Here is a 56159-nt window from a genome sequence, read left to right as displayed (position 1 = left end):
AGCACCAGGCCGACGGCGATCCCGCCCGCGACCTCGTAGAGGAAGAACAGGAACGGCGAGTCGGCGAGGATGTGTGTGCCGGTGACGGCCGAGATCGCCACGGTGAACAGGGTCAGGGCGGTGGCGTCGTTGACCAGACCTTCCCCGGTCAGCACCGCGATGACCCGTTTCGGCAGTCCGAGTCGCTGTCCCACGGCGACGGCACTGACCGCGTCGGTCGGTGCGACGACCGCGCCGAGAGCGAGTGCCGCACCGAAGGTCAGCGTCGCCATCATCGCGGACGCCGTCCACGCTACGACGAACGCCGTGACGAGCACCGTGTAGATCCCGAGCCGCAGGATCGACGGCAGATACTGCCGGAAGGTAGGAACCGAGAACCGCAGGGCCGACGAATACAGCAGCGGCGGCAGGACGACCCCGAGGATGACCTCCGGATCCAGTTCGAGCCGCGGCAGACCCGGCACGAACGACACCAGTGCGCCGACGGTGACGAGCACGAGCGGAGCCTGCAGGTCGCGACGCGACGCGACGGCGGTCACCGCGATCCCGGCGATGACGACCAGCAGGATCCACGCGCCGTTCATCGCGACGGCACCGTGCCAGGCATCCGGTTCACGGTGTGATGGTGACACAGCCGGCGGCCGCCCGAAGGGAACCCGCGTCCGGGTGCCGGCTCCGTGGTTACGCCTGTTCGGCCACCCCTGCGATGACGGCGCGCGTCGCGGCGATCAGCCGAGTGAGGCCGGGCTCCTCGATCGGCCAGTGCCCGCAGTTCTCGAGCAGGACGGCCTGCGTCGGCCCGGAGATGCGGTCGAGGAACCGCAGGCTGGCTTCCGGTGGGGTCCAGCGGTCGGCGGCGGGATGCACGAGCGTCACCGGGACTGCGGTGAAGTCCTCGCGTGCGGTGTGCGGGTAGGTGAACCAGTCGGCCAGAAATCCCAGCGGGATCCGGACCCCTCCCCCGAGAGAATCGGACTCGCACATGCGTGTGAGGTCACGGTCGTTGCTCATCCGGTTCATCCGCACGAGCCATCTGATCGGCAACCGGAGATCACCCGCCACCCGGGCCACGGGCGGCAGAACCGAGGGTGCCATCCTTCCGGCGAAGCCCCATCGGGCTGCAGCCGCCCGGGCTTCGGCATCGCCGGGGTCCAGGAGGCAGGTCGCGATCACCGCGGCCACCTGCCCGGTGCGAGCCGCGACCTCGTAGGCCATCATCCCGCCCATACTCGCGCCGAAGAGGACCAGCGGCCGGGGATCGTCGGCGCGTTCGGCTGCGACGAGGTCGCAGAGCAGGTCGATCCAATCGCAGTACCGGACCTGCGAGGGACGGGGTTCGACGGTCCGTCCGTAGACGGGCATGTCGGGGAAGAGGATGTCCACGTCGTCGTCCGCGGCCAGCGAGGCGAACGACCAGAGCGCCGCGGAATGGCCGCCCGCGCCGTGGATTCCCATCACGCGCACCGGAGCATCGGGGCGAGGGTTGCGGGCGATGTGGACGCGGCGACCGCGCCAGTCCCACCAGGTGGACTCCGGTTCTCGACAGGCCGATCGGTAGTTCTCGGGCAGGAACTCGGCATAGGCCGCTGCGGTCATCGTCCGATCCCTTCGTCGTCGCACGACGGGTGATGTCTGCACCACGTATACGGCGCACGATAGCTGTACGCCCTTACCTGCACAATGTCGAGAAGATGTGAAAAATTCGCTGTGGCACAACGAATCCCGGATACACGGCGGCCACGTCTTCTTCTTCGGCCGCCCTGCCGGATGCCGTTCGCCCCGCCCCTCCTGCTTCCACGACGCGCCCGCACACCCGATCTCGCAGCGAGACCGGCAGGTCGTTTGCCCCGACGCGGCCGGGGTATGCAACCGATCGACCGCCGTGTACCCGGCCCCAGCGAGGAGTGCGTGTGATCCCAGCCCGCGACGACGACGGCTATGCGGACCTGCGCACCTATGCCGCGCTGGGTGACGGTGACACCGTCGCCCTCGTCGCCGAGGACGGTTCGGTGGACTGGTATCCGGTACCGCTCCTCGATTCGCACCCGGTCTTCGCACGACTGCTCGACGCACCGGCGGGCGGTTCCATCGAGTTGCAACCGGTCGACGAGTTCACCGTCGAACGCGCATACGTGCCGGGCACGAACGTGCTGAGCACCGTCTTCACCACCTCACACGGCCGGGTCCGGGTGACCGATTCGATCCACACGGGTGTCGCCGGGCGGTTGCCCTGGGGTGAGCTCGCCCGCCGCTCGATCGGCGGCGGCTTCGTCCGTTCCGGAAATCCCGGACGGCGAGAAGAACTGGGACTACCGTTTCGCCTGGGTGCGCGACGCCGCCTACACCCTGCACGCGTTGATCCGTCTCGGCGATCGCGAGGAGGTGCACGCCGCGATGAGCTGGTTGCTCCGCGTGGTGCGCGATCAGGGCGCCGACGCGAAGGTGTTCGCCCGGGCCTGTACTCGGAGATGATTGCCGAGGACGGCACCTTCCTCGGCAATCTCCCCCAGGGACTGAGCCATCTCGCACTCATGACGGCTGCACTGACCCTCATCGAAGAAGTACTGATCGCCGATCGACCGGAGGAGCGGACAGGTATGACGCTGATAGGTTTTCACGCCTCGCACGAACAGGCGTCCCCATCCCGCCTGCTCGAGGACGTCCGGCTCGCAGAAGCGGCCGGTTTCGGGGCGGCCATGTGCTCGGACCACATCGAACCGTGGTCGCACCGCCAGGGACACTCGGGGTTCGCGTGGTCGTGGCTCGGAACGGCCCTGGCCACCACGGACCTACGTTTCGGTGTCGTCACCGCGACCGGCTTCCGCTACCACCCGGTCGTCACCGCCCAGGCCACCGCCACTCTGGCATCGATGTTCCCGCAGCGCTTCTGGTTCGCACTCGGCAGCGGCGAGCACTGCAACGAACGCATGTCCGGAGTCGCCTGGCCATCCAAGGAGGAACGGCAGCAACTCCTCGGTGAGAACCTCGACATCGTGCGACGCCTGCACGCAGGCGAAGTCGTCGACCACGACGGCGCGGTGAAGGTCGACCGCGGACGGGTCTGGGACCGGCCGGAGACTCCTCCCGACATTCTGCTTCCCGCACTGACTCCCGAGACGGCCGGTCGTTTCGCCGACCGGGTCGACGGTCTCGTCACCGTGAACGCCCCGCTCGAGGACCTGCGGCGGATCCTCGGCGCCTACCGCGACGGGGGCGGACGCGGACGGACCGTGCTGCAGGTCCATCTGAGTTGGGCGCCCACGCGGGAACGCGCTCGGGAGATCGCGCGGGAACAGTGGGCGACGAACGCCCTACCGCCGGAACTCATGGCAGAACTCGCCACGCCCGAGGAATTCGAGGCCCACGCCGCCGAACTCGACGACGGCGCTCTCGAGGGCGCGGTGATCGTGTCCGACGATCCCGCCGAACACGTCGACCGCTTGTGCGAATTCGCCGAACTCGGTTTCGACGAGATCTATCTGCACCATGTGGGGCCGGATCAGCGCCCGTTCATCGACACCTTCGGCGACGCCGTACTGCCATACCTGCCGTGAACGGGGCTGCCGCCCCTGCCTCGATCAGGGCTGACGCGGACCCGGTTGCGCTTCGGGTCCGGGACCACCCTCCGGACCGGGCTCCCCGCCGGGTCCGGGCTGCGCGCCCGGTGCGGGATTGTCGGTGGTACCCAGATGCTGACGGGCGGCGTCCTGCGCCTTGTCGACGTGCTGGGTGTACTTCCCGCCGGTACGTCCGTCCACCTGGTCTCCGACCTTCTCGATGAACTGATCGGCCTTGTCGGGGTTCTTCGAGGCGTAGTCCTTGCCCTTGTTCACAAGGCCCTTCACCGAATCCATGAAACCCATCGTTCGGTCCTTCCCTCGTCGGATCGCTGTGAGGTTCGGGCGCACCGATCCGTGCGCTGCGGGTCAGTGTACGCCCGGGAGCAGATCGCCGGAGGCGGCGAACAGGCGGCGATGCTCCCCGTGGAGACGTCCCGACACCCACCACAGGGCCTCGACGAGGACGACTCCGATCAGCCCACACGTCACCGCGATCGTCGAGTACGCGACGTTCGACGGATCGAGCGCGAAGAACTCCCGGGTGAACGGCACGGAGAACAGGATCACGTAACCGAGCACCGAACCGGCGAGCAGCACGATCTTCCACCACTGGTACGGGCGGGCGACCACGGCGAGCACCCACAGCGCGATGATCAGCAGGGTGATCAGGGCCGAGGTGCCGGCCTGGATCTTCTGCTGCTCGGTCTGCTCCGGGCCGCCGTAGACGAGCACGTAACAGACGAAGGTCGCCACACCGACGACCACGCCCGAGGGGATCGCCAGTCGCATCACGCGGGAGACGAAGCCCGAGCGTGCCCGCTCGTTGTTCGGTGCCAGCGACAGCAGGAAGGCGGGGATGCCGATGGTGAACCACGCCGCGATCGTCACGTGCCGGGGCAGGAACGGATAGGGCAACGGCTCGAAGTCGAACACCTGCGACAGCACACCCGACACGCCCACCAGGAAGGCGAGCAGCACCGAGTACACCGTCTTGGTGAGGAACAGGTTGGAGACGCGTTCGATGTTGCCGATGACCCGGCGACCCTCGGCCACCACGTAGGGCAGCGTCGCGAACTTGTTGTCGAGAAGGACGATCTGTGCGACCGCGCGGGTCGCGGGACTGCCCGACCCCATCGCGACTCCGATGTCGGCGTCCTTGAGGGCGAGCACGTCGTTGACGCCGTCGCCGGTCATCGCGACGGTGTGACCGCGCGACTGCAGCGCACCGACCATCGAGCGCTTCTGATCGGGACGGACCCGGCCGAAGGTCGTCGAGCCTTCGACGACGTCGGCGAGTTCGTTCTCGCCCTCCGGCAGGGAACGCGCGTCGATGGGAGACGCGCTACCCGGCAGGCCGAGCGACGAGGCGACCGCACCGACGGCGATCGCGTTGTCGCCGGAGATGACCTTGACGTCGACCTGCTGGCCGGCGAAGTACTCGAGGGTCGGCTTCGCGTCCGGGCGCACCCGCTGTTCGAGGACGACGAGCGCGACGGGCGTGACCGTGCCGGGGGCGAGTTCGTCGTCGACCGGGCGGTCGCTGCATGCGAGGAGCAGCACCCGCAGCCCGCTCGAGCCGAGTTCCTCGGCGCGTCGCGCCGCCTCGGTGCCGGGGTCGAGCAGCACGTCGGGTGCGCCGAGCAGCCAGTTGCCGTGGGTGCCGTACGACTGGCCGCTCCACTTCTTCGCCGACGAGAACGGCGCGACCGCCGTCGGCTCGCCCCAGCCGGGGGCGGTGGGGAACGCCTCGGCGATCGCGAGGACGCTGGCGTTCGGACGCGGGTCGTCGGCCGCGAGCGCGGCCAGGGCGGCGCGGGCCTCGTCGAGGCCGCTGCCGTCGAGGGACTCGAGATCGGACAGGCGCATGCCGTTCTCGGTGAGCGTGCCGGTCTTGTCGGCACACACCACGTCGACGCGCGCGAGGCCTTCGATCGCCGGCAGCTCCTGCACGAGGCACTGACGACGTCCGAGGCGGACGACTCCGACCGCGAACGCGATGGACGTCATGAGCACGAGACCCTCGGGCACCATCGGCACGAGGGCGGCGACCATGCCGCTCAGCGCGGGGCCGAGCGACTCGCCGCTGGAGAAGAGCTGGTTGTAGATGATGAGCAGACCTGCGGGGATCATCAGGTAGGTGATGAAACGCAGGATCTTGTTGATGCCCGCGTTCAGCTCCGACTTCACGAGCGTGAACTTGCTCGCCTCTTCCGCGAGTCGCGCCGCGTAGGCGTCGCGGCCGACCTTCGTCGCACGGTAGGAGCCGGAGCCGGAGGCGACGAAGCTGCCCGACATCACCGTCGAGCCGGGCACCTTGTGCACGGCATCCGACTCACCCGTCAGCAGCGACTCGTCGAGTTCGAGACCCTGGGCCTCGACCACCTCGCCGTCGACGACCAGCTGGTCGCCGGGGCCGAGCTCGATGATGTCGTCGAGCACCACCTCGCGCGGAGCGATCGGTGCGGCGATGCCGTCCCGGCGCACGACGGGTTTCGTCTGGCTGACGATGGCCAGCTTGTCGAGGGTGCGCTTGGCACGCACCTCCTGGATGATGCCGATGCCGCTGTTCGCGATGATCAGCAGACCGAACATGCCGTCGATGATCGAGCCGGTGGCCAGCACGATCAGCAGCAGCACCCCGAGGATCGCGTTGATCCGGGTGAACACGTTGGCCCGGACGATGTCCTTGACCGATCGGGACGCGCGGTCGGGGACATCGTTGGTGAGGCCACGTGCCACACGCTCGGCGACCTGCTCGGTGGACAGCCCCGTGGCTGCATGGTCGGATGCGAGGACCGGTGCCTCGCCCGTTCCCACCACCGTCGTGGGCTCTTCTACTGCCATGACGAACCAGATTAGGGCACGAAAGCGAACAACCGGTGCCGTGGCAGGGGGATCAGCTCGACGTGAGCCACCACGGATCGACCGCGACGGACTTCGACGCATCGGACTTCGACACGTCGATCCGCTGACCCGGCATCGGCACCGCCGTGATCACCTCCGACTCCCGCGCGGCGGGCAGCAGCCGGGTGATGGGCTCCGACCAGGCGTGGAAGGCGAGGTCGAAGGTTCCCCAGTGCACGGGGACCAACAGACTGTCGTGACGGTCGACGCCACCGAGGTCGAGATGCGTGCGCACCGCCTCCTCGGGGTTCATGTGCACGTCGGGCCATCGCTTGTCGTAGGCGCCCACGGGCAGCAATGTCAGGTCGAACGGGCCGTAGGCCTCGCCGACGTCGGCGAACCGCGGGGTGTACCCGCTGTCGCCGCCGAAGAACACCCGGCGCGTCGGCCCGGTGAACACCCACGACGACCACAACGTGATGTTGCGCTGCAGGCCGCGCCCGGAGAAGTGCCGGGCCTCGGTGCACGTGATGCGCAGGCCGTCCACCTCGACGTGTTCGTCCCAGTCGAGTTCGACGATGCGTTCCTCGGCGATCCGCCAGCGGCGCAGGTGCGCGCCCACCCCGAGCGGCACGACGAACCGGACGGTCGGCTGCAGCACGGCGAGGCTCTCGACCGTGAATCGGTCGAGATGGTCGTAGTGGTCGTGCGAGATCACCACCGTGTCGAGGCGCGGCAGGGTCTGCAGTTCGACCGGCGCCGGATGCAGACGTGCCGGGCCGACAGTCGGTGAGGGTGACACGCGCTCGCTCCACACCGGGTCGCACAGCACCCGGTAGCCGTCGACCTCGACGAGGGCGGTCGAGTGCCCGAACCACGTCACGGCGAGTTCCGCCGCGTCGACCGGCGCGAGATAGGTCGACAACGGCACCTCGGTGCGAGGTCTCCCCCGCGACCCGCGGGTGAGCAGGTCTTTCGCGAAACCGCCCGCCGCCTCGGCGCCGAGCACGGACGCAGGGTCGGTGTTGTGGAAACGACCGTCGCGGTAGCGGGGCGACGCGGCGGCGTAGGGACGGATGTCGGAGACCGAGGCGCCGATGGAACCGGGCAGGCCGTTCACGGCGCGCGCGACCCACAGCGTGCCTGCTCCGGCGAGCGCTGCCGAGACGGCGGACCGGATGTTCATCGTCCGCGGAAGGTCGGGTCGCGGCGCTCGGCACGAGCGAGCCTGGCCTCCTGGGCGTCCTCGCTGAGCCACGCCGCGGCGAGTGCGGCGGTCTGCTCGGGCGTGGCCTCGTCGCGGGTGCCGTCGTCGTTGAGGAACAACTTCATCGCGTTCAGCGACAGCGGCGCGAGCTTCGCGATCTCGTGCGCCCATGCCTGCGCGTCGGCGAGGTCGCCGATGCGATTGGCGAGTCCACGCGCGAGGGCTTCCTCGGCGTGGACGGGTTCGGCGGCGAGGAAGACTACGCGTGCCGGCCCGCCGCCGATGAGCGAGGCGAGTCGCCGGACCGTCCATCGATCCACCGAGATACCCAGGCGCGCAGCAGGAACCGAGAATCGTGCAGTGGGCGCCACGACCCTCAGATCCGCCGCGAGCGTCAGTTGGGTGCCGGCACCGATGGCCGGGCCGTTGACGGCCGCGATCACCGGGATCGGAGCCTCGACGATGGTGCGCAGCATCTCGGCGAGGCTGTCGGTGAACCCTTCGGCGTAGACGTCGCCGGAGAGATCGGCCCCGGCGCAGAAGCTCGTGCCCCGCCCGGTGATCACCACGACACGCGCGTCGTCCGCCACGGCCTTGTCCACCGCTTCGCGGATCTCCACGCACAGCTGCGTGTTGAGCGCGTTACGACGCTCTTCGCGTTGCAGTTCCACGGTCACGACGTCGCCGTCGCGGCTGATCCCGATCATGTGTCGCCCCATCCCTTCGTCACCGAACACCCCGCATCATTCCACCCTCCCCGCGAGTGTGGGCGAGGCGCCGGATCGACCAACGACCACGGCGCGAAGATGCTCGCCAGAGCGGCCGACCCGACACCCGAAAGAAGAGGCCGAAGGCCGATGGACGCCGCGACGACACCCTCACCCGAACAGCGGATCGCCGACACGGTGCTCCTGCTGCTGCGCACGAAGGGGCCGAAGGCCGTCACGATCGAAGCGGTCGCGAACGTCGCCGGCATGGCCCGGACGACGATCTACCGCCGGTACCGGGATCGCAGCGAGATGCTGAGGCGGTGATGGAACCCCTCACCCGATCGGCACCCCCGGAACCGGAGGCCACGGTCGAAGAGCTCCTGCGGTGGGTGGTGGAGCAGTCCCGTCTCTCCGTCGACGAGGGCATCGGGCTCGGTGGGCTCGCGGCGCTCGTCACCGAACAGGAACCGTGGTTCACCGAGCTGATGCGATCTCTGTTGATGCGCCACCGGCAGATGCTCGCCGAGGCCATCCGACGCCACTGCGACGACGGAACCGTCTGCGCCGATCTCGATGTGGAGACCTTCCTGGACTGCGTGGTCGGAGCCTACTTCGCCGAGCAGGCGCGTCGCGGCGAGGTGGACGAGGACTGGCCCGCTCGCATCACGCGAACCCTGCTACCGACCTTCGCCGCCTGATCCGATTTCGGTGGATCCGACCCCGCCGAGCGGGGGTGGAACCACCGAAACAGTGGAATCGAGATCAGTGGAACCAGTCGAGAATTCGGCCTCGCGACCAGCAGCGCGCCACCGCGTCCACCCGATGCTCGGTGCCCTCGTACAACGCGATGCCGACGATGCTGTGGCCGGAGGCCGGACGATCACCGAGCGTCGGGACCGACGGCGCGACACCTACCCCCTCGGCCGACACCCACGCGACCGTTCGTCCCGTGGCCGCCCCACGAAGGCGGTCGACGAACGACGGGCGCCGCGGGATCGGCAGACGTGACAGAGCCCTGGTAGTCGTCACGACGACCAGGGCATCCTCGGGTACCGCCGCGATCGCCTCGGACAGCAGTTCCACGACGTCGCCGTAGAACCGGACGGGTGGGTCCTCGGCGAGCAGGGCGTCCTCGACGTCGGGGCGGTGCCGTGTCACGGCGACGCGCCTGACCACCGGAGGCATCGTCCGGTCGGGAACCGCCCCGCCGTGGACGATCGAACAGCTCTCCTGCACAGGAGAATCCGGGTCGCCCAGGAACACCCCGTCGCTGTAGGTGATGCCCACGCGGTCGACGCACAGGTTCAGCGCCGCGGGGCGTCCCACGTCGATCAGACCGATCGCGGTCGCGCCTACGCGGTGGGCCGCCTCGGCGAGCGCGGGATAGAGCACCGCGTAGCGACCCGTCTCGTCGGTGGTGCCTCCCCGTCGTGCCGTGCCGGCCATGTCTGCTCACTCCTCGTCGTGGGCATCGGCACGCGGACGGCCCGGTCCGCGTATGCGCCCCACCTCGCGCGGCATCCGGCCGGCCTCGGTGAGGGCCCGCCGGAGCAGGAACTCGATCTGGGCGTTGGTGCTGCGCAACTCGTCGGCAGCCCACCGCGCGAGCGCGTCGTGGACTGCCGGGTCGAGGCGCAGCAGCACCTTCTTACGTTCGACCATGCCGCATGATCCCTACTGGTACAGCGATCCCGTGTTGAGGACGGGCTGAGCACTCTGGTCTCCACACAACACGACGAGGAGATTCGAGACCATCGCGGCCTTGCGTTCCTCGTCGAGTTCGACCGTGTGTTCGGCCTCGAGGCGGGCCAGGGCGGTGCCGACCATCGAGACGGCACCTTTGACGATCTGTTCGCGGGCGGCGATGACAGCGCCGGCCTGCTGACGTCGCAGCATCGCCTGGGCGATCTCGGGTGCGTAGGCGAGCTGGTTGATGCGGGTCTCGATGACGCGGATACCGGCGGACTGCACGCGGTCGTGGACCTCGGCCGAGAGCTTGGTGGTGATCTCGTCGGCATTCTGACGCAGCGACATCACTTCCGGCGCAGCGTCGTATGGGTACGAACCGGCGATGTGGCGGACCGCGGCCTCGGTTTGCACGGCGACGAACTCCTCGAAGTCGTCGACGTCGAAGACGGCGCGCGCGGTGTCCTCGACCTGCCACACGATGACCGCCGAGATCTCGATGGGGTTGCCGTCGGCGTCGTTGACCTTGGCTCTGCCCGTCTCGTGGTTGCGGATGCGGGTGGAGATCTTGCGGCGGGTGTTGAGCGGGTTCATCCAGCGCAGACCGGGTTCGCGCAGGGTGCCGGTGTACGAGCTGCCGAGGAGTTGGAGGACACGGGCCTCGTTCGGTTCGACGAGGACGAGTCCGGCGAGCGGCACGAGGGCGAGCACCACGATGACGGCGCCGGCGACGATCAGCGGAACGGTGACATCCACTGCTCCCCAGCCGATCAGACCGGCGCCGACGGCGATTGCGACCAGAGCGGCGATCAGTACCGACCAGCCGTTGGACGAGGCACCCGGCCGCTCGACGGTCACGGGCGACTGCACGACATCCATGTTCCTACCTCCCAGGATCAAAGCGATATTAAAGTGATATCACATTTCTACGGCTGCGGACAGCGTTCCCTCCGCGCACCGGCCGCGATCGCGGCATGATGAAGGACAACGATCCGAGAGGGAGGCTCGCGATGCTCGCCGACGAGGCACTCGATGCGGCCGAGGTACAGACCGCCGATGCGGCGCCGGTCGACATCGTCGTGATCGGCGCCGGGCAGGCCGGCCTGTCGACCGCCTACTTCCTCACCCGCTTCGGAGTCGCACCCGAAACAGGATTCGTCGTCCTCGACCGCTCGTTCGGCCCCGGCGGGGCATGGCAGGACCGCTGGCCATCACTGACACTGAGCACCGTCAACGGCGTCCACGACCTGCCCGGCCTCGCGTTCGCGGACGTCGTCGACACCTCCGCGGGCGAGGTTCCGGCAGCCTCTGCGGTACCGCAGTACTACGCCGCCTACGAGAAGGAGTTCGACCTTCCCGTCCACCGCCCCACCACCGTGCGGGTCGTGTGCGACCGCGGCGAGCGACTGCGGGTCGAGACCGAATCGGCCGTCTACGCGGCACGCGGCATCATCAACGCGACCGGCACCTGGGAGCGCCCCTTCGTCCCCTGGTATCCCGGCGCCGCGCGGTTCACCGGACGGCAGCTACACACCAAGGACTACCGAACGGCCGAGGAGTTCACCGGGCAGCACGTGCTCGTCGTCGGTGGCGGCATCTCCGCGGTCCAGCTCCTCGACGAGATCTCCCGCGTCACCGAGACCACCTGGGTGACGCGACGCGAACCTGCTTGGAGCGAGGAACCTTTCACGGCCGAGCGCGGTCACGCCGCCGTCGCTCTCGTGGAGGATCGGGTACGACGCGGACTGCCACCCGGATCGGTCGTCTCCGTCACCGCGCTCCCGCTCACCCCGGCGCTTCGGGCCGCGCGCGAACGCGGCGCGCTGGAGCGGTCCCCGATGTTCTCCGAGATCACCGAGACCGGCGTCCGCTGGAGCGACGGCCGGACACTCGACGTCGATGTCATCCTGTGGTGCACCGGATTCCGGAGTTCCCTCGACCATCTCGCACCGCTGTCGTTGCGCAACGCCGGTGGCGGCATCACGATGGACGGCCGGCTCGCGACCCGCGTCGCGAAGGATCCGCGCATCCATCTCGTCGGCTACGGCCCGTCGGCGTCCACGATCGGAGCGAACCGCGCCGGTCGCGCCGCGGCCCGGGAACTGGTCGACCATCTCACCGGCGAGGTGCCGCAGCAGTGAGCGGGCGGGGCGGATCGGTGCTGCTGGTCGCGCTCGCGACCACCGCCAGTCTCGTCGCATCGGCACCGGCCCTGGTCGACGTCGCACTCCCTCCCCCACCGCCGGCGCCGGTCGCTCCTTCCCCGACACCGCTGACCGCCGACGAACTCACCGCGCGCACCCTGCCGGTCGTCGTGACGATCGACGCGAGCGCGGGATGGACGGGCATGACAGGCACCGGGATCGTGATCACCCCCGACGGCACGGTCGTCACGAACCATCATGTGGTGAGCGGAGCCACCGATATCAGCGCGGTGAGCGGCGCGGACGGTCTGATCTACGACGCGGAGGTCCTCGGCTACGACCGCGAGCGCGATCTCGCCGTCCTGCGGCTCGGCACCGCGAGCGATCTTCCGGCCGCCGCGATCGCCGAGGACCTGCCGCCGGTGGGCAGCCGGGTCACGGCCTTCGGCAATTCCCAGGGCGGCGGGGTCGTCGTGGCGACCCCCGGCACCATCGTCGAGTTCGACCGCAATGTGGTGGTGCGCGACGCCACGGACGGTTCACGTCACCGCCTCACCGGGATGATCCGCACCGATGCCCCGATCCGGCCGGGTGATTCCGGCGGGCCGCTCGTCGACGAGTACGGAACGGTCGTGGGGATCAACACCGCGGGTGCGGTGCAGCGGAACATCGACACCTCGCCCGATACGACCCCCGAGGCGTACGCCGTGCCCATCACCGAGGCGATCACCGTCGTCGAGCAGGTGCGGACGGGAGTGAGCGAAGGGTCGGTGCACGTGGGCCCGACGCCCCGGCTGGGCGCGAGCGTCACCACCGCCCGCAAGGACGGGCAGGATCTCGGGGCCGAGGTGCTGTGGGTGTCCTACGACAGTCCCGCCTATCACGCCGGTCTCGACGCCGGCGACGTCGTGGTGTCGTTCGACGGGGAGCGCGTCTCGTCGACCGGAGAACTCGAGGAACGTCTGCTCCGTCACCGTCCCGGCGACGTCGTGTCGATCGAGTGGACCACCGAGAACGACGAAAGACGTTCCGCAGACATCGTTCTCGAAGTCGGACCCGCACGCTGACGGCGACGCTCACGGAAAAATCGTTTGATCGGTCACCCGGGGGGCGAAGACACTTGACCTCGAGTCGCCTCGAGGTCGCAAGATCTCATCGGACCGTCCGACGACCGGGGGAACGCGATGAGCAACCACACCGCATCACCGACGCACCGGCGTCCGCGCCTGGCGCGCGGACCCGTGCGGCCGTTCGCTCATCCGCAGTACCGCCTGCTGATCCTGGCGCTCGCCGCGGGACTGCTGTCCGTGGGCACCTGGCTCATCGCGGTGGTGTGGCAGGTCGTCGAGATGGGTGGCGGTCCGGCCGAACTGTCCTCGGTCGCAGTGGGGCCTGCCGTGGGCATGCTCCTCGTCGCACTTCTCGGGGGTGTGCTCGCCGATCGGATCCCGCAGCGCACCCTGCTCCTCGCGACGTACATCGTCCGGGCGGTGCTGGTCGCGGTGACGGCTGCGCTCGCCGTGAACGGATCGATCGCCTTCTGGCATCTCACCGTCGTGGGTTTCGCACTCGGGCTCGCCAACGGTGTCCAGTTCCCGGCCTATTCGGCACTGTTGCCGTCCATCGTCCCGCCGCAGGACCTGCTCGCCGCCAACGGTGTCGAGGGCGTGCTCCGGCCGACGCTCGTGCAGGCGGCTGGTCCGGCGGCGGCGAGCGCCGTCGTGGCGGCCTCGTCCCCCGCCGTCGCCATGTGCACCGTCGCGCTCCTCGAGGTGGTCGGGGCATTGTGCATCCTCGCGATGCACCCGACCGTGGTCCGCTGCGACGACACGCGGACCGGAGGGTCGAGCGGATTCCGTTCCGTGCTCGACGATCTCGCGGAGGGTGTGCGGTTCACCGTGCGCACGCGGTGGTTGCTCGGAACGCTCCTGTTCGGGTCCGTCGCGGTCTTCTGCGTGCTGGGACCGATCGAGGTGCTGATCCCGTTCGCGATCCGCGAGGCGACCGGGGGCGGGCCGTTGCAGCACGCGATGGTGATGGCCGGTTTCGGTGTCGGTGGGGCAGTCGGGTCGATGCTCGTGGCGTCGCTGCGGCTGCCGAGGCGCTATCTCACCGTCCCGCTTCTGATGTGGGGGCTGGGCTGCGTCCCCCTCGCCGTCATCGGGGTCTCCGGATCGGTACCGATCATGATCGCCGCGGTGTTCGTCGTCGGCGCGCTGTTCAACGCCGGATCCGTCGTGTGGGGAACGCTGCTGCAACGGCGGGTGCCCGCGCACCTGCTCGGTCGGGTCTCGAGTCTCGACTTCTTCGTCTCGATCGTGTTCATGCCGCTGTCCATGGCCGTGGCCGGGCCGCTGGCCCTCACGGTCGGGCTCGCGCCGACCTTCGCGATCGCCGGGTTGGTGCCGGCCGTCGCCGCGGTGATCGTGATCGTCGCGGCCCGGACGCGGCGCGACGAGATCGACAATCCACTCGACGCCGTCCCGGTGGGCGACGATGGGATCGTGCCCGCGGAGTGCGGCGGCTGAGGGGCCGCTCGTGGCCGGTACCGACCCGCGCCGGACCTCGGATTCGTCGCACCCGGGATACTCGGAGCGTGAGCGCAACACTTCGTATCAACGGCCTGTCGGCCTCCCGCGGGGAACGTGTCCTGTTCGACGGACTCGATCTCACCGTCGCACCCGGCGATGTGATCGGCCTCGTGGGGGCCAACGGCGCCGGGAAATCGACGCTGCTCACGACCCTCGCAGGGATCGGTGACGCCGATGTCACCGGCTCGGTGGTCCTCAGCCCGCCCGACGCCACCATCGGCTATCTCGCCCAGGAACCCGAACGGGTGCCGGGCGAGACGATCCTCGGTTTCCTCGCACGTCGCACGGGTGTCGCGGCGGCAGAACACGTCATGAACGCCGCTGCCGAGCGACTCGGCGACTCCGACGAGGACGAGTACACCCCGGCGCTCGAACGGTGGCTGGCGCTCGGCGGGGCCGACCTCGCCGAGCGCGCCGAGAAGGTGATCGACGACCTCGGCCTGGAAGCGGGCCTCGACGCTCCGATGACGGCGCTCTCCGGTGGCCAGGCCGCCCGCGCCGGGCTGGCGGCACTGCTGCTGTCGCGCTACGACGTGCTCCTGCTCGACGAACCGACGAACGACCTGGATCTGGCCGGCCTCGAACGACTCGAACGCTTCGTGGACGAGACACGCACGGCATTGGTGGTCGTCAGCCACGACCGCGAATTCCTCGCGCGCACGGTGACGGGCATCGTCGAACTCGATCCCGTGCAGCAGCAGATCTCGGTCTACGAGGGCGGGTACGAGGCGTATCTCGTCGAGCGCGAGGTGGCGCGCCGACACGCGCGCGAACAGTACGAGGAGTTCGCCGACACCAAGTCGCAGCTCGAGGAACGCGCCCGGATGCAACGCAACTGGCTCGAACACGGCGTCCGCAACGCGCGCCGCAAGTCCAAGGACAACGACAAGATCGGACGCAAGCACCGCGCGGAGGCCACCGAGAAGCAGGCGGCGAAGGCGCGTCAGACGCAGCGGCGCATCGAGCGGCTCGACGTCGTCGAGGAGCCGCGCAAGGAATGGGAACTGCGCATGTGCATCGCCGCCGCCCCACGCAGCGGCACGGTGGTCGCGACCCTCGGCGAAGCCGTCGTCCAGCGGGGCGACTTCGTCCTCGGGCCGATCACCACGCAGGTCGAGTGGGGCGAACGCATCGTCGTCACCGGCCCGAACGGCGCCGGGAAGTCTACGCTGCTCCGATTGCTGCTCGGCACGATCGAACCGGATACCGGTCGCGCGTCGCTGGGGTCGGGTGTTCTCGTCGGCGAGATCGATCAGGCCCGCAGCCTGTTCGAGGGGGACGAACCGCTGGTCGAGGCGTTCGGGCGCAACGTGCCCGACTGGCCGGACGCCGACGTGCGGACCCTGCTGGCGAAGTTCGCCCTCAAAGGGCACCACGTCCTGCGGACGGCGTCGTCGCTGTCGCCGGGCGAACGCACCCGCGCGGGACTCGCACTGCTGCAGGCACGCGGCGTCAATCTGCTGGTGCTCGACGAACCCACCAACCACCTGGATCTGCCGGCGATCGAGCAACTCGAGCAGGCCGTCGACAGTTTCGAGGGAACCCTACTGCTGATCACGCACGATCGCCGCATGCTGGAGACCACACGGACGACACGTCGATGGATGCTCGACGACGGGAAGCTGAGCGAGGAGTTGATGTAGATGGGTGGAAGCGTGCGCGTGGACAGCTGGACGTGGTCGGTCCGGCTGTTCAAGACCCGGTCCGCCGCGGCGAGCGCGTGCCGCGCCGGGCACGTCCGCGTCGACGGTGTGACGGCCAAGCCGTCGACGCCGGTGACGATCGGAGCCGAGGTCCGCGTACGCGCGCACGGAACGGAGAAGATCGTCGAAGTCACCCAGCTCGTGAACAAGCGCGTGGGTGCACCGATCGCCGCGACCGCCTACATCGATCACAGTCCCCCGCCTCCACCGAAGGAGATCCTCGCGGCGCTCCCCCGCCGCGACCGCGGGGCGGGCCGTCCGACGAAGAAGGAACGCCGCGAACTCGACCGTCTCCGCGGTTTCGCCGACGACGACTGACAACACTACGACATATCGATCCATCCTCTCCCATTGACAAAGCGTTGGGTTTTCACAACACTTTGTTCCATGAGTCCGGTACGTCGTGGGGAAGCTCTCCCCATCTACAACCGCATCCGCGTCCTGCGCGCGGAGCGTGGCATGAGCCGCGCACAACTGGCCGCGCTCATCGATGTGAACCCGCAGACCGTCGGAGCACTCGAACGCGGCGACCACTATCCGAGCCTCGATCTCGCCTTCCGCATCTGCGATGTCTTCGGACTACCGGTCGAAGCCGTCTTCTCCCGTACCGAGTTCACGCCGTTGTCGACCGAGCTGTACAAGCCCCGGAAGGAGGCCTGAGATGACCACAGAATCCCTGCTCGATCGCTACGAGGAGTACCGCACCCGCAGGTTCCTGAAGAACGAGGAGATCACCGGGGGGTGGATGCCGAACTGGCGTACCCGCCGTCGCCGCCGCATCCTCGCCGTCGCCGTCATGGTGCTGATCGCGCTGATGTTCGTCGCGTCGATCGCGTCGTACTTCACGATGGCGGCGGCGATCGCCTGGCTGCCGGTGACGCTGGTGTTCCTGCCCACTTGGACGTGTCTGCAGATCGTGTCGGGAAGGCAGTCCGATGCACCCCGTCGCGCCCTCGATGAACGCGAGATCGCCGAGCGCAACAGCGCCCGCTCGATCGGTCTGTCCGTGGCGCAGGGCCTGCTGATGATCCCGATCTTCGCGTTGCTGTGGAGCCCGGCGATCGACTCGATCGACCATCGGGCACTCGCCTATTCCGCAGGCGGATTCGCTCTCGCCTCGATACTGTTCAGCGGTTGCCTGCCCGCTGTTCTGCTCGCCTGGACCCGCCCCGACGACGATCCGGAGGACCTGCTGTGACACTGACGATCGACAATCTCTCGAAGCGCTACGGCGACACGGTCGCTCTCGACGGCGTGAGTTTCGAAGTCCGCCCCGGCGAATTGTTCGGTTTCGTCGGCAGCAACGGCGCCGGCAAGACCACCACTATGCGGATCACCCTCGGCGTCCTGGCCGCCGACTCCGGCGAGGTCCGCATCGACGGGAAGCCGGTCGACCTCGAGATGCGCCGCAACATCGGGTACATGCCCGAGGAACGCGGCCTGTATCCGAAGATGAAGGTCGGCAAGCAACTGTCCTATCTCGCTCGGCTGCACGGCCTTTCGAAGTCGGAGGCGTCGGAGGCGGTGCAACGGTGGACCGAACGGCTCGGCATCGCAGAACGTCTCGGCGACACCGTCGACGCCCTGTCGCTCGGCAACCAGCAGCGCGTGCAGCTCGCCGCGGCTCTCGTGCACGACCCGAAGGTCCTCGTCCTCGACGAGCCGTTCTCCGGCCTCGACCCGGTAGCCGTCGACGTCATGAGCGACGTCCTGCTCGAGAAGGCGAAAGATGGCGTGCCGGTGGTGTTCTCGAGCCACCAGCTCGACCTCGTCCAGCGCCTGTGCGACCGCGTGGGCATCATCGGCGCAGGTCGGATGCGCGCCGTGGGCACCGTCGACGACCTGCGGTCCAAGGGCGACGCGCTCCTCGTCGTCCACGCGCCGCAGGCACCCCGAGGCTGGGCGCACGGTCTGCCGGGCGTCACGCACGCCGAGTACGAGGACGAGCGCACCGTGCTCACCGTCACCCCCGGCGCCGACGACCAGCTGATCCTCAAGGCGGCCCTGGCCACCGGCCCGGTCCACGAGTTCTCGCTCCGACGCCCATCCCTGACCGAGCTGTTCCGAGAGGTGGTTTCCGCATGAGCGCCCCGTTGAGCAACGCCCGCGCGGTCGGTCTCGTCGCGTCGCGCGAGTTCGTCACGCAGGTTCAGAAGAAGAGCTTCCTGATCAGCAACGCGATCATCCTCGTCGCGATCGTCGTCGGTATCGTCGCCACCTCGATCCTGTCCGGCGGCGACGACGACCGGCCCACCGTCGGAGTCGTGGGGGCGCCCGCGCTGCAGACGACGATCGAGTCGCTCGGCGAGACCGTCGGCACTCCGCTCGAGGTCTCCGACGTTCCCGACGCCGCCACCGCCCGTGAGCAGGTGTCCTCCGGCGATCTCGACGTCGCGCTCGTCCCCGGCGACGGCGCATCCGTCACAGCGATCACCGAATCGGAACTCGGCACCGACGTCCGCGCGGTCGTCGAGGCCGCTGTCGTGCAGCAGGCCCAGGTCGCCGCGCTGACCGACCGCGGCGTCGATCCCGCCGCGGTCGCGGCCGACGTCTCGGCGGCGACCGTGACCGTCGACGCCATCGACCCGCCGGACCCCGAACAGGGACAACGCATCATCCTCTCGATCATCGCGGTGATCCTGCTGTACATGCAGATCCTGATGTTCGGCATGTACGTCGCGATGGGTGTCGTCGAGGAGAAGTCCTCGCGTGTCGTCGAACTGCTGCTGTCCACGCTGCGTCCCCTGCAACTGCTGTGGGGCAAGATCCTCGGCATCGGCGCGGTCGGGCTCCTGCAACTCACCGCCTACGGCGCGGTCGGTGTCGGCACGGCGCTCGCCACCGACACCCTCACGATCACCGGCACCGCCCTCGGCGTGCTCGCCGGCACCCTCGGCTGGTTCGTCCTCGGCTTCGCGTTCTTCGCCGTCCTCTACGCGGCGGCGGGGTCGATGGTGTCGCGGCAGGAGGACGTCAATTCCACCTCGGGTCCGCTGGTGATGCTGATTCTCGCGATGTTCTTCGCGGCGTTCTCGTCGGTCGACGACCCCGAGGCCGGATGGAGCACCACGCTGAGCTGGATCCCGCCGTTCTCCGCGATCCTCATGCCGCTGCGCATCGCGGCGGGCGTGGCCACGCCGGTGCAGATCGTCGGCACCATCGTGCTGATGGTCGCCGCGATCGCGATGCTCAGTGTGATCGCCGCGCGCATCTACCAGCGGTCGATCCTGCGCATCGGCCGGACGGTCACGTGGAAGGAAGCGCTCGGCCGATAGCCGATCCCACAACGAGGGGGAGGATATATGCGGTGTGTCGCAAGAACACGCACATGTCCTCCCCCTCGTTCGCGCCGGTATAGGTTGACCGCGACGGACGAGGACAGGTGGAGGCGACGTGGCCGGTAGCAGGATCTCGGCGCAGGAGTTCATCGACAAGGTGCTCGACCCGGGAAGCTTCGTCTCCTGGGACGTTCCGCCGATCGATGTCGGGGCCGGCGAGAAGTACCTCGCCGATCTGGACAGGGCCGCCGAGAAGTCCGGGGTCGACGAATCCGTGCTCACCGGTTCGGGCACCGTCCACGGCCGCCGGGTCGCTCTGATCGTGTGCGAATTCTCCTTCCTCGCAGGCTCGATCGGTGTCGCCGCCGCCGAACGCATCGTCACCGCCGTCGAACGCGCGACCGCCGAGGGACTGCCCCTGCTCGCGTCGCCCACCTCGGGTGGCACCCGCATGCAGGAGGGCACCCTCGCCTTCGTGCAGATGGTGAAGATCGCCGCCGCCGTCGCTGCGCACAAGGCCGCACATCTCGGTTATCTCGTGTACCTGCGCAATCCGACGACGGGCGGGGTGTTCGCGTCGTGGGGGTCGCTCGGGCACGTCACTGCCGCCGAACCGGGCGCGCTCGTCGGGTTCCTCGGTCCGCGCGTCTACAAGGCGCTCTACCAGGAGAACTTCCCCGAGGACGTCCAGACCGCGGAGAACCTGTACCGCAAGGGCGTGATCGACGGGGTCGTGCCCCTCGGCGGTGTGCGTCAGGTCGTGCACCGGCTGCTGCGCGTACTCGTCGAGGGCAACCGGCCCGAGGTGACGTCGAGTCCGGCGATCACCACCGTCGACGACGTGCCCGACATCCCGGCCTGGCATTCGGTAATGCTCAGCCGACGGCCCGAACGGCCCGGTATCCGGCAGTTGCTGCGTCACGCCGCCTCCGCGCAGGTCCCCCTGTCCGGGACCGGTGAGGGCGAATCCGATCGCACCGTCCTGCTCTCCCTCGCCCGGTTCCGCGGCGTGTCGTGTGTGATGTTCGGCCAGGACCGTGCGGGACAGTCACCCGAACGCACGATGGGGCCGGGAGCACTGCGCGAGGCCCGCCGCGCGATGCGTCTCGCCGACGAACTGCGCCTGCCGCTCGTGCTCGTCATCGACACCCTCGGCGCGTCGCTGTCGAAGGAGGCAGAGGAACGCGGGCTCGCACCCGAGATTGCCCGCTGCCTGGCCGATCTCGTCACTCTGCCCACCCCGACGGTGTCGGTGCTGCTCGGTCAGGGAACCGGAGGCGGCGCGCTCGCCCTGCTGCCCGCCGACCGCGTGTTGTGCGCGCAGCACGGCTGGCTCGCCCCGCTCCCGCCCGAAGGCGCGAGTGCGATCGTGCACCGCGACACCGCCCACGCACCGGCCATGGCGCAGGATCAGGGGATTCGCTCCCGCGATCTGCTGCGCAACGGTGTCGTCGACGCGATCGTCCCCGAGCATCCCGATGCCACCGAGGAACCCGTCTCGTTCGTCAAGCGGGTCGGTGCTGCGGTCGCCCGCGAACTCGCGATCCTCACCGACGAGCCCGCGGAGGACCGCTACCGGCGACGGATCGAGCGGTACCGCAAGCTCGGCGTGCACTCCTGACCCGGCGCGATCCGGATCAGCTCGAACCCGCCACCGCCCCGCCGGCCGCGACGGCGGCCATCATGGCCGCGTTGACGGATGCGACGGCGTCGCGCACCGCCTCGGCCGCCCACTCGCCCTGCGCGATCACCTTCGCTCGTTTCTTCACTGCCCGCTTGTCGGCGTCCGGGAACACCTTCGGCGCCGCATCCGCCGCCGACAGCAGCGCGATCAGCGCCGCGGTGCGTGGCTCCGGGGTCAGGCCGTCGATCAACGCCGCGCGGATCAGGTCGCGGACGCGCTGCTCGTGGGTGGAATCGATCGCGGGCCACTTCTTCGTCGGGAACACGCCGAGGATCCTCCCGCGCTCCTCCGAGACCCAGCCCTGCTCGACGACCCGCGCGAGAAGCTTCTCCTGCAGGTCCTTCTGCAGTTTCTCGATGGCCGACGTCGGCTTCAGCGGCCTGCCCGAGCCGAGACGCTCGACTGCCTCGGCAAGGATCGGATCGGCGGGTCGTGCCTCGGTGCGTATCGCGATCCGCCCCTTCTTCACCTGCTCCCCCTCGGTGTCGACCGCCACCACGTCGTCGAGGGCGAGTTCGAGGAGCACCGCACCCGCGAGAACGCGGGGCAGTTTCACTCCGTCGACGAGAGGCTTTCCCGATTCGTCGTCCAGAAGCAGGAGCAGCAGGTCTTCCGCGATCGAGGTCATGCGGCTCAGGGTAGGCACTTCGTCCGTTCGTCGCCTGGTCGTGTCCGTCCGACGCAGACCTGCAGCCACCCCCTTGCAGGTCACATAGAGTGGTTCGGGCCACAACCGCCGTCGAGGAAGGACACGAACGATGGGCTCGTACGAGGAGGCGTTCCGTCGGAGCACCGAGGATCCGGAGGGATTCTGGCTCGAGGCCGCCCGCGCGGTCGAGTGGGAGAGCGCGCCGACGCGAGCTCTCGACGACTCGGCGGCACCGTCGTACAAGTGGTTCCCGGACGGCACCCTGAACACCAGCGTCAACGCACTCGACCGGCACGTGGACGCCGGCAACGGCGACCGCCCGGCCCTGATCTGGGATTCGGCGATGGTTCCGGCCAAGCGCACCTACACCTACGCCGAACTGCTCGACGAGGTCGCGAAGTTCGCCGGTGTGCTGCGCGACCAGGGTGTCGCCGCCGGCGACCGCGTCATCGTCTACATGCCGATGATCCCCGAGGCCGCCATCGCGATGCTCGCCTGCGCCCGCATCGGGGCGGTGCACTCGGTGGTGTTCGGCGGGTTCGCCGCGAAGGAACTCGCGACCCGCATCGACGACGCCACGCCGGTCGTGCTCGTCACCGCCTCCGGTGGTCTCGAACCCGGCCGCACCGTCGAGTACCTGCCGATCGTCGAGCAGGCGATCGGCCTGTCGCCGACCCCGCCGCACACCGTGATCGTGAAGAACCGCGAGCAGATCCCCGGATCGGCGGCCGACTACCAGACGTCCTCGGCGGCGTGGTTCGACTGGGACGAGCTGTGCGCCGACGCGTCCCCTGCGGAGCCCGTGACGGTCGCGGCGACCGACCCGCTCTACATCCTCTACACCTCCGGCACCACCGGGAAGCCCAAGGGCGTGGTCCGCGACAACGGTGGGCACGCCGTGGCCCTGACGTGGTCGATGCGCAACATCTACGACATCGATCCGGGCGACGTGTGGTGGACCGCGTCCGATGTGGGCTGGGTGGTCGGCCACTCCTACATCGTCTACGGCCCGCTGCTGGTCGGAGCAACGACGGTGATGTACGAGGGCAAGCCCGTCGGCACCCCCGATGCGGGTGCGTTCTGGCGGATCATCGCCGAGAACGGCGTCAAGGCACTGTTCACCGCTCCCACGGCGATTCGCGCTGTGCGCAAGGCGGATCCGAACGCCGAGGAACTGAAGAAGTACCCCATCGACTCGCTGCAGACGCTCTTCGCCGCCGGTGAGCGCCTCGACCCCGACACCTACCACTGGGCGACGAAGGTGCTCGGCCGCCCGGTGGTCGACCACTGGTGGCAGACCGAGACGGGCTGGGCGATCGCGGCGAATCTGCGCGGGCTCGAGGCGATGCCGCTCAAGGCCGGCTCCCCCACCGTCCCCGTGCCGGGCTACCGGGTCGAGATCGTCGACGGAGAGGGCAAGCCCGTCGATCCGAACACCGAGGGCAACATCGTCATCCGCCTGCCGTTGCCGCCGGGCACACTGGCCGGCCTGTGGCAGGACGACGACCGGTACCGCCGGTCGTACCTCGACACCTTCCCCGGTTACTACCTCACCGGCGACTCGGGCTATGTCGACGAGGACGGCTACGTCTTCGTCCTCGGCCGGTCCGACGACGTGATCAACGTTGCCGGGCACCGGCTCTCGACCGGCAGCATGGAGGCCGTGGTGGCCTCGCATCCCGCTGTCGCCGAATGCGCCGTGGTGGGCATCCGCGACGAATTGAAGGGCCAGCGCCCCTCGGGTTACGTGGTGCTCAAGGCCGGTGTGGAGATCGAGCCCGAGACCCTGCGTCAGGAACTCGTCACGATGGTCCGCGACCAGATCGGTGCGGTCGCGACCTTCCGCGACGTGACCGTGGTCCAGGCCCTGCCGAAGACGCGCTCCGGCAAGATCCTCCGCAAGACCATGCGGCAGATTGCCGACCACGAGGAGTACACCGTGCCGTCGACGATCGAGGACCCGGCCGTGCTCGACGCGCTGAAGGAACAGCTCGGCGGCTGACGGCACGCCCCGCTGAGCCTGCACACAGCAGCGGACGGATACTCGGTGCAGAACACGAGTATCCGTCCGCTCGAGTACGCCTACGTCACTTCTTCCGTCTGCGCCTCACAAGCACCAGCACGAGCACGGCCGCAAGGACCCCGCCGGCCACCGCGATCAGATCGGGCCGGTTGCGGACTTCCTGGGCCCGTTCAGCCGCGGACTGCTTGACCCGGGTGGGCACGTCGAGTCTGTCGGTGAGTTCGCCGACGGTCGCGGCGAGTTCGGCCCGTTGACGTTCGATGTCGGCCACCTCGTCCGGACGACCACCGTTGTCGGATGCGGTCACTTCGTTGCTCCCTTCGCGGCGTCGATGTCGGCGCGGACACTGGCGACCGTGCGTTCCGGCACGGGCGGTGCGGCGTTCTTCGCCTTCGAGGCACCGACCGCGGCGAGGATGCCACCGACCGCGAGCACCACGAGCGCGACGATGAGGGCCGCGAGCCACGGTTCGACGGCGGTGGCGAGGCCGAGCACGGCCGTCGCGATCAGGGTCGCCAGACCGAGGAACAACAGGATCGCTCCCGCACCCGAGATCCCCACGCCCACACCGATGCGGGTGCCTTTGGACTTGACTTCCTCGAGCGCGTGCGAGACCTCGGTCCGCACGAGGGTCGAGACCTGTTCGGTGAGCCGCTCGGTGAGTTCGACAGTGGACAGGTTCTTCGGTTGCTCGGCTACGGGGCGCGCATTGCCGGGTGTCGTCATCGCGGATTCCTTTCCGTCGTGGGCCCGGTAGGGCCCACGGGGTCGGCCGCCTCTCCGGAGGAGCCGTCGGCGCTGTGGGCTTCGCGCAGCTTCCGCCCGTGCTCGACGAGTTCCTCCAGCTTGGCGGCGTTCTTCTCGCTCGCGCGCGAATCACGTTCGGGCAGTTGCAATGTCTTCTCGGCAGGCATACCGGCCTGCAGCTGGCGGCCACGTTCCATCTCGGCGTCGAACTCGGCACCGAACAACAAGGCCAGATTGGTGATCCACAACCACAACAGGAAGATCACCGCACCGGCGAGTGAGCCGTAGGTCTTGTTGTAGCTGCCGAAATTCGAGACGTAGAAGGCGAATGCCACCGAAGCCACGATCCACACGACGATCGCGATGAGCGATCCGAGGCTGACCCAGCGGAACTTCGGCTGGGACACGTTGGGCGTCGCGTAGTACAGCACCGCGACGATCATGACCACCAGCGCAAGCATCACGGGCCACTTGACGATGTTCCACACCGTCACGGCGGTGTCGCCGAGGCCGATGACGTCGCCGATCGTGCGTGCGACCGGGCCGCTGATCACGAGCATCAGGGCGGTCGTCCCGGCGGCCACCAGGGCCACAGCGGTGATCAGCAGCATCAGCGGACGCAGCTTCCAGACGGGCCGGCCCTCTTCGATCTCGTAGATCCGGTTCATGGCGCGGCCGAAGGCGCCGACATATCCCGAGGCCGACCACAGCGCGCCGAGAATACCGACGATCAGGGCGAATCCGGCTGTCGGTGCGGACACGAGCTGTTCGATCGGTCCTCGCAGGGTGTCGACGGCGGAGGACGGGCCGAGGTCCTCGACCATGCCGAGCACGGTGTCGACCGTCGTCTGTCCCTGGCCGAACACGCCGAGCAACGAGACCACGACGAGCAGCGCAGGGAACAGCGACAGGACGGCGTAGTACGTCAGTGCGGCTGCGAGATCGGTGCACTGGTCCCGACTGAACTCCCGAATCGTCCTGCGCAGCACATATTTCCACGACGGCGTGGACAGATCGGTCGGTGAGTCGGGTTTGCGCGGGTCATCGGGGGCGAGGGTGGCACCCGACGATCCATCACCTCTGTGCTCGGCGTCCATACTGCGGCGGGTACCCCACCTCGCACACCGACCAAACTCACAGCCGCACCGCGGCCGAACCACAGCCGCATCGGTGTGACGGCCGTACGATTCGGCTCATGGCCGACACCCCACTCGAAGGATCCGCCGACGGTTTCGCGGGCATCGCCTCGCAGCTCGACTACCCGATGTTCATCGTCACCGCATTCGACGGCGAGGAACGCAGCGGTTGCCTGATCGGTTTCGCGACCCAGTCCGCGATCGATCCGGCCCGCTTCCTGGTGGCGCTGTCGAACAAGAACCGGACCTACCGGGTGGCGTCGAAGGCGAAGCACCTCGCCGTGCACGTCCTGACCCCGGCAGACCGCGAACTGGCAGCGCTGTTCGGCGAGCACACCGGCGACGACATCGACAAGTTCGACCGCTGCTCGTGGCACGAGGGACCCCACGCACTACCCGTGCTGGACGGCCCGCGCGCGTGGTTCGTCGGCCGGATCCTCGAGACCTTCACGACCGGCGACCACGGCGGTTTCCTCCTCGAACCCGAACGCGGTGAGCTCCGTGGCGACCTGGACCGCCTCATGACCTTCAAGTCCGTGGGTGATCTCGACGCCGGGCACGGCGCGTGACGTGCATCCGGCGGGCGGGAGTGGTCTGATCGGCGTCATGCGACGACTCGACGGCACCGATGCGACGCAGCACGTGGACGACACGGCGCTGCGCGCTCTCTACGCCTATCCCGACGACCTGTCCCGGCCGTGGATGCGGATCAACTTCGTGTCCTCCCTCGACGGAGCCGTGGCGGTCGAGGGACGATCGGGCGCCCTCGGCTCGCCCGCCGACAAGAAGGTCTTCGGGCTGCTGCGCGAACTCGCCGATGTGATCCTCGTGGGCGCAGGCACCGTGCGGGCCGAGAACTACGGCGGCGCGAGGACCAGCGAGGCCCTGCGCGTGCGCCGCGAGGAGGCCGGACTCGCTCCGATACCGCCGGTCGCGGTGGTGACCGCCTCGTGCGACCTGCCGCCCGACCTGCGTCTGTTCACCGACACAACGATCCCGCCCGTGGTCTTCACGACCGCACGGGCCCCCGAGACCGCCCGGCGCGCGGTGGAGGCCGCCGGAGGCGACGTCCGCGTCATCGCTGACGCAGTGATCGACGGCCCCTCCCTGCTCGCGGCGATCGGCGAGGCGGGATGGCTCCGGGTGCTGTGCGAGGGCGGACCGAATCTGTTCGGCCGCATGATCGAGGACGGCGTCGTCGACGAGCTGTGTCTGACCTGGGCTCCGGTCCTGGCCGCCGGCAGCGCCGCGCGTATCGCGCATTCGCCGACGGCCGCTCTGACACCCCTGCAACGTGCGCACCTGGTGTGCGACGACGACGGCACCCTGCTCACCCGCTGGGTGCGACCCGATGCTCTGGAAGGAGACACGCATGGCCGATGACGACGTGGTGGAGGGGACGGACACCTCCGACGAGTTGATCGAGCAGCTGGCACAGCTCGCCTCCGACAAGGAGCTGACGCTCGGCTGCGCGGAGTCGCTCACCGCGGGCACGCTCGCAGCCCGCCTGGGTGCCGCGAAGGGCAGCTCCGACTGGTTCCGCGGCGGCATCGTCGCGTACTCGCGCGAGGTCAAGTACGGCCTGCTCGAGGTTCCGGAGGGCCCCGTCGTGTCCGAGAGCGCGGCCCGCACGATGGCGGAGAGCACCTCCCGCCTCCTGGGCGCGGACATCGTTGTTGCCGTGAGCGGAGCCGGTGGGCCCGACCCGCAGGACGGCCGCCCGCCAGGCACGGTGTGCTTCGCGACGACCGGTCCGGACGGCACCCGCAGCGAGGAGCAGCGCTTCGACGGTGATCCCCAGGACGTGCTCGCGAGGACGGTGCGTCACGCCCTGTCGTTGCTCGTCGAGCGCGCATCCGCCTGAAAATCGGATGCGATCTTCCACCCGCGGGCCTAACGTGACGAACATGCGCGTCGTCTTCACGAAGGGCCCCGGGATCGGGTACGAGATCGCGGTGCACCGCGACATCGGTCCGGAGCTCGCTCCGCGCAACGGCCCGGGCGGTCACCCCTATCTCCCCCACGACCTCGTGCACCTGCTGGTCGAGAACGAGGCGGGTATCGAACTCGGTGTCTTCGGGCAGTTGGCCGCGGGCGACAACGGCATGTTCTGGCCCGTCGACAATGCGGAGCGGACCAGAGCGGGTCGGCGTCGGCGCTCGAAGAAGCATGCGATGCCGCCGCGCGCGGAGGCCGACATGATCAGGTCGGAGACACTGGCGCGCATCGCCGTTCCCGTCTGGGAGGCGCGACGCGGCCTGGCGTCGGGCCTTCCGGCATATGTGTCCGCGCACGATATCACCCCGGTGGTCGACCGGATCGTCGACACCTTCGACGACTACGCCGACCGGTGGCATGCGCTACCGGTCGGCGGGTCGGTGACGGTCATCTGGAAGGTGTCGTTACAGAACCGACGGTGACACGTCGAGGGTGGTGCGGTCGAGGCTTGCGAGCAGATCGAACTGCGGACCGGTCCTGGGCAGTTCGAAACGGAAGAAATACCGTGCGGCGGCGCGCTTCCCGTCGAAGAAGTCGCCCTCGCGGTCGCCCACCGCGAGAAGCTGCTCGAGCCACATCCACGCCACCACCACGTGCCCGACGGCTTCGAGGTAGACCGACGAGTTGGCCAGGGCCACAGCGGGATCGCCGGTGGACCACAGCGTCGCGGTCGTCTCCGCGACGCGCGCCACGGCCGCGCCCAACTGCTGGGCGTAGGCGGCGGCGTCGCCCCCGGCCTGCGTCGCCCGCGCGATCGTCTCGCCCACCGCTTCGCCGAGCAGCGCGAGAGCGGCACCGCCCTGCATGATCACCTTGCGGCCGAGTAGGTCGAGGCCCTGGATGCCGTGCGTGCCTTCGTGAATGGGGTTGAGTCGGTTGTCGCGGTAGAACTGCTCGACGTCGAACTCGCGGGTGTAGCCGTAGCCGCCGAGCACCTGGATCGCGAGGCTGTTGGCTTCGAGGCACCACTGCGACGGCCAGGACTTCGCGATGGGCGTGAGCAGGTCCAGCAGCAGACCGGCGCGGGTGCGCTCGTCGTCGCTCTCGGCGGTGCGCTGCACGTCGACGAGCTTCGAGCAGTACAACCCCAGCGCGAGAGCGCCTTCGACATAGGACTTCTGCGCCAACAACATTCGTCGCACATCGGCGTGTTCGACGAGCGGCACCTGCGGCGAGGCCGGATCCTTGGCGCCGAGCGGCCGGCCCTGCGTGCGGGTACGGGCGTAGTCGAGCGACTGCAGGTACCCGGCGTAGCCGAGGGAGGTGGCGAGGAAGCCGACGCCGATCCGGGCCTCGTTCATCATGTGGAACATGTACGACAGGCCCTTGTGCGGCTCACCGAGCAGGTAGCCGACCGCACCGGCCTCGCCGCCGGGGGTGTGGACACCCTCGCCGAAGTTGAGCAGAGTGTTGGTGGTGCCGCGGTTGCCCATCTTGTGGTTGAGGCCGACGAGCGCGACGTCGTTGCGTTCGCCGAGCGTGCCGTCGGCCTCAACGAGGAATTTCGGGACGATGAACAGCGAGATGCCCTTCACCCCGTCCGGCCCGCCGGGGATCTTGGCGAGGACGAGGTGGACGATGTTCTCGGTGAGTTCGTGGTCGCCGCCGGAGATCCACATCTTGGTGCCGGTCAGCCGGTAGGTGCCGTCGGCGGCGGGCACGGCCCTGGTGGTGATGTCGGCGAGCGACGAACCGGCCTGCGGTTCGGACAGGCACATGGTGCCGAAGAAGCGGCCCTCGAGCATCGGCGGCACGAATGTCTCGATCTGCTCGTCGCTGCCGTGGGTGACCAGCAGGTTCGCGTTGGCTGCGGTGAGGAAGGGATACGCCGAGGTGCCGGCGTTCGCGGCCTGGAACCACGCCATCGAGGCACGTTGCACGGCGACCGGCAGTTGCATGCCGCCGTGCTCCTCGTCGAACCCGCCGGCGAGTAGTCCCGCCTTGCAGAACAGGTCGAGCGCGTCCTTGACCTCGGGGATGATCTCGACGCGACCGTCCTCGCCGATGCGAGGCTCCTGAGCGTCGCCCTTCTTGTTGTGGGTAGCGAAGTGCTTGGTGGCGATGTCGGCGCTCAGGTCGAGTACGGCGTCGAAGGTCTCCCGTGAATGCTCGGCGAAGCGGTCGCGAGCGGTGAGGGACTCGATGTCGAGCCAGTCGTACAGGAGGAAGTCCAGGTCGCGGCGGGACAGGACTGGAGAAGGCATCGAGGATCCTTTCGGGCGACTCGGATATCGGCCGTAGCAGGAACGAACTCAGCAGGAACGAACTAAGCGCTCACTCAGTAGACCAACGACGGTGCATGATGTCAACGACGCCTTCTCCGCGACCCGCAGGACGGACCCCGTGACCGACACACCCGAGCAGACCCCCGACGCCTCTCTTGTCGCAGCGCTCCCGAGCGGTGGATCCGAGGTCGCGCGCCGGCTGGTCGCCTCCGCGGTGGAGTCCTTCGCACGCCGCGGCTACCACGCGACCACCACCCGAGACATCTCCGTCGGCGCAGGATTGAGCCCCGCAGCGCTCTATGTGCACTTCCCGTCCAAGGAGGCCGTGCTCTTCGAGGCCGGCCGCAACGGGCACCTCCACGTCCTCGAGGAGGTCGAGAGCGCCGCCACGAGTTCCACCGACCCGATCGAGCGGATCCGCGCCATCGTCGACCGTTTCGTGCGGATCCACGCCGTGCACCACACCACCTGCCGGGTCGCGCAGTACGAACTGCATGCGCTGTCGGAGGAGCACTACCGCGAGATCGCGGAGATCCGCAGGCGCACCGACGCGGTGGTCCGTGAGGTCATCTCCTCGGGGGTCGACATCGGCGCGTTCCGGGTCGGCGACGTGCCCACCGCAGCACTGGCGATCCTGTCGCTGGGGATCGACGTCGCCCGCTGGTACCGGCCCGGCCGCGTGGACGTCGACGATCTGGCCCGCAACTACGTCGGCCTCGCATTGTCGATGCTCGGGGCGCCCCGTAACTGAACGAAGACGAGGCCCGCAACCCCGGTGGTCTCACCGGTGTTGCGGGCCTCGGATGTCGTTGCAGGTCCGGCTATCCGACGCCGAGCAGATCGATTACGAAGACCAGCGTCTTGCCTCCGAGCGGATGCCCGGAACCGGCCGGTCCGTACGCGAGCTGCGGGGGCACCGTGAGCTTGCGGCGTCCACCGACGCGCATGCCCGGAATGCCTTCCTGCCAGCCCGGGATCAGTCGTCCGAGCGGGAAGCGGACGGAGTCGCCGCGAGCGAACGACGAGTCGAACACATCGTTGGTGTCGTACTCCACGCCGTGGTAGTGCACGTCGACCACGCCGCCGGGCTGCGCTTCGTCGCCGTCACCGATGGTGATGTCCTCGATGACGAGATCGGCGGGCGCCGGGCCGGTCGCCGGCTCGACCGTCGGAACCTCCGGCGGCACCTGCACGGCGAGCAGGTCGATGATGAACACGAGCGTCTTGCCCGACAGGCGGTGGCCCGACCCGGCGGGACCGTAGGCGAGCTCCGGCGGGATGGTCAGCTGGCGACGGCCGCCGACCTTCATACCCGGGATGCCCTCCTGCCAGCCGGCGATCAGACCGGACAGCGGGAAGGTGATGGACTCACCACGGCTCCACGACGAGTCGAACTCTTCACCGGTATCGAACTCGACCCCGACGTAGTGGACTTCGACCTTCGATCCGGGCTCCGCTTCGGCACCTTCGCCGACCACCAGGTCCTTGATGACCAACTGGGTGGGGGCGGGACCCTCCTGGAACTCGATTTCAGGCTTTGTCATGCGTGTCTCCTCGTCGGGATTCGGTCGATCTTTCCGGTCGCTCCGAGGGTTCAGCGCTCCTCGAGGGACGTGTACGGGCGCTCGGTGTAACCGGTGTAGATCTGACGCGGACGGCCGATCTTCAGGGTCGGGTCCGAGTGCATCTCACGCCAGTGCGCGATCCAGCCGGGCAGGCGACCCAGGGCGAACAGCACGGTGAACATGCGGTCCGGGAAGCCCATCGCACGGTAGATCAGGCCCGTGTAGAAGTCGACGTTCGGGTACAGCTTGCGCTCGATGAAGTAGTCGTCCGTGAGGGCGGCCTCTTCGAGCTTCATGGCGATCTCGAGCAGTTCGTCGCCCGCACCGAGCTTCTTGAGGATGCGGTCGGCGGTCTTCTTGACGATCGCGGCCCGCGGGTCGTAGTTGCGGTAGACGCGGTGCCCGAAGCCCATGAGCTTCACGCCGTCTTCCTTGTTCTTGACCTTGCGGACGAAGTCCTTGACGTCGCCGTCGGACTTGTGGATGCCGTCGAGCATCTCGAGCACGGCCTGGTTGGCGCCGCCGTGCAGCGGGCCCCACAGTGCGTTGATGCCGCCCGAGATGGACGTGAAGAGATTGGCGTCCGAGGAACCGACGAGGCGCACCGTCGACGTCGAGCAGTTCTGCTCGTGATCGGCGTGCAGGATGAGCAGCATGTCGAGCGCCTGAGCGATCTCGGGATCGATCTCGTAGGGCTCGGCCGGGAAGCCGAAGGTCATGCGCAGGAAGTTCTCGACCAGCGACAGCGAGTTGTCGGGGTAGAGGAAGGGCTGACCGACCGACTTCTTGTAGGCGTAGGCCGCGATGGTCGGCAGCTTGGCGAGCAGACGGATCGTCGACAGCTCGACCTGCTCGGAGTCGTCCGGATCGAGGGAGTCGGGGTAGTACGCCGACAGGGCGTTGACCGCGCTCGACACGACGGGCATCGGGTGCGCGTTGCGCGGGAAGCCGTCGAAGAACCGCTTGAGATCCTCGTGCAGGAGGGTGTGGCGGCGGATCTTGTCGGTGAAGACCTCGAGCTGCTCCGCAGTCGGCAGCTCACCGTAGATCAGTAGGTAGCTGACCTCGATGAACGTCGACTTCTCGGCGAGCTGCTCGATCGGGTATCCGCGGTACCGCAGAATGCCCTTCTCGCCGTCGATGTACGTGATCGCCGACTTCGTGGAGGCGGTGTTGACGAAACCCGGGTCGAGGGTGGTGTACCCGGTCGCCGCGAGGAGCTTGCCCAGCTCGATACCGTCATTGCCTTCCGTCGCCTTGGCGATCGACATCGTGTGTTCGCCACCGGGGTAGCTGAGGGTGGGGTTGGTGTCATTCTCAGCGGGCACGAAGGATCCCTCTCAAGCTCAGACCTACGAGAAACTTCCGGACATTCACGTAGAACCTAGCCGTAGCGCGGGGTATGCGCTGCGGCAGGGTCCGCCGAAAGTCCCCGATCGGTATGTCGTCCATGTGGGTTCCGAACGCTCGCCCGCACCCTCCGCGACTGCGCCGCAAGGCCGGCACACGCCGATAACCTGCGGCAATACTACCCGGGTCTCACCAAGGTCGTTACGCGGGGATCTGCGCGTATCCGGCGCCCCACGCCGGACACTGTACTCACGGCACAGCGAAGAGTGCGTCGACCAGCACGGCGGTGGTCTCCGCGACGGGCGCGCCCTCGAGGGGTGCGTCGGGGTCGCCGGTGGTCGAGTCCGACAGGATCGCCAGCAGCAGCGGTTGCCCGTCCGGCGACCACACCACCCCGGCGTCGTTCACCGTCCCGTGATTGCCCCCGCCCGTCTTGTCCGCCGACGTCCATCCCGGCGGCAATCCCCCGCGGATCCGGGTGTCCGAGGTGGTGGTGGCGCGCATCCAGCCGAGCAGTGTCCGCTGTTGCGGCGCGGGCAACCCCGCGCCGAGGAGCACCTCCCGGAAGCCGCGAGCGAGTCCGGCAGCGGTGGTGGTGTCGCGCTCGTCGCCCCGTGCCGCCTCGTTGAGTTCGGGTTCCCAGCGGTCGAGCCGGGTGGTCTCGTCCCCGACGGAACGGGCGAAGGCGGTGACGGCCCCGGGTCCGCCGATCCGTTGGAGCATCAGGTTTCCGGCAGTGTTGTCGCTGCGGGTGAGCGCGGCCTCGCACAGCCGGTCGATCGGCAGTACGCGCCCCTGATGTTCCGAGGTCACCGGCGAATTGACGACGATGTCCTCCGGGTCGATCGGGAGGGTCTCGTCGAGACGGAGGGATCCTTCCGCCTCGAGTCGCAGGATCGCGGCGGCGGCGTAAACCTTGAACGGAGAACAGATCGCGAACCGTTCGTCGGCCCGATAGGTGTGGACGCGCCCGGTCACCGGCGACTGCGCGACCACACCGAGCCGCACGGCGTAGCGGTCCTCGATCTCCCGGAGACGCTCGTCGACACCGGCGGCGAGCAGATGTGTGCCGGGTACCGAATCGGCCGTCGTCGACGGCCCCCTGGCGACCGGACCGTCCGGCGACCCGCAGGCCGCCGCCGCGGCGACGGAGGACAGGGCGAGGGCGGAGTGGAGAAAACCCCTGCGCGACAATCCTTTCCGGTGCAGTGAATCGGTGGAAGTCATGCCGACAGGACACCACCGACGGGAGTCGCCCCGCCAATACCCACCCGCCGTCCGCACGAGTCGGAAGAACTATCGCCGCTGTTGGAGGCGGGGACGACGGACGGGATCCGGCCGCGCGACACGCCGGGTCGGTGAATCGTCCGCCCGTGCTGATTGAATCCCCTGCCATGGACCTGATCCGCCACCTCCGGTTCTTCGTCACCGTCGCGGAGGAAGGACACTTCGGCCGGGCCGCGGCGGTGCTCGACATGACGCAACCTCCTCTGTCACAAGGACTTCGGAAACTCGAGCAGCATCTCGGTTCCGAACTCGTGCATCGCACCAGGCAGGGAGCGGTCCTCACGCCCGCCGGAGCGGAACTGCTCCCCCGCGCTCGTCTCCTCGTCGACGACGCCGATCGTTTCCTCGCCGAGGCCGGGCGCGTCGCCCGCGCCCGGGGTCTTCTGCACTGGGGTGCCACCCGCGTACTACCCGATCGCCTGGTCACCCTGTGCGTCACCGTTCTGAGCAGACGCGGTGAGGCGACGGTGGCGACGCGTTCCGCGAGCACGGTCGAACTCGTCGACGCTGTCCGCTCGGGCATGTGCGATCTCGCCGTCGTCGAGCATCCGACTCTGACCGAAGGACTCGAGGCCGGCCCGGTGGTCAAACTCCGGCGATGGCTGGTCGTGCCGGCCGACCACCGCAGCGCCCGCTCCGACCGGCCCCGTCTGCCGATGCTCTCCGACCTGACGTTCGCCGCGCCGCCGCGGACGGGGAACCCGGCGGCCTTCGACGCGGCGCAGGATCTGCTGCGCGAACGCGGACTCGATGTCGAGACCACCCCGGCGGCGGACGACCGCGCGGTGCTCGCCGCCGTGGCCGCCGGTACCCACTTCGGGATGTCGACCTCACCGCCCGGCTCGGTGCCCGGCGTGGCCTGGCTGGACTGGGCTCCGTCCGCGCTGGCCCTGCGGGTGCGCATCGTGCGACGTGCCGACGCCGACGTCGGTGCGCACGTCGACGCCCTCGACCGCGTGCTGTTCAAGGAACGCGTCCGGTGAAAGGCGGGGAACGGCGAGACACGGCGGTCGACCGGATCCGCGCGGTGTTCGCGGATGCCGGGTGCACGGGATGGCTGCACGCCCGCCGGTGTTCGGATCCACGTGCGGCGACGCTGTCGGTGCGCGGGGACGAACGCGTGGTCCTCGCGTCGGTGTACAAGCTTCCGCTGTTCCTCGCGTTCTGCGCGGAGGTGGACGCCGGCCGACTCGACGCATCCGGGCAGCTGCGGATCGTGCCGTCGGACTGCACCCCCGGCCCGACCGGGATCGCGAGCTTCCGGGATCCGGTGACGATGAGCCGACGCGACGTGGCCGCATCGATGATGACGGTGTCCGACAACGCGGCGGCCGATGTGCTGCTCGGCGAGATCGGCACGACCACCGTCGAGGAACTCCTCGCGCGCCTCGGACTCACGCGGACCCGGATCATCGGTGGCACGGCGGACGTCTATCAGCGCCTCGTCGAGGAGACGGACACCCGCACCACCGTCGAGGCGTTCCGGGCGCTCACCGACATCGACGCGGCCTGGACGGTCTCGGCGTACGACCCGGCCTACACGAGCGCGACCATCCCGGAGGAGATGACCCGGCTGCTCGAGACCGTGTGGTCGGGCTCGGTGCTCTCGCCCGAGAGCACCGCCTTCGCGCAGCAGGTGATGCGCGCCCAGGTCTGGCCGCACCGCATCGCGTCGGGCTTCCCGCATCGCGGGGTCGCGATCGCCGGCAAGACCGGCACGATCGGCATCATCCGCAACGAGGTGGCGGTCGTCGAGTTCCCCGGCGAGTATCCGATCGCCGTCGCGGTGTTCACCCGCGCCGCCCGCGCGGATCCCGTACTGCCGGTCGTCGATGCAGCGATCGGTGAGGCCGCGCGCATCGCCGTCACGGAGTTGCGTGCTCCCTTGCCGTGCGACTCCGCAGGCGCGTCATCCGAGAGTGCGTGAGACCCGGTAGCGCACGAAGGCCGGGAAGGCGACGACGCACACGAGCGTGCCGACGATGACGAGGACGCCGCCACCGGCAGCCGCGACGGCCGTGCCTGCGGCCGCTGCGGCGGCGCCGTGGAGCACGTCGCCGATGCGCGGTCCGCCCGCGACGACGACGATGAACACGCCCTGCAAGCGGCCACGCATCTCGTCGGTGGCGACGGTCTGCAGCATCGTCGAGCGGAAGGCCGCGGACACCATGTCGACCGCCCCGCCGAACGCCAGGAAGAACAGGGCGACCCACAGCAGCAGACCGCTGCCGTCGGGCTCGGCCCACCACACCGCGACACCGAAGCCGACCATCGCCACGCCCCACAGGACGATGCACACGATCACGGCGAGACCCTGGCGCTGCACCCGCGGCAGCCATCCGGAGAAGACGCCGCCGATCACCGCGCCGACCGACATGGCCGCGAACAGCAGACCGAGGGCGAAGCCGCCCTGCGCCGGATCGCCGAACGACTCGTGGGCGATCTGCGGGAACAGGGCGCGCGGCATCCCGAACACCATGGCGACGATGTCGACGACGAACGACGCCAGCAGGATTTTCTGGCCCGACAGGTACCGGAAACCGTCGAAGACCGCGCGCAATCCGGCCTTGGTGACCTCACCGAGCGGCGGAATCGCCGGGAGTCGGACCACCGCCCACAGCGTGGCGAGCAGGAAGATCGCGTCCAGCAGGTAGAGGGTGGACAGACCCACGACGGGAATGAGAGCGCCGGCGAACAACGGACCGGCGATCGCCCCGAACTGCACGACCGTCATGTTCAGCGAGGTGGCCGCCGCGATCTGCCCGACCGGCAGCAACCGCGGGATCACCGCCGCCCGGGTGGGCTGGTTGACGGCGAAGAACGCCTGCTGCACCGAGAAGAGACAGAGCAGTACCCACACGTTGTTCAGACCGATCGCGGCCTGCGCCCACAACAACAGCGACGTGACACCGAGACCGGTGGAGGTGACGATGAGCAGTTTCCGGCGGTCCATCGCGTCGGCGAGCGCTCCACCCCACAGGCCGAACACCACGAGCGGCACGAGTCCGAACACGCCGGTCAACCCCACATAAGCGGAGTTCCGGGTGATCTCGTAGATCTGCTGGGGTACGGCGACGACCGCCATCTGCGCACCGATGACGGTGACGATCCCGGCCCACCACAGCCGGGCGTAGTCCTTGTTGCGCAGCGGTGTGGTGTCGGCGAGCAGGCGCCTCACGGTTGCAGACGCTCGGCGATCCAGCGACCGTCCACCAGGCGGGTCCGGATCCGGTTGTGCAACCGGTTGGGTCGTCCCTGCCAGAACTCGACGGACTCGGGCACGATGCGGAATCCACCCCAGAACGGCGGCACCGGGATGTCGTCGTCGACCTCGTAGCGCTCGGCGGCATCGACGAGGGCGTGCTCGAGATCGGCGCGCTCCGCCACCGGACGCGACTGCTGCGACGCCCATGCGCCCAGGCGGGATCCGCGCGGCCGCGTCTGCCAGTACGCGAGGGTCTCCTCGTCGGGCACGCGCACGACCGGCCCGCGTACGGTCACCTGCCGGTAGACGGGCAACCAGAGGAAGGTCGCCGAGGCGTAGGGGTGCCCGGCCAGATGGCGGCCCTTGTCGGACTCGAAGTTGGTGAAGAAGGTCAGACCGTCGGCGTCGATCTTCTTGCACAGCACGGTGCGGGTCGCCGGGTGGCCGCGCTCGTCGACGGTCGCGAGCACCATCGCGTTCGGCTCGGGCACCGCGGTGGCGACCGCGTTCGCAAACCACGTACGCACCAGCGGAAGCCAGCCCTCGGCGACATCGCCGGGGGTGAGATCGCGGTCGGCCGGGGACTCGTCGGTCGGCCCTGCCGGGCTGTAGTCGACACGCATACGCGCGAGGTCGTCACCCTCGGGGCGCGGCAACGGGAAATCGGACGGCACGAACGACGACGGTACTCCCGGCATCCGGGCGGCGACGCTCGGACCACGGGGGCTACAGTTTTCCCGACGACCCGAGTGGGGCGCCGATCACACCTGACGGTGACCTCATTCCACCGGCAGCGCGGCTCGGACCGGGCCGTGCTCGAACGAGGAGAGCCCAACCGTCATGGCAGCGCGCGCGTCAGTTCCCGAGGATTTCGTCGCAGGACTCGAAGGCGTGGTCGCCTTCACGAGCGACATCGCCGAGCCCGACAAGGACGGTGGCGCACTGCGCTATCGCGGGGTCGACATCGAAGAGCTCGTCGAGAAGGGAGTGACCTTCGGCGACGTGTGGGCCCTGCTCGTCGACGGCGAGTTCGGTCGCAGTCTGCACCCGGCCGAGCCGTTCCCCCTGCCGATCCACACCGGCGACGTGCGTGTCGATGTCCAGGCCGGTCTGGCGATGCTCGCACCCATCTGGGGCTTCCGTCCGCTGCTCGACATCGACGATGCGACCGCCCGCGACAATCTCGCCCGCGCCGCGGTGATGGCCCTGTCCTATGTGGCGCAGTCCGCCCGCGGCATCTACCAGCCCGCCGTGCCGCAGCAGCGCATCGACGAGGCGAGCACCGTCACCGAGCGCTTCATGGTGCGGTGGAAGGGCGACCCGGATCCCAAGCACGTCGAGGCGATCGACGCCTACTGGGTGTCGGCGGCCGAGCACGGCATGAACGCCTCGACGTTCACTGCCCGGGTCATCGCCTCGACCGGCGCGGACGCGGCCGCCTCGCTCTCCGGCGCGGTCGGCGCGATGTCGGGCCCTCTGCACGGCGGTGCCCCCGCGCGCGTGTTGCCGATGATCGAGGAGACCGAACGCACCGGCGATCCGCGCGGTCTGGTCAAGGGCATCCTCGACCGCAAGGACAAGCTCATGGGCTTCGGTCACCGCGTCTACCGCGCCGAGGACCCCCGCGCCCGGGTGCTGCGCAGCACCGCCCAGCGGCTCGACGCTCCGCGCTTCGAGGCGGCGGCCGCGCTCGAGCAGGCCGCCCTCACCGAGCTGCGCGAGCGTCGTCCCGACCGGGCGATCGAGACCAACGTCGAGTTCTGGGCTGCGGTGATCCTCGATTTCGCGGAGGTCCCCGCGGCGATGATGCCCGCGATGTTCACCTGCGGACGGACCGCCGGCTGGTGCGCCCACATCCTCGAGCAGAAGCGTCTGGGCAAGCTCGTGCGTCCCGCGGCGATCTACACCGGCCCCGATCCGCGCCCTGCCTCCGAGGTCACGGGCTGGGATTCGATCACGCATCGCTGATGCCTCTTCCTCTGCCGGGCCGACCAGCGCCCGGCGGGGGTTCCGAGGGGGCGGTCTAGACTGCCTGTGCACCATGTCCCTCGACTCTTAGGACACGCATTCCGATGGCAGACGCGTCACCGATCATTCCCGCCGACCTCAAGCCCGCAGACGGTCGCTTCGGCTGCGGCCCGTCCAAGGTTCGTCCCGAGCAGCTGCAGTCGCTGGTCGATGTCGGCGCTTCGGTGTTCGGCACCAGCCACCGGCAGAAGCCGGTCAAGGACGTCGTCGCCCGTGTCCGCTCGGGTCTGCGCGACCTGTTCTCCCTGCCCGAGGGCTACGAGGTCGTCCTCGGCAACGGCGGCACCACCGCCTTCTGGGACGCTGCGGCCTTCGGTCTGATCCGGGAGCGCTCGCAGCACTTCACCTACGGCGAGTTCTCGTCGAAGTTCGCGACGGTCGCGAAGAAGAACCCGTTCATCGGCGATCCGATCGTCGTGGGTTCGGAGCCGGGCTCGGCTCCGGAGATCGTCGCCGACGCATCGGCCGACCTCATCGGCTGGGCGCACAACGAGACCTCCACGGGTGTCGCGGTTCCGGTGCAGCGTCCCGCCGGTTCCGACAACACCCTGATCGCGATCGACGCGACCTCGGGTGCCGGCGGCCTGCCGGTGAACATCTCCGACACCGACGTGTACTACTTCGCCCCGCAGAAGTGCTTCGCCGCCGACGGTGGCCTGTGGATCGCGCTGATGAGCCCGGCAGCGCTCGAGCGTGTCGCCGAGATCAAGGAATCGGGTCGCTTCACCCCCGAGTTCCTGTCGCTGCCGATCGCCGTCGACAACAGCAGCAAGGACCAGACCTACAACACCCCGGCACTGGCCACCCTGCTGATGTTCGCGAACCAGATCGAGTGGCTCAACGGCAACGGCGGTCTCGACTGGGCCGTGGCGCGCACGAAGGATTCGTCCTCGCGCCTGTACGAGTGGGCCGAGGCCTCCGAGTACGCGACGCCGTTCGTCGCCGATCCGTCGCTGCGTTCGCAGGTCGTCGGCACCGTCGACTTCGCCGACTCCGTCGACGCGGCGAAAGTCGCGAAGATCCTGCGGGCCAACGGCATCGTCGACACCGAGCCGTACCGCAAGCTCGGCCGCAACCAGCTGCGCATCGGTATGTTCCCGGCCATCGATCCCGAGGACGTCACGCAGCTGACCAAGTGCATCGACTGGGTCGTCTCCCAGCTCTGAGTACGCCGCACAGCGGGGCCGGGTCCGATGTCGGATCCGGCCCCGTTGTTGTCATAGTCTCGACCTCGCATCGAGACATTTCGGCGAACCCTGGACGATAACGCGCCGCGTCGGATTTCTTGCGATGTCGCTCGGCGTGGCGCGGCGTGTCCGGCCACGAAAAATATCCAGGTCGGTTACAGTCGGGCGGGTCAATCGCGATCGGCGCGAGGAGGTCAAGGTGCGAGAGCTTCGAGTGGTCGGTCTCGAGCCCGATGCTAAGCATGTGGTGCTCGCCGATCCCACGACGGGGGACAAGTTCCGCATTCCCGTCGACGACACCCTGCGCGCGGCCGCTCGCGGAGATCTGGCCCGTCTCGGCCAGATCCAGATCGAGACGACCAGCCAGCTCCGCCCTCGCGAGATCCAGGCCCGCATCCGCGGCGGCGCCTCGGTCGAACAGGTGGCCGATGAGGCCGGCGTCCCGGTCGCCAAGGTTGAACGGTTCGCCTATCCCGTCCTGCTCGAGCGGTCCCGGGCCGCCGACATGGCCAAGAAAGGCCATCCCGTCCGCCCCGACGGTCCCGCCGTCGAGACCCTCCACGAGATCGTCACGCAGGCCTTCCGCGCTCGCGGGCACAGCCTCGACGAAGCCGAGTGGGACGCCTGGCGCGACGACGAGGGCTTCTGGGTCGCGCAGTTGCGGTGGCACGCCGGTCGTTCCACGAACCGCGCGCACTGGCGCTACCAGCCCGACGCTCACGGCGGCACGATCACCGCGCTCGACGACATTGCCGCCGATCTCGTCGATCCCGATTGCGGCCGTCCCCTGCGCTACCTGACCCCGGTCTACTCGGCGCGCGACGTCGACGATTCCACTGAGGTGGAGAACGCCGACCGTCACGCCCCGATCGCGCTGGAGGCTCCCGCTTCCGATGAACCGGCTCCGGAGCCGGTCGCCGACGAGGAGACCACCGTCGCCGTCACGGTGCCCGACGACGCCGATGCATCGCGCGCGTCGCAGGCTCCCGCGAAGGACAAGCGCGGCAAGCCCGCGCTCCCCTCGTGGGACGACGTGCTGCTCGGTGTGCGCAGTAACGGACGCGTCTGAGGAAGTCGTCGACGATGTCGGCGACAGTGTCGACGCTCTGGTACGTCGACGCACCCGATCCCGTAGCGGTGCTGCGCGAGTTCTCTCCGGACCGCGATGCGGCGCGAGCACTTCTGTCGCGTCTGTTCCCGGAGTTCCAGGTCGATCCCGGCGCGCGGGTACCGCTCGCCGACGCCGGGGGCACCGGCGAGGACGATGGCGCCGAACAATTCCGGGTCGGTAGCTATCCCGGTGTGACGGTGGTGTCGAGCCCCCGATTCGCACTACGCCACCCCTCGGAGCTGCCCACGATGTGGTTGCGCACGCCCGCCGCCGAACGCACGTGCCTGCTGGCATCCGATCCGGCCGGTGCGTGGGGATCGTTCGCCGTGTGGGAGTGCGGCCGGCTGCGCCGCGGCTTCGGAGCGAACACCGTCGAGTTCTTCGAGGACCAGGGAATCCCGTTCGTATGGGAGCGGCCGTTCTGGGCGGGCGAGCATCCGCTCCGCTGGCCGCCGAACGTACCCCCTCCCCCGGAGTCCCTGCCCTTCCACCCTCGCAAGCTCGTCGAGGAGGCCCACGGGGCGTGGCTCGGGTTCCGCTATGTCGGGCGCCGCGACGACGAACTCGACCCACGGAACATCGACACCTGGAGTTTCACGCTGCGCACCCCGGTCCCGCAGATCTCCGTCCCCGCACCGAAGACCTCCTGGTGGCGGCGACTCGCGGCGCACTGACGTGCCGTCGAGCGACGCTCCCGGTCGGACTCGTCACTCCTCTGCTCCGACAATGAATTTCACCTCGTCGATGTCGTCGGGCGTGATCTCCGGGGATTGCAGGACGAGAGCCCAGGCGTCGACGTACTCGGTGCTGTACCTGTGGCCGTGCCCGGCCGGGACACCCGTGGAGAAGGGCAGATCGGCCGTGACCTGCCAGAAGGTCACGAACGGGATCCACACCATGTCCTCGAGCACGTCGCGGCCGGGGGCTTCGCCGATCCAGTCCGGCTCACTCGTGATCAGGTGCGGACTCCACCAGACGATCGGGTCCGACGGGTGCATCAGATACAGCACCCGACTCCCCTCCCACGGCTCGTCCGTCGGCGGGATCTCCGCCTGTGGGTCGTTCGTGAACCGCACCGTGCGGCCGTCCCGGAAGACCGGTTCGATCTCGGGGCTGCCGGCCTCCCGGCGATCGCTGAACTCCCGGAAGAGGACGTTGAAGTTCGGAGGTCCGGCGAAGACCGTGCCCGACGTGCGATTGCGCAGGTCGTACTCGCCGCTGAAGGCGGTCTCCCCGCCGAACGAACCGAGGCTCTCCCCAGCCACGAGCAGTCGGGGGCGGGCGTCCTGGGGAAGCTTCGACCAGACGTCGTAGACCGCGTCGAACAGGTCGCGTCCGGCTTCCCGCGCCTTCGACTGATCGACGAGATAGGAGATCCACGAGGGCAGATAGGAGTACTGGATCGCGACCGTCGCGACGTCGCCGCCGGTGAGGTACTCGACGGAGTCCACCAGGGCAGGGTCCACCCAGCCGCTCCCCGTCGTCGTCACGACGACCAGGTTGCTCCGCTCGAATCCTCCTGCCCGGGTGAGGTCCTCGACAGCGAGGGACGCGCGATCCTCGGTGTCGTCCGCCGATGCCAGGCCGGCGTAGATCCGGATCGGTTCGAGGGCAGGACCTTCGGTGAACTCACCGAGTTGTTCGGTGGTCGGCCCCTGCCCGACGAAGATCCGCCCCTGCCACCCGAGAGAATCCCACGGAACGAACGAATCCGGTCCACCGGAGCGGAGTGCGGTCGTCGGTTGCTGCACACCTTCCTCGGTTCTCGTGTCCCGCGCCGAGAACGCCGCATTGGCGGCGTCGATGAAACCGGCGAGGAGCACTCCGGAGACGATCGCGTACACGAGTCCCGCGACGAGAACCCACCCCACGACGTTCGCGGCCCGCTGCCCGATCCACCGGTCGAGTGTCCGTGCCGCCCAGTGGTACAGGGCGCGGATACCACGTCCGATCGCCAGCAGCACAGCGAACATCACGACCGCGACGAGCGGGGAGAGAACCGCAAGTGCCAGGTTGTACTCGGAAACCCGCATCAGAGTACGGATCTCGTGCTGCCAGTACTGACCGAGCCCGAAGAAGACCGCGAAGAGGACCGCCCCGCAGACGCCGAAGATCCACCACGACGCAGCCTTGGGAGACCGAGGAGGCCGGTCGGCGAAGGCGCGCCACACGAACGCGAGGAGCACGCCGAGGCCGTATCCGATCGCGGCAGTGATCCCGCAGATCATCCCCTGCAGGATCCCGCCGCGCGGAAGCAACGACGGGGTGAACGACAGGCACGCGAAAAGCACTGCACCCCAACACCCGGGAAGTGTGAGGTGCAGTGCCCACCGCCGTGTCCGCGATCGGGGAACTTCGGTCGCGACGTTCGCACCCGGATCACCCCGGACGTTGCGGCCGTTTTCTTGCACGGTCGCGTCAGTAGTAGTCGGCGCGTGGCTGCCAGGTCGAGATCGCCCAGATCACGACCGCGTCCAGCGCGATGATCAGAATCGACCACCACGGGTAGTACGGCAACCACAGGAAGTTCGCGATGATCGACAACGCAGCGAGGACGATCGCCGTGACACGGGCCCAGGTGGCGCCGCTCATCAACGCGAGACCGGCGACCAGCATCACGACACCGAGGACGATGTGGATCCATCCCCACGTGGTGAAGTCGAACTTGAACGTGTACTCCACGCCCCGCACGAAGACTTCGTCCTCGGCCACCGCGGCGATTCCCTGGAAGAGCTGGACGACGCCGACCGTTGCCAGGATGATCGCGGCCCCGATCGAGGTGCCTGCGGCGATGCCCTGCTTCACACTCATTCCGTCCCTGTCGGGACGTACGTCATGAGACATGACGATCCTCTCGTGTACGAAGGAGACATCGGTCGTGCGCCGGCCCTCGCGAGGAGCGGTCACGATCCGATTCGGAGGAGCAAGGACGCTACGGGTTACGCTGACGCCCTTATACTTTCAACCGCCGGCTACCCCGACGCGATACAACGATCGCACGAGCCGACCACGGAAGGGCACCCGTCCGGGATGCCCTTCCCGCACCGATGGTTCACGCGATGGGCACGCCGTCGCGTCCGGTCGTGACGTTGCCGAGCGCCTGCGCTTTGAGGTGTTCGTACTCCGTGGGTGTGATCGCACCCGAATCGAGCAGGGCCTTGGCGTCGGCGATCTGCTGGGCCGGGGATTTCCCGACTGCCACGGTCCGGATGTACTCGTCGGTGGCCTGCTTCGCCTCCGCTTGGGCCTGCTGCGCCCGCAGTGCCATCCCGCGGCCTCGAGCGATCAGGTAGACCAGCGCCGTGAGGTACGGAAGGATCACCAGTCCGATGACCCACATCGCTTTGACCCAGCCGGACACGGAGTGATCACGAAAGAGGTCGACGATGATTTGGAACAGGACGATCAGGTATGCCACGAAGGCGAATACGACGACTGTGTACCACACGTAGTCCCAGAATGAATCCATAGCCGAACCTCCTCGGCCGGACCGGGGGACGGAACGATGCCCGCGAAACCGCCCGGTGATTGAAGATCTCGAATCCTGTGTCCCCTGCGGCGTGCCGTTGCCGACACCACCACCAGTCATGGCCCATCCGCTCGACACCGGAACGAATCCGTGGCATCTGTCCGACTCCGGTGTCGGCGGGTCTCGCTACGAGCCATGACGACCTCCGCCCCTCCCGTCCGGAAGGAACGCATAAACCATACGCCCATCACGAGTGGAGGGCACGTGTTTTCGCTGATCGTGCGCCCGGTGCACGACCGGGTCGTTCAGGAGTAGATCGCTCGGGGGTTCCATGCCGAGATCGCCCAGATCACCATCACGTCGAACGCGATGATCAGGATCGCCCAGCCCGGATAGTTCGGAAGCCACAGGAAATTCAGCACGATCGACAGTGCGGCGATGACGAACGCCACCACCCGCGCCCAGGTCGCGCCGGCGATCAACGAGATTCCCACCACCGCCATCGCGACGCCGACGACGATGTGGATCCAACCCCACGTCGTGAGGTCGAACGCGAACGTGTATTCCGGCCCGGCGACGAGCAACTCGTCGTCGGCGACCGCAGCGATCCCCTGGAGGATCTGCAGCGTCCCGGTCAAGGTCAGGATGATCGCGGCTCCCACCGCCATTCCGGCCGCCAGACCCTGACCGACCGACATGTGCTCCCGCTCGGCATTCGCACCGTGGGACATGACTCTCCTTCCGGCCCACCCAACATTTCCGAGTGTGCGCTTCGGAGGCGTTCTGCGGAATGCCTCCAGTGGAGGAACTCCCCGGCGGAGGCGGTCAGGACACGAGCAGCGCGAGCCAGCCGAACGGCACACCGGCCACGAAACCGGCGGCGAGCCAGCGCAGTACCTGCACCCGGAGCCACGACCACACGGTCGGCGCGACTCCCGCGACCGTCACGACATTGACGACGACGGCGAGGGCCGGATGGATCCGGCCGAGCACCTGCCCGCAGGCGACGACGGTGATGACGGTGGCGACGAAGGAGAATGCCGTCAGCGTGAGCCCCGTCGCCCAGGGGGTGGGCACGGGGCCGCGAGCCTGGCTCATCGCGGAAGCCGCACCCGCTCGTAGAACGCCATCGCAGCCGCGGTGGCCACGTTCAGCGAATCCGTGCCGGGAGCCATGGGAATCCGGGCGCGCACGTCGGTCGCCCGCATCGCATGTTCGGTCAGGCCGGGGCCCTCGGCGCCGAGCAGGAGCGCGACTTTTTCCCCCGTCATCGCTTCGGCGAGCGGGATCGCCCGTGGGTCCGGGGTCAGGGAGATCAGTTGGAATCCTCTGCTGCGCAACAGATCCAGGTCGTACGGCCACCGGTCGACGTGCGCGAAGGGGACCCGGAGGACGTGCCCCATCGACACGCGCACCGCACGCCGGTACAGAGGGTCGGCGCATCCTTTCCCGAAGAGCACACCGTCGACGCCGAGTCCGGCGGCGTTGCGGAACATCGAGCCGATGTTCTCGTGGTCGTTGACCCCTTCGAGCACCGCGACCGTGGTCGCCTTGTCGAGGACGTCGTCGAGCGAGAGCGGTTCGGGCCGGTGCGCGACGGCGAGCACCCCGCGGTTGAGGTGGAAGCCGACGACCTCCGCCATGGTCGCCGCATCGGTGCGGTAGAACGGCACGTCGACGTCACGCAGGTCGTCGGCGAGTTCGTCCAGCCGCCGACTCACCCCGAGCAGGCTCGTCGCAGCGAACCGGGAGTCGAGCATGCGCTGGACCACCAGCACACCCTCTGCGATCACCAGACCCTTGCCACCGGGAAGGTCGGGCCGACGGTCCGCGGAGTTGAGATCGCGGAAGTCGTCCACCCGGGGGTCGGAAGGATCGTCGATGTCGATGACGTGAACCACCGGGTCATTCTCCCAGCGGCCCTGCACCCTCCCGCACCGGGTCGGTCGTCATCGACCGCGGTGCGGTCAGTCGTCATCGACCGCGGTGCGGTCAGTCGTCTTCAGCGACGAGCGCCGTGAGGATTCCGACGGCGTCGCGCAATGTGGCGAGCGAGTCGGGATCGAGTTTGTCGAGCCGTTCGGTCAGCCACACTTCGCGTGCCTGCGCCTCGTCGGCGAGCAATTCCCTCCCGGCTTCGGACAGCGTCACGATGATCTGTCGTCCGTCCGTCGGGTGCGGCGTCCGCTCGACGAGACCGAGTTCATGCAGAGACGCGATGACCCTGGTCATCGAGGGTGGTTGGACGCGTTCGCGCGCTGCCAGTGCCCCCGGGGTCATCGCACCTTCCTGCGCGAGGGTGGCCATTGCCGAGATCTGGGTCAGAGAAACTCGGGAATCGGTGCGTCTCCCCCGCAGATGACGCGTCAGACGCACAACGGCGAGTGAGAGGTCACCGGCGAGTGCGCGTGTATCCGAGATCATGGCGTGCAGAATACGTCACATCGCCCGAAACACGCGTCGGCTGCCTAGGTGAGCAGTTCCGTGAGCGGATCGACCGAGAAGTACAGGGCGAACAGCACTGCGACGATCCACATCAGCGGATGGATGGTGCGGATTTTGCCGCTCGCGGCGTGCAGGATCACCCAGGTGATGAAGCCGACGCCGATGCCGTTGGCGATCGAGTAGGTGAACGGCATGACCATGATGGTCAGGAAGGCCGGCAGCGCCACAGCGAACACCGAGAAGTCGATGTCGCGGACCTGGCCGATCATCAGGGCACCGACCACGACGAGAGCCGGAGCGGCCGCTTCGATCGGGACCACCTCGTACAGCGGGGTCAGGAACATCGCGAGCAGGAACATCACACCGGTGACCACGTTGGCCAGGCCCGTGCGGGCTCCTTCCGCGATACCCGAGGCCGATTCGACGAACACCGTGTTCGACGAGGCGGAAGCGCCACCACCGACGATGGCGCCGGTGCCCTCGACGACGAGGGCCTTGCCGATGCCGGGCAGGGTGCCGTTCTTGTCGGCCAGGCCGGCTTCCTTGCCGAGGCCGGTCATGGTGCCCATGGCGTCGAAGAAGTTCGCGAGGACGAGCGTGAACACGAGCAGGGTCGCGGCGATCACGCCGATGCGGGTGAACGCGCCGAACAGGTCGACGTTGCCGACGAGGCTCAGGTTCGGGATGCCGAAGAAGGAGTCGGGGGCGTCGGGGGTGCTGAGGTTCCAGCCCTTGGGGTTGGTGCCCAGCGACGGGCCGACGTCGGCGATGGCCTCGATGATCATCGACAGGATCGTCGTGGCGACGATGCCGATCAGCAGTCCGCCGCGCACCTTGCGTGCTACGAGCACACCCATGAGCAGCACACCGACGACGAAGACGAAGGTCGGCCACGACGCGATGGAGCCGTCGATGCCCAGGCCGACAGGGACGGTGGTGCCGGCGGCGTCGGGGATGCGGCGGACGAAGCCGGCGTCGACGAGGCCGATCATGGCGATGAAGGCGCCGATACCGGCAGCGATGGCGGCCTTGAGTTCTGCCGGGATCGCGTTGAAGACCGCAGTGCGGAAACCGGTCAGGGCCAGCACGACGATGATGATGCCGTCGATGACCACCAGGCCCATCGCTTCGGGCCAGGTGACCTGCGGCGCGATGGTCACCGCCAGCAGGCTGTTGATGCCGAGGCCGGCGGCGATGGCGAACGGATAGTTGGCGACCACACCGAAGACGATGCTCATGAAGCCGGCGACCAGCGCGGTGACGGCGGCGACCTGGTTGATGGGCAGGATGTTGCCCATCACGTCGATCTTCGCGCTCGCGTCCTCGGCGGAGAAGCTACCGAGGATCAGCGGGTTGAGGACCACGATGTACGACATCGCGAAGAACGTGACGATGCCGCCACGCACCTCTCGGGACACGGTGGAACCGCGTTCGGTGATCTTGAAATAGGTGTCCAGGAAGGACGTTCGCTTGGAGTCGGTGCCTACGGCCATGTCCACAAATCCGCTCGTCGAGTACGGGGCGTCGCAACGGGAACCGATTATTGCAGCGCGAAGGAACTAATCTGCAAACCGTGGAACCCGCCCAGCTCGTCGCAGCCCGCATCCGACGCCTCGCCGACCCTCGCCCCGCGCTTGCCGTGGGAACCGGTCTGTGGGTGGTGGCGACCGTCGTCGTGGCGGTGGTGGGCGGCGAACTCCGGGACGATGTGCTTCCGGTCTGCGTGGCGGGAATCGTGGTGGGGCTGCTGGGAACTGCGCTCTTCCTGTTGCAGCGTCGCGCCGCCCGACGCGGTGACCGGGGTGCCCAGGCGGGGCTGGACTGACCCTCGCCCACGGCCGTCCGCGACAAGCCCACAGCGGTGTCAGCGACGGATCCGCACCCGAGTGATCAACCACACCCACAGCAGGGCCCATGTGATCCCGAAGATCCAGCCTGCGACGACATCGGTGAACCAGTGCGCCGCGAGGTAGACGCGAGAGAGCCCGATCACGAGGGTGTAACCGGCGAGCGCGATCGTCGCGGCGGTCCGGCGGCGATCGCCGCGCGGCCACGTGCGCACGACGACCGCGACGAGCACCGTGGCCAGAACTGCGCTGGTCATCGCGTGTCCGGACGGGAACGACTCGGTGCGCAGGGCCAGGAGCCGTTCGGGTTCCGGTGGCCGGACACGGCCGAACAGATTTTTGAGCAACACCATCAACGGCCAGCCCGTAAGGACCGCTCCGGCGACGAGGACGGCGTCGGACAGACGATCGGCCCGCACCAGCAGCAGCGTCGTCGCCGCGGCGATCAGGCTCGTCGCGACTCCCCCGCCCGTGTGGGTGAGTGCGGTCACCGCGGTGGTCAGCCACGGCTCGCGGAGCGACACCATCCAGTCGAGCACCGCGGCATCGAGCGTCACGGTTCGGTTCTCACGTCCGGAGCCGTGAGCGCGGTGAGTGCCGCGGCCAGGCCGATCGGTGTGCTGTGGACGGTGCCGGCCGCGTCGACCCACCACGGGACCTCGACCTCACCGGTCAGGGCTCCGGAGCAGCGGAGGACGAGTCGGTCGTGCAGCGCAAGTACGCCGCGCGGAAGCGGCACCCCGGCGACGATTCCGGCCAGGACCGCGGCCGGTTCGCGCTCCCACGTCGAACTCCTCCCCTGCTCGACGGGTTCGGCGTCGACCACCGCGGACGCCACGGCGATGTCGAGCACGTCCGCGAGCGCGTGGGCGGTTCCCCTGCCGCCGGTGACGAGGCGGTCGTGCGGGATCGCGGCCGCGAACCACGGACGGTCGGGTACGAGAGCGTCGGCTGCGTCGACGACGACACCCGACAGGCTGCGCACCCCGTCGGGCAGAGTGACCGACTCGGGATCGAGACCACCCGACGAGAACGCCGCGGCGAGCGCGTCGTGCGCGGCGACGATCGCGGCCGGCCCCGGCGACCTGCTGTCGTCCGCGAGCCGGTCGAGCAGTGTCTGTGCCAGTTCGATGTCGTCGATCCGCGTTCCGGCGAGGGCGCTGCGGAAGGCCGATGCGTCGGGGTGGGTACAGGGATCGAGCAGACCTTCGAAGAGGGTGTCGTCGGCGAACCGGTAGTGGCCCAGAGGCCGGCCGTCGAGCGACGCGCGGGTGCGCAGATACCCCGCCGTATATCCGGCGGGGTCGGCGATCGCTTCGGCCGTCGCGGGCTCGGCGGCCAGCAGGGTCAACGCCCGCGACCAGCGGCGATCGTCGACGAGATCGAGGTCGCGCACCGCGACGAGCACCTCGGGATCGTCGTCGAGCCGCTCCCACCACAGGTGTTCGTCGGGCAGATCGTGGTCGGGGCCGGTCGGCAGTTCCGCACGCAGGACCGTGAATCCCCAGCCCACACCGATCGCCCGCAGGGCGTCGGCCCCGTACCGGTCGACGACGGACGGGTCGACGGTGCCGAAGGGCGCGTCCTCGACGAGTACTTCTGCGAGCGGTGCACCGGGAAGCAGGAGTTCGTCGGCGGGGACGAGGTCGCCGTGGGTGTCGGGCAGCAGCAGTGCCCCGAGTTCGCGGGGCACGGCCGCGGGCGACACGAGCGGCACCAGTCGCAGCACGACGTCGGCGAGCTCACCGGCCGGGAGGTCGCCCTCCGGGTGGAGGTCGTCGGGATCGGCGTCCTCAACGGCTGCGACGAGCGCCGGGTCGGCGAGCAGGTCCTCGACCGTCACGGTGCCGGCTCCGAGCCGGGCGAGCAGCGGATGCGCGGCGTCGGGATGGACGAGACGCACCCACGGCATGGACACCGGGCCGATATCCTGCAGTTGCGTTGCGAGAACGGCCGTACGCGGGCCGGTCACGGTCCGTCCGTCCGACAGCGGAACCGGCAGCGATGCGAGTTCCTCGGCCGCGACCGCGTCGACAACGAGCGGAGTGAGCGCCTCGTACAGGCGGTTCCACCACTTCGGATCGCGTTCGTGCCCGGAGAGCAGTTCGGCCAGTCGCGCGAGACCGAGCCGGTGCACGCCGACGGCGGACAGCGCGGACGCATGTCGCGGCCCGCACAACTCGGGGATCACGAGCCCCGGGACCACCTCGCCGAGGACGTCGGCGAGGTCGTCGGTGAGACCGGGAAGTGCGACGGCCCGGTCGGGCACCAGATCGGCGCTGCGGTCGGCGGCGGGAAGCCACGCGCCGGCAGCCAACTCGTCGAGGATCGCCTCGCGGATGCGTTCGTCTACCTCGCTGCGCGCGAAACCCGGCAGGGGCACGAGGTCGAGTCGCTGCTCGGCGGGCAGAGCCGCGACGAACCGCGCGTATCCGCGGGCGACGTTCTCGACGTGGGCTCCGGGAAGCACGCGCCTCCGGTCGGGTTGCATGGCGACGTCGGCGACGACGATCGCGGGAAGTGACAGCTCCTCGTCGGAGCGGGTGGGGGCACGCAGGACATCGCTGCGGACCGGGTCGACCCGCCCGTCGACGACGGGCACCAGCCATCGCGCCGACGCTCCGGTGAACTCCCACCAGGTGCGATCGCCGATCCGCACCTCCCACAGGCCGCTGTCGAGTTCGCGCCGGTGACGGGTGAATTCGTCGTCGGCGACGAGGACGGTGTGCAAGCCCGGGAGTTCGAGCAGGATGTCGTGGGCCTCGGATCGGAAGGCGTCGAGCAGTGCGACCGGGTCCACCCCGGGGCGCAGGGTCAGCACGACCTCGGTGTCGCTGCCGGTCGCCGGCGGGGCCTCCGTCGGCCACACGAGGCGCAGCGCCGGGACACCCGACTCCGGCTCGGGCAGGTTCCGCTCGGCCAGCACCGCGCGGGTGCGCTCGGCCGAGAAGTGGAGCGAACCGGTGCGCGAACGCACCTCGATGTCGTCGGAGACCGACAGCACCGCCGTGAAGCCGACACCGAACCGCCCCACGGTGGATCCGGCGCCGGTCTTGTTCGACGAGCGCAGTGCGGTCAGCGCGTGGACACCGCCCTCGTGGAGCGGCTCACCGATGTTCGCGACGTGGAGACGGCCGTCGGCGAACCAGACACGCAGCTCACCCGGTACATCGGCACGCGCGGCGGCGTCGGCGGCGTTCTGGGCGAGCTCGGTCAACACGCGGTCGCGGTAACCCGCGCGGACATGATCGGCCTCGGTCGCCGCGTCCTCGCGCAGACGGGTGGGCGACGACGACCAGGCCGCGAGGATCCCTTCGCGTAACGCCGCGGTCCCGAACGGATCCGCGGGGTCCGGCCGGGTCACGTCAGTCGGTCTGTTCCGACTCGGACGGGGACGGCTCGGACGACTCGGGGGCAGACGACTCGGGGGCGAGCTCGTCCGTGGAATCGGTCGGCGTGGACTCGGTGCTCACGACCTCGGTACTCACGACCTCGGTGCTCACGACCTCCGTGGTCGCGGACTCCGCAGGCGCCGAGCCGGCCGGTCCGACCTCGACGACCTCCACTGCCGAATCGTCGAACGCCTCGTAGATCGGCGAACCGGCGCCGGTGGGCAGGGTCGTGTCAGAATGCGCGCCACATCCGTACTCGGCGTGCACGACGTGACCGTCGGCGGCGAACTCGTTGCCGCAGACGCCGAAGGCCGCACGCAGCGATCCGGCGAGCGGAAGATAGAAACCACACAGGCGGCACGAGGACGGAGCGGCCTTCGCCATCTCCGAGTCGGGACCGTATTCGCTGTCGAACCAGCGCTGTGCTGCCTCGAGGCGACCTTCCAGACTCATGACCTGCTTGCGGCCCAGCCCGATCTCGAGGGCGGTCTCATCGACCTCGGGGTCGCCGGACAGCATGTAGCCGGGAACCAGGCGCACGTCGTCGGGAGCGGGAGCCAGCAGGTCGCCGGGACCCAGATCGCCGGGACGGATCCGCTCGCTCCACGGCACCCACGCGGGGGCGACGAGCGCGTCGGGACCGGGCAGGAGCACGAGTTCGCTCACAGTCACCCGATCCGAATCCGGGGCGGCGGCCACGACGACGGCCCACTGCCAACCGCGGTAACCCGGCAGCTCCGAGGCGAAACGATGGGTGGCCGAGCACTCGTCCTCGGGCGTCACGCCCAGATAGGCGCCGACTCCACCGTCTCCGAGTTCGTCGAGTGCGGCCCGAGCGAGGTCGACGGCGTCGGCGAGCACGGAACGCACCGCCGGATCGACCACGGGGTTCGTTCCTCGGGAAGTGGAAGCAGAGGCAACACTCACGACCCCCATTCTGCCTGACCTGTCTGCTCCGGCGCCTGCGGGTCGCGGAAGGTCGTACAGGCACCGCTCACACGCGAGGTGCAGGATGGGCGCGTGCCCCGTCTTCTCCTCTCGGCCGCGGTCGCGACGGTCGTCTGCGTCACCACCGCCGGATGCGGCGACGATCTCGTCGCCGAACCCGGTCCACCCGCCACCGAACTCGGTGTGGAAGTCGTCGCCACGCACCCCCACGATCCGGAGGCGTTCACCCAGGGCCTCGAGATCGACGAGGGCGAACTGCTCGAAGGCACCGGCCGGGCCGGGCGCTCGTGGGTGTCGGCCCGAGAGGTCGACCTCGACGGCGGGACCGTCACCCTCGCCGAGACCGAGCGCACCCGCGAACCCGTCCTCGACGACCTCTTCGGTGAGGGCATCACCGTGGTCGGCGACGAGGTGTGGCAGCTGACCTGGAAGGACGGCACGGCCGTCCTCCGCGATCGCGACACCCTGCTCGAGAAGCGCCGGGTCGACTACGACGGCGAGGGCTGGGGGCTGTGCGCGCAACCCGGCCGTCTGGTGATGAGCGACGGCTCGGCCGAGCTGATCTTCCGCGACCCCGTCACCTTCGACGAACTCGGGCGCGTCACCGTGCACCGGGACGGACGTGCCGTGTCGAAGCTCAACGAACTCGAGTGCGCCGAGGACGGCAGGGTCTGGGCGAACGTGTGGCAGACGGACGAGATCGTGCTGATCGATCCGGCCTCGGGCCGTGTGGAGGCCCGGGTCGACGCGGCTCCGCTGCGTGATCGGCTGCCCGCGGGAGCCGATGTGGACGTCCTCAACGGCATCGCACGGATCCCCGGGACCGATCGGTTCCTGGTGACGGGCAAGTACTGGCCGACGCTGTTCGAAGTGCGTTTCGTGGAGTGATCCGGGTGGCATACCGATCGCGGCACGCGTCACTCGGGCCACGTGCCGCCCTTGTGTTACAGCCGCTATCGCGTGGGGAAGAATCGAAGACGTGACCGAACCGGACGAGCGACCCGCCCCCGAGGGAGCGGACGGCCGTGTCCCGGGTTCGCAGCATCCGGGGTACAGCAACTATCCGCCTCCGCGCCGCGTCTCGGGCCGTCGCACTCCCCTGCCGCCCCTGCATCCCGTCGACCATCCGCGCCGACCGCCGGGTGCGTCGGCGGCCGGTCGGGCGGAGTCCTCGTCCGAGACCGACTCACCGCGCGCTCCGCGCATGCCGCGGAAACTGACGGTGACGCGGGTCGCGGCCCTGCGCAGCCGCGAACTCACCTCGAAGGGCATCGCGACCTTCCGCCGAGCGGCCACGGCCGACGGCGCCGACAAGTCGGGCCTGACGGCGCTCACCTACGCGACGATGGCGAACTTCGCCTCCGACGCGGCCATCGCCGTCGCGCTCGCGAACACCCTGTTCTTCTCGGCGGCCACCGGTGAGGACAGGACGAAGGTCGCGCTGTATCTGCTCATCACGATCGCGCCGTTCGCGATCATCGCCCCGCTCATCGGGCCGCTGCTCGACAGGTTGCAGCACGGTCGTCGCGTCGCGCTGGCGACGTCCTTCGCGCTGCGCACGGTGCTCGCGGTAGTGCTGGTGTTCAACTTCGACAGCTGGCTGTTGTATCCGGCGGCGCTCGGCATGATGGTGCTGAGCAAATCGTTCGCGGTGCTCAAATCCGCGGTGACACCCAGAGTCCTGCCACCGGAGATCGATCTGGTGCGGGTGAACTCCCGGTTGACGGTCTTCGGCCTGGTCGGCGGCACGATCGGTGCCGGCGCGATCGCGGCGGCCGCGGCATGGGCATTCGGTTCGTCGGGCGCACTGTGGCTGTGCGCCGGGATTACCGCATTCGGCGCCTATCTGAGCATGCGTATCCCCGCCTGGGTCGAGGTCACCGAGGGTGAGGTGCCGGCGACGCTGTCGTACCACCGCTCCGACGCGCGCACCGAGGTGCTGAACGCCGACACCGTGACCGAGGTGATCGTCACCAAGTCCGGGAAACGGAAGCAGCCGCTGGGACGGGCGGTGGTGACCGGACTGTGGGGCAACGGCACGATCCGCATCCTCACCGGCTTCCTGACCTTGTTCATGGCGTTCGTCGCGAAGAACACCACCGGACAGGATCCGCTCATGCAGGCCGCGATGCTCGGTGGT

At 68.8% G+C, this 56159-nt stretch carries 59 protein-coding genes and 2 pseudogenes (2 of these 61 running past the window's edge); 30 read left to right on the top strand and 31 right to left on the bottom strand.

What is annotated here, in order from left to right:
* Window positions 1–584: the beginning of a Na+/H+ antiporter gene (locus tag K3M35_RS16300; RefSeq protein ID WP_220666697.1), read on the bottom strand. 1063 nt of this gene lie to the left of the window's left edge; 584 of the gene's 1647 nt are visible here — the first part of the coding sequence; the start codon lies at window positions 582–584; the stop codon falls past the left edge of the window.
* Window positions 585–681: 97 nt separating this feature from the next.
* A complete protein-coding gene (locus K3M35_RS16295; RefSeq protein ID WP_220666696.1) occupies window positions 682–1596 on the bottom strand; it encodes an alpha/beta hydrolase in 915 nt (304 codons plus the stop codon).
* A gap of 308 nt (window positions 1597–1904) precedes the next feature.
* Here K3M35_RS16295 and K3M35_RS26225 point away from each other — a divergent pair.
* From K3M35_RS26225 to K3M35_RS16285, 3 genes and pseudogenes are all read left to right on the top strand, one after another.
* Window positions 1905–2147 (top strand): annotated as a pseudogene (locus K3M35_RS26225) (trehalase-like domain-containing protein); the annotation flags it as partial.
* Window positions 2148–2211: 64 nt separating this feature from the next.
* Complete coding sequence (locus K3M35_RS26675) at window positions 2212–2472, top strand: glycoside hydrolase family 15 protein (protein ID WP_306669318.1); 261 nt, start codon at window positions 2212–2214, stop codon at window positions 2470–2472.
* A gap of 125 nt (window positions 2473–2597) precedes the next feature.
* On the top strand, window positions 2598–3554 hold the full coding sequence (locus K3M35_RS16285) for a TIGR03885 family FMN-dependent LLM class oxidoreductase (protein ID WP_033096948.1): 957 nt from the start codon (window positions 2598–2600) through the stop codon (window positions 3552–3554).
* A gap of 24 nt (window positions 3555–3578) precedes the next feature.
* Here the strand turns inward: K3M35_RS16285 and K3M35_RS16280 are convergent, their stop codons facing one another.
* From K3M35_RS16280 to K3M35_RS16265, 4 genes are all read right to left on the bottom strand, one after another.
* Window positions 3579–3863 (bottom strand): antitoxin, encoded by a 285-nt coding sequence (locus K3M35_RS16280; RefSeq protein ID WP_006551618.1) that lies wholly within the window; start codon window positions 3861–3863, stop codon window positions 3579–3581.
* 63 nt (window positions 3864–3926) lie between these two features.
* Complete coding sequence (locus tag K3M35_RS16275; protein WP_024103116.1) at window positions 3927–6404, bottom strand: HAD-IC family P-type ATPase; 2478 nt, start codon at window positions 6402–6404, stop codon at window positions 3927–3929.
* A 52-nt stretch (window positions 6405–6456) separates the two neighbouring features.
* Entirely contained in the window at window positions 6457–7590 is a 1134-nt protein-coding gene (locus K3M35_RS16270; protein WP_033096764.1) for an MBL fold metallo-hydrolase, read from the bottom strand.
* On the bottom strand, window positions 7587–8318 hold the full coding sequence (locus K3M35_RS16265; protein WP_220666695.1) for an enoyl-CoA hydratase: 732 nt from the start codon (window positions 8316–8318) through the stop codon (window positions 7587–7589). Before K3M35_RS16265 ends, K3M35_RS16270 begins: the two co-directional genes overlap by 4 nt.
* A gap of 150 nt (window positions 8319–8468) precedes the next feature.
* On the opposite strand from K3M35_RS16265, the gene K3M35_RS26215 reads away from it, so the two are divergent.
* Both K3M35_RS26215 and K3M35_RS16260 read left to right on the top strand, forming a co-directional pair.
* Window positions 8469–8645 (top strand): TetR/AcrR family transcriptional regulator, encoded by a 177-nt coding sequence (locus K3M35_RS26215; RefSeq protein ID WP_232333440.1) that lies wholly within the window; start codon window positions 8469–8471, stop codon window positions 8643–8645.
* Window positions 8642–9019 (top strand): TetR/AcrR family transcriptional regulator C-terminal ligand-binding domain-containing protein, encoded by a 378-nt coding sequence (locus tag K3M35_RS16260; protein WP_230826412.1) that lies wholly within the window; start codon window positions 8642–8644, stop codon window positions 9017–9019. The genes K3M35_RS26215 and K3M35_RS16260 overlap by 4 nt, the downstream gene beginning before the upstream one ends.
* 64 nt (window positions 9020–9083) lie before the next feature.
* Here K3M35_RS16260 and K3M35_RS16255 read toward each other — a convergent pair whose 3' ends face one another.
* Genes K3M35_RS16255 through K3M35_RS16245 form a run of 3 tightly spaced genes read right to left on the bottom strand, consistent with a single transcriptional unit; the run spans window position 9084 to window position 10886 of the window.
* Window positions 9084–9767, bottom strand: coding sequence for a DUF2332 family protein (locus K3M35_RS16255; RefSeq protein ID WP_220666694.1), 684 nt, complete (start codon window positions 9765–9767; stop codon window positions 9084–9086).
* Between the two features lie 6 nt (window positions 9768–9773).
* Window positions 9774–9983 (bottom strand): hypothetical protein, encoded by a 210-nt coding sequence (locus K3M35_RS16250; protein WP_006551624.1) that lies wholly within the window; start codon window positions 9981–9983, stop codon window positions 9774–9776.
* A gap of 12 nt (window positions 9984–9995) precedes the next feature.
* On the bottom strand, window positions 9996–10886 hold the full coding sequence (locus tag K3M35_RS16245; protein WP_006551625.1) for an SPFH domain-containing protein: 891 nt from the start codon (window positions 10884–10886) through the stop codon (window positions 9996–9998).
* Between the two features lie 131 nt (window positions 10887–11017).
* Here K3M35_RS16245 and K3M35_RS16240 point away from each other — a divergent pair, with 131 nt between their 5' ends.
* The 10 genes from K3M35_RS16240 (at window position 11018) to K3M35_RS16195 (ending at window position 21344) form a co-directional block, all read left to right on the top strand.
* Complete coding sequence (locus tag K3M35_RS16240) at window positions 11018–12148, top strand: NAD(P)-binding domain-containing protein (RefSeq protein WP_006551626.1); 1131 nt, start codon at window positions 11018–11020, stop codon at window positions 12146–12148.
* Window positions 12145–13218, top strand: a complete 1074-nt coding sequence (locus tag K3M35_RS16235) for a S1C family serine protease (protein ID WP_033096767.1) — start codon at window positions 12145–12147, stop codon at window positions 13216–13218. Before K3M35_RS16240 ends, K3M35_RS16235 begins: the two co-directional genes overlap by 4 nt.
* A gap of 117 nt (window positions 13219–13335) precedes the next feature.
* The gene (locus tag K3M35_RS16230; RefSeq protein WP_024103111.1) at window positions 13336–14679 is read left to right on the top strand and encodes an MFS transporter; all 1344 of its coding nucleotides are present in this window, start codon (window positions 13336–13338) and stop codon (window positions 14677–14679) included.
* Between the two features lie 68 nt (window positions 14680–14747).
* Window positions 14748–16385, top strand: coding sequence for an ABC-F family ATP-binding cassette domain-containing protein (locus K3M35_RS16225; RefSeq protein ID WP_019289905.1), 1638 nt, complete (start codon window positions 14748–14750; stop codon window positions 16383–16385).
* Complete coding sequence (locus tag K3M35_RS16220) at window positions 16386–16763, top strand: RNA-binding S4 domain-containing protein (protein ID WP_006551630.1); 378 nt, start codon at window positions 16386–16388, stop codon at window positions 16761–16763.
* Window positions 16764–16832: 69 nt separating this feature from the next.
* Window positions 16833–17105: a helix-turn-helix transcriptional regulator gene (locus K3M35_RS16215; RefSeq protein WP_033096769.1), complete on the top strand. Its 273-nt coding sequence runs from the start codon at window positions 16833–16835 to the stop codon at window positions 17103–17105.
* Window position 17106: 1 nt separating this feature from the next.
* Window positions 17107–17643, top strand: coding sequence for a hypothetical protein (locus K3M35_RS16210; protein ID WP_006551632.1), 537 nt, complete (start codon window positions 17107–17109; stop codon window positions 17641–17643).
* Window positions 17640–18530: an ABC transporter ATP-binding protein gene (locus K3M35_RS16205; RefSeq protein ID WP_006551633.1), complete on the top strand. Its 891-nt coding sequence runs from the start codon at window positions 17640–17642 to the stop codon at window positions 18528–18530. The genes K3M35_RS16210 and K3M35_RS16205 overlap by 4 nt, the downstream gene beginning before the upstream one ends.
* A complete protein-coding gene (locus tag K3M35_RS16200) occupies window positions 18527–19720 on the top strand; it encodes an ABC transporter permease (RefSeq protein ID WP_220666693.1) in 1194 nt (397 codons plus the stop codon). Before K3M35_RS16205 ends, K3M35_RS16200 begins: the two co-directional genes overlap by 4 nt.
* A gap of 118 nt (window positions 19721–19838) precedes the next feature.
* The gene (locus tag K3M35_RS16195) at window positions 19839–21344 is read left to right on the top strand and encodes a carboxyl transferase domain-containing protein (protein ID WP_220666692.1); all 1506 of its coding nucleotides are present in this window, start codon (window positions 19839–19841) and stop codon (window positions 21342–21344) included.
* Window positions 21345–21360: 16 nt separating this feature from the next.
* Here K3M35_RS16195 and K3M35_RS16190 read toward each other — a convergent pair whose 3' ends face one another.
* Window positions 21361–22035, bottom strand: coding sequence for a GPP34 family phosphoprotein (locus K3M35_RS16190; protein ID WP_220666691.1), 675 nt, complete (start codon window positions 22033–22035; stop codon window positions 21361–21363).
* Between the two features lie 130 nt (window positions 22036–22165).
* Between K3M35_RS16190 and K3M35_RS16185 the strand changes: the two genes are divergently transcribed.
* Entirely contained in the window at window positions 22166–24058 is a 1893-nt protein-coding gene (locus K3M35_RS16185; protein ID WP_220666690.1) for a propionyl-CoA synthetase, read from the top strand.
* Window positions 24059–24143: 85 nt separating this feature from the next.
* Here K3M35_RS16185 and K3M35_RS16180 read toward each other — a convergent pair whose 3' ends face one another.
* The 3 genes from K3M35_RS16180 to K3M35_RS16170 are packed head-to-tail and all read right to left on the bottom strand — an operon-like array spanning window position 24144 to window position 25923.
* The gene (locus K3M35_RS16180) at window positions 24144–24386 is read right to left on the bottom strand and encodes a DUF3618 domain-containing protein (protein WP_060652010.1); all 243 of its coding nucleotides are present in this window, start codon (window positions 24384–24386) and stop codon (window positions 24144–24146) included.
* On the bottom strand, window positions 24383–24805 hold the full coding sequence (locus K3M35_RS16175; RefSeq protein ID WP_006551639.1) for a phage holin family protein: 423 nt from the start codon (window positions 24803–24805) through the stop codon (window positions 24383–24385). The genes K3M35_RS16180 and K3M35_RS16175 overlap by 4 nt, the downstream gene beginning before the upstream one ends.
* Window positions 24802–25923 (bottom strand): YihY/virulence factor BrkB family protein, encoded by a 1122-nt coding sequence (locus tag K3M35_RS16170; RefSeq protein ID WP_024103103.1) that lies wholly within the window; start codon window positions 25921–25923, stop codon window positions 24802–24804. The genes K3M35_RS16175 and K3M35_RS16170 overlap by 4 nt, the downstream gene beginning before the upstream one ends.
* A gap of 98 nt (window positions 25924–26021) precedes the next feature.
* Here K3M35_RS16170 and K3M35_RS16165 point away from each other — a divergent pair, with 98 nt between their 5' ends.
* Genes K3M35_RS16165 through K3M35_RS16150 form a run of 4 tightly spaced genes read left to right on the top strand, consistent with a single transcriptional unit; the run spans window position 26022 to window position 28382 of the window.
* Complete coding sequence (locus K3M35_RS16165; RefSeq protein WP_064060211.1) at window positions 26022–26531, top strand: flavin reductase family protein; 510 nt, start codon at window positions 26022–26024, stop codon at window positions 26529–26531.
* Window positions 26532–26568: 37 nt separating this feature from the next.
* Window positions 26569–27345 (top strand): pyrimidine reductase family protein, encoded by a 777-nt coding sequence (locus tag K3M35_RS16160; protein ID WP_024103101.1) that lies wholly within the window; start codon window positions 26569–26571, stop codon window positions 27343–27345.
* Window positions 27335–27826 carry a CinA family protein gene (locus K3M35_RS16155; protein WP_006551643.1) on the top strand — a complete coding sequence of 164 codons (492 nt, stop codon included), beginning with the start codon at window positions 27335–27337 and terminating at the stop codon, window positions 27824–27826. Before K3M35_RS16160 ends, K3M35_RS16155 begins: the two co-directional genes overlap by 11 nt.
* A 43-nt stretch (window positions 27827–27869) precedes the next feature.
* The gene (locus tag K3M35_RS16150; RefSeq protein ID WP_064060212.1) at window positions 27870–28382 is read left to right on the top strand and encodes a hypothetical protein; all 513 of its coding nucleotides are present in this window, start codon (window positions 27870–27872) and stop codon (window positions 28380–28382) included.
* On the opposite strand, the gene K3M35_RS16145 is transcribed toward K3M35_RS16150, so the two are convergent.
* Window positions 28365–30164: an acyl-CoA dehydrogenase gene (locus K3M35_RS16145; protein ID WP_071934416.1), complete on the bottom strand. Its 1800-nt coding sequence runs from the start codon at window positions 30162–30164 to the stop codon at window positions 28365–28367. The two genes, K3M35_RS16150 and K3M35_RS16145, sit on opposite strands and share 18 nt — an antisense overlap.
* A 139-nt stretch (window positions 30165–30303) precedes the next feature.
* Between K3M35_RS16145 and K3M35_RS16140 the strand changes: the two genes are divergently transcribed.
* Complete coding sequence (locus K3M35_RS16140; RefSeq protein WP_037217077.1) at window positions 30304–30936, top strand: TetR/AcrR family transcriptional regulator; 633 nt, start codon at window positions 30304–30306, stop codon at window positions 30934–30936.
* 70 nt (window positions 30937–31006) lie between these two features.
* Here the strand turns inward: K3M35_RS16140 and K3M35_RS26210 are convergent, their stop codons facing one another.
* The 4 genes and pseudogenes from K3M35_RS26210 to bla all read right to left on the bottom strand — a co-directional run bounded on the left by K3M35_RS26210 (window position 31007) and on the right by bla (window position 34327).
* A complete protein-coding gene (locus K3M35_RS26210; RefSeq protein ID WP_039958015.1) occupies window positions 31007–31372 on the bottom strand; it encodes an FKBP-type peptidyl-prolyl cis-trans isomerase in 366 nt (121 codons plus the stop codon).
* 6 nt (window positions 31373–31378) lie between these two features.
* Window positions 31379–31729 (bottom strand): annotated as a pseudogene (locus K3M35_RS26205) (FKBP-type peptidyl-prolyl cis-trans isomerase); the annotation flags it as partial.
* A 50-nt stretch (window positions 31730–31779) separates the two neighbouring features.
* Window positions 31780–33078 (bottom strand): citrate synthase, encoded by a 1299-nt coding sequence (locus K3M35_RS16130; protein WP_006551650.1) that lies wholly within the window; start codon window positions 33076–33078, stop codon window positions 31780–31782.
* 271 nt (window positions 33079–33349) lie between these two features.
* A complete protein-coding gene (gene bla, locus K3M35_RS16125) occupies window positions 33350–34327 on the bottom strand; it encodes a class A beta-lactamase (protein ID WP_232512401.1) in 978 nt (325 codons plus the stop codon).
* 167 nt (window positions 34328–34494) lie between these two features.
* Between bla and K3M35_RS16120 the strand changes: the two genes are divergently transcribed.
* The gene (locus tag K3M35_RS16120; RefSeq protein WP_064060215.1) at window positions 34495–35370 is read left to right on the top strand and encodes a LysR family transcriptional regulator; all 876 of its coding nucleotides are present in this window, start codon (window positions 34495–34497) and stop codon (window positions 35368–35370) included.
* Window positions 35367–36314 carry a serine hydrolase gene (locus K3M35_RS16115; RefSeq protein WP_064060216.1) on the top strand — a complete coding sequence of 316 codons (948 nt, stop codon included), beginning with the start codon at window positions 35367–35369 and terminating at the stop codon, window positions 36312–36314. Before K3M35_RS16120 ends, K3M35_RS16115 begins: the two co-directional genes overlap by 4 nt.
* Here K3M35_RS16115 and K3M35_RS16110 read toward each other — a convergent pair.
* Window positions 36297–37565 carry an MFS transporter gene (locus K3M35_RS16110; RefSeq protein WP_006551656.1) on the bottom strand — a complete coding sequence of 423 codons (1269 nt, stop codon included), beginning with the start codon at window positions 37563–37565 and terminating at the stop codon, window positions 36297–36299. The two genes, K3M35_RS16115 and K3M35_RS16110, sit on opposite strands and share 18 nt — an antisense overlap.
* Window positions 37562–38248 carry a pyridoxamine 5'-phosphate oxidase gene (gene pdxH, locus K3M35_RS16105; RefSeq protein ID WP_174556313.1) on the bottom strand — a complete coding sequence of 229 codons (687 nt, stop codon included), beginning with the start codon at window positions 38246–38248 and terminating at the stop codon, window positions 37562–37564. Before pdxH ends, K3M35_RS16110 begins: the two co-directional genes overlap by 4 nt.
* A 184-nt stretch (window positions 38249–38432) precedes the next feature.
* Here pdxH and K3M35_RS16100 point away from each other — a divergent pair, with 184 nt between their 5' ends.
* From K3M35_RS16100 to K3M35_RS16085, 4 genes are all read left to right on the top strand, one after another.
* The gene (locus tag K3M35_RS16100) at window positions 38433–39560 is read left to right on the top strand and encodes a citrate synthase 2 (protein WP_220666689.1); all 1128 of its coding nucleotides are present in this window, start codon (window positions 38433–38435) and stop codon (window positions 39558–39560) included.
* 104 nt (window positions 39561–39664) lie between these two features.
* Window positions 39665–40786, top strand: coding sequence for a phosphoserine transaminase (gene serC, locus K3M35_RS16095; protein WP_006551659.1), 1122 nt, complete (start codon window positions 39665–39667; stop codon window positions 40784–40786).
* A gap of 220 nt (window positions 40787–41006) precedes the next feature.
* Entirely contained in the window at window positions 41007–41876 is an 870-nt protein-coding gene (gene sepH / locus K3M35_RS16090) for a septation protein SepH (RefSeq protein WP_024103094.1), read from the top strand.
* A 14-nt stretch (window positions 41877–41890) separates the two neighbouring features.
* Complete coding sequence (locus K3M35_RS16085; protein WP_006551661.1) at window positions 41891–42592, top strand: hypothetical protein; 702 nt, start codon at window positions 41891–41893, stop codon at window positions 42590–42592.
* Window positions 42593–42625: 33 nt separating this feature from the next.
* Here the strand turns inward: K3M35_RS16085 and K3M35_RS16080 are convergent, their stop codons facing one another.
* From K3M35_RS16080 to K3M35_RS16045, 8 genes are all read right to left on the bottom strand, one after another.
* Complete coding sequence (locus K3M35_RS16080; RefSeq protein WP_254707581.1) at window positions 42626–44209, bottom strand: alpha/beta-hydrolase family protein; 1584 nt, start codon at window positions 44207–44209, stop codon at window positions 42626–42628.
* Between the two features lie 127 nt (window positions 44210–44336).
* Entirely contained in the window at window positions 44337–44762 is a 426-nt protein-coding gene (locus K3M35_RS16075; protein WP_039587697.1) for a hypothetical protein, read from the bottom strand.
* A 208-nt stretch (window positions 44763–44970) separates the two neighbouring features.
* A complete protein-coding gene (locus K3M35_RS16070) occupies window positions 44971–45387 on the bottom strand; it encodes an SHOCT domain-containing protein (RefSeq protein WP_006551664.1) in 417 nt (138 codons plus the stop codon).
* A 305-nt stretch (window positions 45388–45692) separates the two neighbouring features.
* Window positions 45693–46118 (bottom strand): hypothetical protein, encoded by a 426-nt coding sequence (locus K3M35_RS16065; protein ID WP_200359481.1) that lies wholly within the window; start codon window positions 46116–46118, stop codon window positions 45693–45695.
* A 94-nt stretch (window positions 46119–46212) separates the two neighbouring features.
* The gene (locus tag K3M35_RS16060) at window positions 46213–46485 is read right to left on the bottom strand and encodes a DUF2537 domain-containing protein (protein ID WP_200359479.1); all 273 of its coding nucleotides are present in this window, start codon (window positions 46483–46485) and stop codon (window positions 46213–46215) included.
* Window positions 46482–47288 (bottom strand): RNA methyltransferase, encoded by an 807-nt coding sequence (locus K3M35_RS16055; protein WP_200359477.1) that lies wholly within the window; start codon window positions 47286–47288, stop codon window positions 46482–46484. The genes K3M35_RS16060 and K3M35_RS16055 overlap by 4 nt, the downstream gene beginning before the upstream one ends.
* Window positions 47289–47379: 91 nt before the next feature.
* Window positions 47380–47811, bottom strand: a complete 432-nt coding sequence (locus tag K3M35_RS16050; protein ID WP_006551668.1) for a MarR family winged helix-turn-helix transcriptional regulator — start codon at window positions 47809–47811, stop codon at window positions 47380–47382.
* 44 nt (window positions 47812–47855) lie between these two features.
* A complete protein-coding gene (locus K3M35_RS16045; RefSeq protein ID WP_033096781.1) occupies window positions 47856–49325 on the bottom strand; it encodes an NCS2 family permease in 1470 nt (489 codons plus the stop codon).
* An 80-nt stretch (window positions 49326–49405) separates the two neighbouring features.
* Between K3M35_RS16045 and K3M35_RS16040 the strand changes: the two genes are divergently transcribed.
* Window positions 49406–49657 (top strand): DUF2530 domain-containing protein, encoded by a 252-nt coding sequence (locus K3M35_RS16040; protein WP_006551670.1) that lies wholly within the window; start codon window positions 49406–49408, stop codon window positions 49655–49657.
* A 39-nt stretch (window positions 49658–49696) separates the two neighbouring features.
* Here K3M35_RS16040 and K3M35_RS16035 read toward each other — a convergent pair whose 3' ends face one another.
* Genes K3M35_RS16035 through K3M35_RS16025 form a run of 3 tightly spaced genes read right to left on the bottom strand, consistent with a single transcriptional unit; the run spans window position 49697 to window position 53956 of the window.
* A complete protein-coding gene (locus tag K3M35_RS16035) occupies window positions 49697–50236 on the bottom strand; it encodes a phosphatase PAP2 family protein (protein ID WP_019289931.1) in 540 nt (179 codons plus the stop codon).
* Entirely contained in the window at window positions 50233–53043 is a 2811-nt protein-coding gene (locus tag K3M35_RS16030; RefSeq protein ID WP_220666688.1) for a sacsin N-terminal ATP-binding-like domain-containing protein, read from the bottom strand. The genes K3M35_RS16035 and K3M35_RS16030 overlap by 4 nt, the downstream gene beginning before the upstream one ends.
* A 1-nt stretch (window position 53044) precedes the next feature.
* Window positions 53045–53956 (bottom strand): DUF3027 domain-containing protein, encoded by a 912-nt coding sequence (locus K3M35_RS16025; RefSeq protein WP_220666687.1) that lies wholly within the window; start codon window positions 53954–53956, stop codon window positions 53045–53047.
* A 135-nt stretch (window positions 53957–54091) separates the two neighbouring features.
* Here K3M35_RS16025 and K3M35_RS16020 point away from each other — a divergent pair, with 135 nt between their 5' ends.
* Both K3M35_RS16020 and K3M35_RS16015 read left to right on the top strand, forming a co-directional pair.
* On the top strand, window positions 54092–54907 hold the full coding sequence (locus tag K3M35_RS16020; protein WP_006551674.1) for a glutaminyl-peptide cyclotransferase: 816 nt from the start codon (window positions 54092–54094) through the stop codon (window positions 54905–54907).
* A 91-nt stretch (window positions 54908–54998) separates the two neighbouring features.
* A protein-coding gene (locus K3M35_RS16015; RefSeq protein WP_006551675.1) for an MFS transporter crosses the window boundary here: on the top strand, window positions 54999–56159 show its 5' portion. Its footprint extends 516 nt past the window's final position; 1161 of the gene's 1677 nt are visible here — the first part of the coding sequence; the start codon lies at window positions 54999–55001; its stop codon lies off the right edge, out of view.

The sequence above is a fragment of the Rhodococcus sp. DMU2021 genome, from assembly GCF_019641445.1.
Taxonomy (GTDB): Bacteria; Actinomycetota; Actinomycetes; order Mycobacteriales; family Mycobacteriaceae; genus Rhodococcus; species Rhodococcus pyridinivorans.
This window is presented reverse-complemented; position numbering and strand designations above follow the sequence as displayed.

Bases quoted from the DNA above. Each gene is read 5' to 3' on its own strand.
- K3M35_RS16295 (WP_220666696.1), bottom strand. From the start codon at position 1,596: ATGACCGCAGCGGCCTATGCCGAGTTCCTGCCCGAGAACTACCGATCG.
- K3M35_RS16285 (WP_033096948.1), top strand. From the start codon at position 2,598: ATGACGCTGATAGGTTTTCACGCCTCGCACGAACAGGCGTCCCCATCC.
- K3M35_RS16280 (WP_006551618.1), bottom strand. From the start codon at position 3,863: ATGGGTTTCATGGATTCGGTGAAGGGCCTTGTGAACAAGGGCAAGGAC.
- K3M35_RS16275 (WP_024103116.1), bottom strand. From the start codon at position 6,404: ATGGCAGTAGAAGAGCCCACGACGGTGGTGGGAACGGGCGAGGCACCG.
- K3M35_RS16270 (WP_033096764.1), bottom strand. From the start codon at position 7,590: ATGAACATCCGGTCCGCCGTCTCGGCAGCGCTCGCCGGAGCAGGCACG.
- K3M35_RS16265 (WP_220666695.1), bottom strand. From the start codon at position 8,318: ATGATCGGGATCAGCCGCGACGGCGACGTCGTGACCGTGGAACTGCAA.
- K3M35_RS26215 (WP_232333440.1), top strand. From the start codon at position 8,469: ATGGACGCCGCGACGACACCCTCACCCGAACAGCGGATCGCCGACACG.
- K3M35_RS16255 (WP_220666694.1), bottom strand. From the start codon at position 9,767: ATGGCCGGCACGGCACGACGGGGAGGCACCACCGACGAGACGGGTCGC.
- K3M35_RS16250 (WP_006551624.1), bottom strand. From the start codon at position 9,983: ATGGTCGAACGTAAGAAGGTGCTGCTGCGCCTCGACCCGGCAGTCCAC.
- K3M35_RS16245 (WP_006551625.1), bottom strand. From the start codon at position 10,886: ATGGATGTCGTGCAGTCGCCCGTGACCGTCGAGCGGCCGGGTGCCTCG.
- K3M35_RS16240 (WP_006551626.1), top strand. From the start codon at position 11,018: ATGCTCGCCGACGAGGCACTCGATGCGGCCGAGGTACAGACCGCCGAT.
- K3M35_RS16230 (WP_024103111.1), top strand. From the start codon at position 13,336: ATGAGCAACCACACCGCATCACCGACGCACCGGCGTCCGCGCCTGGCG.
- K3M35_RS16220 (WP_006551630.1), top strand. From the start codon at position 16,386: ATGGGTGGAAGCGTGCGCGTGGACAGCTGGACGTGGTCGGTCCGGCTG.
- K3M35_RS16215 (WP_033096769.1), top strand. From the start codon at position 16,833: ATGAGTCCGGTACGTCGTGGGGAAGCTCTCCCCATCTACAACCGCATC.
- K3M35_RS16210 (WP_006551632.1), top strand. From the start codon at position 17,107: ATGACCACAGAATCCCTGCTCGATCGCTACGAGGAGTACCGCACCCGC.
- K3M35_RS16200 (WP_220666693.1), top strand. From the start codon at position 18,527: ATGAGCGCCCCGTTGAGCAACGCCCGCGCGGTCGGTCTCGTCGCGTCG.
- K3M35_RS16190 (WP_220666691.1), bottom strand. From the start codon at position 22,035: ATGACCTCGATCGCGGAAGACCTGCTGCTCCTGCTTCTGGACGACGAA.
- K3M35_RS16185 (WP_220666690.1), top strand. From the start codon at position 22,166: ATGGGCTCGTACGAGGAGGCGTTCCGTCGGAGCACCGAGGATCCGGAG.
- K3M35_RS16175 (WP_006551639.1), bottom strand. From the start codon at position 24,805: ATGACGACACCCGGCAATGCGCGCCCCGTAGCCGAGCAACCGAAGAAC.
- K3M35_RS16170 (WP_024103103.1), bottom strand. From the start codon at position 25,923: ATGGACGCCGAGCACAGAGGTGATGGATCGTCGGGTGCCACCCTCGCC.
- K3M35_RS16165 (WP_064060211.1), top strand. From the start codon at position 26,022: ATGGCCGACACCCCACTCGAAGGATCCGCCGACGGTTTCGCGGGCATC.
- K3M35_RS16160 (WP_024103101.1), top strand. From the start codon at position 26,569: ATGCGACGACTCGACGGCACCGATGCGACGCAGCACGTGGACGACACG.
- K3M35_RS16155 (WP_006551643.1), top strand. From the start codon at position 27,335: ATGGCCGATGACGACGTGGTGGAGGGGACGGACACCTCCGACGAGTTG.
- K3M35_RS16150 (WP_064060212.1), top strand. From the start codon at position 27,870: ATGCGCGTCGTCTTCACGAAGGGCCCCGGGATCGGGTACGAGATCGCG.
- K3M35_RS16145 (WP_071934416.1), bottom strand. From the start codon at position 30,164: ATGCCTTCTCCAGTCCTGTCCCGCCGCGACCTGGACTTCCTCCTGTAC.
- bla (WP_232512401.1), bottom strand. From the start codon at position 34,327: ATGACTTCCACCGATTCACTGCACCGGAAAGGATTGTCGCGCAGGGGT.
- K3M35_RS16120 (WP_064060215.1), top strand. From the start codon at position 34,495: ATGGACCTGATCCGCCACCTCCGGTTCTTCGTCACCGTCGCGGAGGAA.
- K3M35_RS16100 (WP_220666689.1), top strand. From the start codon at position 38,433: ATGGCAGCGCGCGCGTCAGTTCCCGAGGATTTCGTCGCAGGACTCGAA.
- serC (WP_006551659.1), top strand. From the start codon at position 39,665: ATGGCAGACGCGTCACCGATCATTCCCGCCGACCTCAAGCCCGCAGAC.
- K3M35_RS16085 (WP_006551661.1), top strand. From the start codon at position 41,891: ATGTCGGCGACAGTGTCGACGCTCTGGTACGTCGACGCACCCGATCCC.
- K3M35_RS16075 (WP_039587697.1), bottom strand. From the start codon at position 44,762: ATGTCTCATGACGTACGTCCCGACAGGGACGGAATGAGTGTGAAGCAG.
- K3M35_RS16070 (WP_006551664.1), bottom strand. From the start codon at position 45,387: ATGGATTCATTCTGGGACTACGTGTGGTACACAGTCGTCGTATTCGCC.
- K3M35_RS16065 (WP_200359481.1), bottom strand. From the start codon at position 46,118: ATGTCCCACGGTGCGAATGCCGAGCGGGAGCACATGTCGGTCGGTCAG.
- K3M35_RS16060 (WP_200359479.1), bottom strand. From the start codon at position 46,485: ATGAGCCAGGCTCGCGGCCCCGTGCCCACCCCCTGGGCGACGGGGCTC.
- K3M35_RS16050 (WP_006551668.1), bottom strand. From the start codon at position 47,811: ATGATCTCGGATACACGCGCACTCGCCGGTGACCTCTCACTCGCCGTT.
- K3M35_RS16045 (WP_033096781.1), bottom strand. From the start codon at position 49,325: ATGGCCGTAGGCACCGACTCCAAGCGAACGTCCTTCCTGGACACCTAT.